This is a genomic window from Rhizobium sp. NPDC090275, from assembly GCF_044772225.1.
Lineage (GTDB): Bacteria > Pseudomonadota > Alphaproteobacteria > Rhizobiales > Rhizobiaceae > Rhizobium.
In genome coordinates, this window is the sequence record NZ_JBIVYL010000010.1 from 1 (window position 1) to 57,671 (window position 57,671).

A 57,671-nucleotide genomic window follows, 5' to 3' on the forward strand; every position below is an offset into this window, starting at 1 on the left:
GTCATCAGCGCACTCGCCAGACCAATGACGATAATCCGATGTCCCCACTGCAACGGGCTAATTCAAACCCCAGAATCTATTCTGCCAAAGTAGTGTTAGGTCCTCGGGACGAGCCCGAGGATGACGATGGAGAGAGTGAAGGTCGATCGTAACCTATTGAAACGAAGAGGCAAAATACATTCTCGACGTCATCCTCGGGCTTGTCCCGAGGATCTAACCACGCCTCCCGGACTTCAACGGCCATGGATGCGAAAAACACCCGGCATCACCCCAACGGCACGTCGAACACCTCGCCCGCCCTCAGCGGCCGGAACCGCTCCCTTGCCACCCCATGCTCCCGCAACGCGACCTCCAGCGCCTTCACCGGCGCGTCCATCGCCTCGTCGGTCAGCTGAAACGTCGCGAAGTGGTGGCCAGCCGTGTAGGCGGCGTTGGCGAGTTGCATGCCGCGGACGGCTTCGTCGGGGTTCTGGTGCTGGCCCTTCATGAACCAGCGCGGCTCGTAGGCGCCGAAGGGCAGGATGGCGAGGCGGAAGGGGCCGTGTTTCTCACCAGCCGCGCGATAGTTGATGCCGTCGTGAAAGCCGGTGTCGCCGACGTGGTAGATCTTTCCCGATGGCGTCGAGATGACGAAGGAGGCCCAGAGCGCCATGCTGCGGTCACCAGTGCCGCGTGCCGACCAGTGGCGCGCCGGCTCGGCGTCGATGGTGATGCCGTCTGAGACGGTGATCCGGTCGCCCCAGTCCATGACGGAGATTTTGGCATCGGGCGCGGCGCGGCGGATGATGGTGTCGTTGCCGAGCGGGGTAACGAAGTGGGGCCCGTGGGTGGCCTGCAGCCTCTTCAGCGTCGCGACGTCGAGATGGTCGTAGTGATTGTGCGAGACCAGCACGAGATCGATCTTGGGCAGATCCTCGAAGCGGATGCCGGGGGCCGTCACACGCTTCAGGCCGGCGAAACTGAAGGGGCTGACGCGGTCCGACCAGACTGGGTCGGTCAGGATGTTGAGGCCTGCCACCTGCACCAGCATCGAGGCATGGCCGACCATGGTGACCCTCAGGCCGTCACCTTCGACGCGGGCATCGGGTTTGGCCTGCGGGAAGGGGCTCGGCACCTGTTTCTGCCAGGTCTGTCGCTCGCCGTTAAACTGCCAGCGCAGCATGGCGCGGAAGCCGAGGGGCGCGATGCCGCCGGGGTTGAAGAAGCGGGTGCCGTCGAAATGATCGGTGACCGGGCCTTGGTAATACGGATTCTTGGGTTTGGCGTTTGCCATGCGGTGGGAGCCTTGTCGCCGTGATCTGCTGTTCGGGCTTCTGCATTTGGGTTGCCGTGCCGGCTTTTGAAAGGCCGAAAACCGCTTATTTGCCCTGATTGCCTTGACTCTCCGGCCGTTTTCCTGTTTACCGCCGCTCAATCTGCGACGAGCTTCAAGACTCGAGCCACCGACCGGGACCCGCAAAGGTATAAATCGATCCCGGAGGTCCACACCCGACAGCGCGATGCGCCCTCGGGTGCTTTTTGGCTATGCGTCTTGTTTTCGTCAAGGAAAAGCACAAGGTTTCCCTATCCGGAAATCACAAGGAAGAGCCGATGTTTGAGAACCTCCAGGACCGTCTTGGATCCATTCTGAATGGACTGACAGGCCGTGGCGCGCTTTCGGAAAGCGATGTTTCCGCAGCGCTGCGCGAGGTTCGCCGTGCGCTTCTGGAGGCCGACGTCGCGCTCGACGTGGTGCGCGCCTTTACCGACCGCGTCCGTGAAAAGGCCGTCGGCGCCGAGATCCTGAAGTCGATCAAGCCCGGCCAGATGGTCGTCAAGATCGTCCATGACGAGCTGATCGAGATGCTCGGCGGCGAAGGCGTGGGCGTTGACCTGCATGCCGCTGCCCCGGTCGTCATCATGATGGTCGGTCTGCAGGGCTCGGGTAAGACGACGACGTCTGCGAAGATCGCCAAGCGGCTCACCGACCGCGAGAAGAAGAAGGTCCTGATGGCGTCGCTCGATACGCGACGCCCGGCCGCCCAGGAGCAGCTGCGACAGCTCGGCGTGCAGACCAATGTCGACACGCTGCCTGTTATTGCCGGCCAGTCGCCGACCGATATCGCCGCGCGCGCCGTGCAGGCAGCCAGGCTCGGCGGCCATGACGTCGTCATCCTCGACACCGCCGGCCGCACGCATATCGACGAGCCCTTGATGGTCGAAATGGCCGACATCAAGAAGAAGTCGAACCCGCATGAAATCCTGCTGGTCGCCGACAGCTTGACCGGTCAGGACGCCGTGAACCTGGCGCGCAACTTCGACGAACGCGTCGGCATCACCGGCCTCGTGCTCACCCGCATGGACGGCGACGGCCGTGGCGGTGCAGCGCTTTCGATGCGTGCCGTCACCGGCAAGCCGATCAAGCTGATCGGTGTCGGCGAGCGCATGGGCGAACTCGAAGAGTTCCATCCCCGCCGTATCGCCGACCGCATTCTCGGCATGGGCGACATCGTTTCGCTGGTTGAGCGCGCCGCCGAAAACATCGACGCCGAAAAGGCGGCCGCCATGGCCGCCAAGATGGCCAAGGGCAAGTTCGATTTGAACGACCTCGCCGACCAGCTGCGCCAGATGCAGAAGATGGGCGGTATGGGCGGCATCATGAGCATGATGCCCGGCATGGCTGGCATGAAGGACAAGATGGCCTCTGCCGGCCTCAACGACAGCCTGTTCGGCCGCCAGCTGGCGATCATCAGTTCGATGACCAAGGCCGAGCGCGCCAACCCCGACATGCTCAAGCATTCGCGCAAGAAGCGCATCGCGGCCGGCTCCGGCACCGATGCCTCCGACATCAACAAGCTTCTGAAGATGCACCGCCAGATGGCGGACATGATGAAGATGATGGGCGGCAAGGGCAAAGGCGGCATGATGAAGCAGATGATGGGCGGCCTTGCCGGCAAGATGGGCCTCGGTGGCCTTGGCGGCGGCATGGGCGGCATGCCCGATCTCTCCAACATCGATCCGAAGCAGCTCGAAGCCTTGCAGAAGCAGGCGGAAGCCGCTGGCCTCGGCAAGCCGGGCGGCGGCATGCCGGGCCTCGGTGGCGGTGGTTTGCCAGGTCTCGGTGGCGCGAAGCTGCCCGGCCTCGGCGGTGGTTTCCCGGGCCTTCCCGGCCTGCCAAAGAAGAAGTGAAGGGGTCGCCCAGACTATGATTGATCCTGAAATCAAAGCCCAGCTTTTGAGCTATCGCCAGTCGATCGACAATATCGACGCGGCGCTGGTGCATATCCTGGCCGAACGGTTCCGCTGCACCAAAGAGGTCGGCGTGCTCAAGGCCAAGTACAAGTTGCCGCCGGCAGACCCGGCGCGCGAGGAATACCAGATCGCCCGTCTGAGGCAGCTTGCCGAAGACGCACATCTGGATCCGGATTTCGCCGAGAAGTTCCTGAACTTCGTCATCAAGGAAGTCATCCGGCATCATGAGCAGATCGCAGCGGATCACGCCGAAAACGGCGCTGCTGCAAAGTAACAAGGCCGCTTCAACAAAAAGCGGTTCAGACACATCCAAGGAGTAAAGAAAATGGCACTGAAAATTCGTCTCGCACGCGGTGGTTCCAAGAAGCGCCCGTACTACCACATCGTTCTCGCTGACGCCCGTTCGCCGCGCGACGGCCGCTTCCTCGAGAACCTCGGTTCCTGGAACCCGATGCTCGCCAAGGACAACGATGCCCGCGTCAAGCTCGACGCCGAGCGCATCAGCCACTGGATCGCACAGGGCGCGCAGCCGACCGACCGCGTTCTGCGCTTCCTGAACGAAGCCGGCATTGCAAAGCGCGAAGCCAAGAACAACCCGGAAAAGGCAAAGCCCGGCAAGCGCGCTCAGGAGCGTGCAGCTGAAAAGGCTCAGAAGATCGCCGACGCTGCAGAAGCTGCTGCTTCCGCGGAATAATTCCGGGCTTCGGCCTTGATCGAACGGGCGGCATGGCGACATGCCGCCCGTTTTCGTTTCCATTCCCGTTCACTTCGGCTATGACGAACCAAACCTCCGGCTTCGACATTAGGGACGCCATGACAAAGCTAGAAAATCCGGTGCTGATGGCAACGATCGGTGGCGCGCAGGGGCTGCGCGGCGAAGTGCGCGCCAAGTCCTACAGCGCCGATCCGACCGCGCTCGGCGATTACGGCCACCTGCACAGCATGGACGGCCGCACCTTCGAGGTGCTTGAAATCCGCGAGATGAAGAATGTCGTCGTCGTCCGTTTCCGGGGGATCAACGACCGCAATGCAGCCGAGGCGCTGAATGGTCTGGAGCTCTATATCGACCGCGACAACCTGCCCGACGACGAGCTCGAGGAAGACGAGTTCTTCTATGCCGATCTCGAGGGGCTCGAGGCCGTCGACGACCAGGGCGTCAGCTATGGCACCGTCACCGGCATCTTCGATTTCGGCGCCGGCGACCTGCTCGAGCTCAAGGGCCCCGGCAAGCGGCCGGTGTTGATTCCATTCTCCGAAGCCTCGGTCTTGGAGATCGACCTCGAAGCCGGCAAGATCACCATCGATCCGCTGGCCTCAGGTCTCGTCGACAGCGACGATGACGGTACGTCGTTTACGCCTGACAATTCCGGCGGCGACAAGCCGAAGAAAAAGAAGTGAGCGACAAGATGGCCTTCCGGGCGACGGTCCTGACACTCTACCCGGAGATGTTTCCCGGCCATCTCGGCTATTCCCTTGCCGGCAAGGCGATGGAGCGTGGCCAGTGGGCGCTTGAGCCCGTGCAGATCCGCGACTTCGCCACCGACAAGCACCGCACCGTCGACGACACGCCGGCCGGCGGCGGCGCCGGCATGGTGCTGAAACCCGACGTGCTCGCCCGCGCCATCGACACGGTCTCCGAAAACGACACCCGCCCGCGCCTCCTGATGAGCCCGCGCGGCAAGCCGCTGACGCAGAATCGCGTGCGCGAACTGGCAGCCGGCGACGGCGTCATCATCGTCTGCGGCCGCTTCGAGGGCGTGGACCAGCGGGTCATCGACGCGCGCCAGCTGGAAGAAGTGTCGATCGGCGACTACGTGCTCTCGGGCGGCGAGCCCGCGGCACTCACCGTCCTCGACGCCATCGTCCGCATCCTCCCCGGCGTCATGGGCAACGACCTCTCCGGTCTGCACGAAAGCTTCGAGGGCGGTATGCTCGAACACCCGCACTATACGCGTCCGCAGGAGTGGGAGGGCCGCGAGATCCCCGCGGTGCTGACATCGGGCAATCACGGCGCGATCGAGAAGTGGCGGCGCGAGCAGGCGGTGACGCTGACCCGCGCGCGACGGCCGGATTTGCTGGACGAATAGGCTTCCTGCCGCCGACGAAATAGTCGAGCAGCAGCGACAACCCAGTGAAACGAAAAGGCTCACACCCTTCGATCTGAGCACGCCTCCAGGACTGCAACGGTCATGGACGCGCAGACGACGTCATCAATCGCGGTAAGCGGCCGTCCCTGGGATGACCTCGTAAGGCACCTTGAACACCTTGTCGTCGAACTGCACGCCGGTCTTCACGTTGAACACCATGACGGAGGTGTCCTTGCCCTGGTTGTCGGTGATCGTCCATTGGCGCAGGTCATAGGTCTTCGGGTCGAACATCATGGTGATGGTCGAATTGCCGAACACCGTGTTGTTGCCGAGCGCGATGGTCGTCAGGTCGGACTCTTCCTTGACGCTCTTCACCGAGCCGGCCGACAGATCGATCTTCTGTGCGAGAAGCAGGCTGAGCGGTGTCTTCGACAGCGGGTATAGATCCCAGGTCTTCAGCTTCATGTTGCCGATCGCCACGTTCTTGCCATCGGCGATCACGCGGATCGGCGACGGATCGTCGTAGTTGAAGCGCAGCTTGCCGGGGCGCTGGATGAAGAACTTGCCGCCGGTCTGCTCACCCTTGGGGCCGAACTGCACGAACTCGCCCTGCATCGTGGCGACCGAGGAGAAATGGTCGGCGATCGCCTGCGCAGTGCCGCTTGTGGACGCAGCCGCGGCCGCCTGGGCGAAGACGTTGAGCGGCAGCGCGGTGGACGCAGCCGCGACAGCAAGCGCGCCCAGCATGTGGCGCCGTGTCAGCGTGAGGCGGTCCAGGAATGTGTCGGAGTGGTTCATGAAAGTCTCCTTTATGCAGTCTGCATGCTGCCGAAACGCGGCGTCTTCATGGCGTCCTGGCGCGACCGGCCAAAGGTAACGTTTTCGCGCCGATCAGGTTTCCGTGAAGGACCAGTACATGCGAGATAAATCGCGCTGAAAATGCCGGAATCAAGGGCGCGAGCGCCCTCACCGGTCGAGAATATCGCCTTCGGTGGGAACCAGGATCTCGCGCTTGCCGGCATGGTTGGCCGGGCCGATGATGCCCTCCTGCTCCATCCGCTCGATGAGCGACGCCGCGCGGTTGTAGCCGATGCCGAGGCGGCGCTGGACGTAAGAGGTCGAGGCCTTTCCGTCGCGCAGGACGATGGCGACGGCCTGGTCATAAGGATCGTCACTATCGGCGAGATTGCCGGTGCCGGAGGGCCCGCCGCCGTAATCGCCATCCTCATCGTCATCGGCGGTGATGGCATCGAGATATTGCGGCGCGCCCTGCGTCTTCAGATAGGCGACGATGTCTTCCACCTCGCCATCAGCCACGAACGGGCCGTGGACACGCTGGATGCGGCCGCCGCCGGCCATGTAGAGCATGTCGCCCATGCCGAGAAGCTGTTCGGCGCCCTGCTCGCCCAGAATGGTGCGGCTGTCGATCTTGGACGTTACCTGGAAGGAAATGCGGGTCGGGAAGTTGGCCTTGATCGTACCGGTGATGACGTCGACCGACGGGCGCTGCGTGGCCATGATGACATGGATGCCGGCGGCGCGCGCCATCTGCGCCAGACGCTGCACGGCGCCTTCGATGTCCTTGCCGGCGACCATCATCAGGTCGGCCATTTCGTCGATGATGACGACGATATAGGGCAGCGGCTTCAGGTCGAACTCTTCCGTCTCGTACATCGCCTCGCCGGTCTCCCGGTCGAAGCCCGTCTGAACAGTACGCGAGATCGCCTCGCCCTTGGCGAGCGCCTGCTCGACACGACTGTTGAAGCCGTCGATGTTGCGCACACCGATCTTCGACATCTTCTTGTAGCGCTCTTCCATCTCCCGCACCGTCCACTTCAGCGCGACGACGGCCTTCTTCGGATCGGTGACGACGGGCGAGAGCAGATGCGGGATGCCGTCATAGACGGAGAGTTCGAGCATCTTCGGGTCGATCATGATCAGGCGGCACTGCTCCGGCGTCATCCGGTAGAGTAGCGACAGGATCATGGTGTTGATGGCGACCGATTTACCCGAGCCGGTGGTGCCGGCGACGAGCAGATGCGGCATCTTGGCGAGGTCGGCGATGACGGCTTCGCCGCCGATCGTCTTGCCGAGCGCCATGGCGAGCTTGGCCTTGGAGGTCTCGAAATCCCTGGAGGCGATCATCTCGCGCAGATACACGGTCTCGCGGATATTGTTCGGCAGTTCGATACCGATGGCGTTGCGGCCGGGCACGACGGCAACGCGGGCGGCGATCGCACTCATCGAGCGGGCAATGTCGTCGGCAAGGCCGATGACGCGCGACGACTTGATGCCGGGGGCCGGCTCCAGTTCGTAAAGCGTGACGACGGGGCCGGGACGGACATGGATGATCTCGCCCTTGACGCCGAAATCCTCAAGCACGCCCTCAAGCATGCGGGCGTTCTGTTCGAGCGCATCGGCCGACAGCGTCGAATCGCGCACGACGGCCTTGGGCTCCGCGAGCAGGTGCATGGACGGCAGCTGGAAGCCTTCGGGGCGGATGAAGGAGCCCTGCTGCTCGCGCTCGATACGGGCGCCGAGCTTGGGACGGGCGGCAGCCTGCTGCACGCGCGGCTCGGCGCGGCCGCCGGGCTGTTTGGCAGGCGCACCCATCATCCAGCCATTGTCGTCCTCGTCATCGGGCAGGATATCGGCCGGGCGCGGCGGCATGTCGCCGTCATAGCCCATATCGTCGTCGTCATCGTCGTTGAGCGAGATCGACGGCGCCGAGACCACCCGGCGCGGCGAACCGGCCCGGGGAGCGATCGACGGATCCATCGAGGGGTCCATGCGCTCGCCGCGGGCGGGCGCCTTGGCGCGCACCGGCTCGTTGAGCTTGCCGAACTCGTCATCGTTGAAATCGTAGGGCGCATCGTAGTCATCAAGCTTGCGCTTGCGCGGGCCCATGCCGAGCATGCGGCGCATGCGGGCCTGGCTCATGTACCAGGCATGCGTCAGCGCGCCGAAGGCAAGCCAGCCGCCCTCGTCGTCTTCCTCGTCCTCATCGCCGACCGAGCGCAGCTTGGAACGGCTGGCGGCATAGTTTTCTTCTTCCTCTTCGGCCTCTTCCTCTTCGGTGCGGCCGACGATGCCGGCGGCAAAGAGCATCATCCAGACGCAGGGGACCGCGAAGATGCAGCCGACGGCGGTGGCAAACGTGCCGGTCGGATAGGCGCCGACGAACAGCGCCGGAAAGCGCAGGATCATGTCGCCGATGACGCCGCCGATGCCGTTGGGGATCGGCCAGGTGAGCGGCGGCGGAAAGCAGCCGAGAACGGCGCAGGAGAGAACGGAGCCGAGGCCCCAGGCGGCAGCGCGCGCCGGAATGCGGGTGAAGCGGCGGCCGGAGATCAGCGCCAGCGCCCAGGCGACGACCGGCAGCAGCGCAACCACGCTCGCAAGGCCGAAGAATTGCATCAGGATGTCGGCGAAGGCGGCACCGCTATAACCGAGCACATTGGTGGGCTCGTTGCCGGTGGCGTAGGAATAGCTCGGATCGGCGACGTTCCAGGTTGCCAATGCCGCGACGGCCAGTGCCAGCGCAATGAAGATTGCAAACCCAAAAAGGGTCTGCGCCTGCCGGAAAATGAACCCCGAAAGGGAGAAACGGTCCGGCCGGCCATCCATTGCTGGCGATGTGCTTCTTGCCATGTGTTGTACCCGTCCAATGCCTGATGCGTGCGAATCGCCAATGCGCTTCGCGCCCAATGCGTCCGCTCCACCTAACCAAAGGACGGTTAAAGGGATGTTAACCATGCGGGGTCTGGCTGGTGCCCCGGAAAATAAAAACGGAAAATAAAAAGGCCCGAACCTTCGAGAGGTCCGGGCCAAAAGCGGCTCAAGTGTTGATTGAGCCGCGACGGGCTATTCAGCGGCGCCTGTTTTCAGGCGCCGCAAGCCTTGATTAGGAGTGGTAAGCGGCTTCGCCGTGCGTTGCGAGGTCGAGGCCTTCGCGCTCGGCTTCGACAGGAACGCGCAGGCCGACGATGACGTCGACGACCTTGTAGAGAATCGCCGAGCCGACGCCGCACCATACGATGGTGGTAGCGATCGCGGTGATCTGCGTGACGACCTGGCTGCCCATGGTGACGCCTTCGGCATAGCCGACGCCGCCGAGCGATGCGCTGGCGAAGATGCCGGTTGCGATCGCGCCGAACATGCCGCCGATGCCGTGAACGCCGAAGACGTCAGCGGTATCGTCGTAGCCGAACTTGTTCTTCACCACGGAGACGAAGAAGTAGCACAGCGGCGAAACGATCAGACCCATGATGATCGCGCCCATCGGGCCGACGATGCCGGCAGCCGGCGTGATGGCGACCAGACCGGCAACCATACCGGAAGCGCCGCCGAGCATGGAGGCCTTGCCGCGGGTGAGCGTTTCAACGACAGCCCACGAAACGACGGCAGCAGCCGTGGCAACGAAGGTGTTGACGGTAGCGAGCATCGCGCCGCCCGAAGCTTCCAGGTTGGAGCCGGCGTTGAAGCCGAACCAGCCGAACCAGAGCATCGAGGCACCGACCATGGTCAGCGTCATCGAGTGCGGAGCCATCATGTCCTTGCCGAAGCCGGTACGCTTGCCGACCATGATCGCGCCGATCAGACCGGCAACGCCGGCGTTGATGTGAACGACGGTACCGCCGGCGAAGTCGAGCGCGCCCATCTTGAAGAGCATGCCGTTCGCGTCCCAGACCATGTGAGCGATCGGGAAGTAGACGAAGGTGGCCCACAGTGCGCAGAAGAGCACTACAGCCGAGAACTTGATGCGCTCGGCGAAGGCGCCGACGATGAGCGCAGGCGTGATCGCTGCGAAGGTCATCTGGAACATCGCGAAGATGAACTCAGGAATGACGACGCCCTGCGAGAAGGTCGCAGCGGTCGAATCCTTGGTGACGCCGGCGAGGAACATCTTCGCCGTGCCGCCCCAATAGGCGCTCTCGGAGCCGCCGAAGGCGAAGGAGTAACCGTAGATGACCCAGATGAGCATCATGACGGCGGCAACCATCGTGCACTGCATCAGCACCGACAGCATGTTCTTGGCGCGAACGAGACCACCATAGAACAGTGCCAGACCCGGCAGGATCATGAACAGCACGAGAAGCGTGGAGATGAACATGAAGGCGGTGTCGCCCTTGTCCGGAACCGGAGCGGCAGCAGCGGCCGGAGCGGCCGTCGTGGCGGCATCCTGCGCGAAGGCGACGACCGGCGCGAGAAGCGCCGCGGACGCAGTGGCAAGGCGCGCCAGAGTGGGAGAAAACTTCGAAATTGACATAGAGAAAAGCTCCTTGGCTCTACCGTTACTTACAGCGCTTCTGCGTCGGTTTCGCCGGTACGGATGCGCACGGCATGGTCGATCGAGTAAACGAAGATCTTGCCGTCACCGATCTGGCCGGTCTTGGCCGACGAGGCGATGGCTTCGACAGCCTTGTCGACGATCTCGCTTGCGACGGCGATCTCGATCTTGAGCTTCGGCAGGAAGCTGACCGCGTATTCGGTGCCGCGATAGATTTCGGTATGTCCCTTCTGGCGCCCGTAACCCTTCACTTCGGTCACGGTCAGGCCCTGAATGCCGATCGCGGTGAGGGCTTCACGCACCTCATCCAGCTTGAACGGCTTGATAATGGCCATCACAATTTTCATCTGGTTTCCCATCCTTCGTTACCCTCGGCACGGAGCCGACTCTCCTTGCCACTGCCGTTTGCGACCAGCGACCAGCCTTATACATTCAAGGGCCGTGCCAGATTCGAAACGATTTGTTAAGGTATTGAAAAATAAGGAGTATATTTACAAGCGCCAATAAACAGGCAAATGATTGCCTAATAATCGCTCAAAAAATACACAAACGAAGAAATTTGCATCCGAATTAGTCATTTGCCCTATTACGAATCAAGCCCTCCTGCGCCACCGACGCAATCAGGACACCATCTCGCGTATAGAGGCTACCGCGCGTCAAACCTCGCGCGCCGGATGCGGATGGGCTGTCCTGTGTATAAAGGAGCCAGTCGTCGAGCTTGACCGGGCGATGGAACCACATGGAGTGATCGAGACTGGCGACCTGAATCGTCTGGTCGAAGATCGAGGTGCCGTGCGGATAGAGCGACGTGTCGAGCAGCGTCATGTCGGAGATATAGGCCAGCAATGCCGCCTGGCAGTGCCAGTCGTCCGGAACGGCTCCGTTGGCGCGAACCCAGATATGCTGGAGCGGATCGAGTTTCTTGTCGGAGAAGTAGTGCGTGAGCGAGACGGGCCGGACCTCGATCGGCCGCTCGCGCCCCCAATATCTGCGGATCGCTTCGGGTGCGTGCGCAAGATAGCGCTTCGCCATCTCGTTCTCGTCGATCAGCGTCTCGGGCATCGGCACGTCGGGCATGGCGGCCTGATGCTCGAAGCCGGGCTCGACGATCTGGAATGACGCCGAGAGCGCGAAGATCGCCTTGCCATGCTGGATGGCGGTGGCGCGACGGGTGTTGAAGCTCGATCCGTCACGGATGCGCTCGACCTGGTAGATGATAGGAACGGCCGGGTCTCCGGGCCGCATGAAATAGGCATGCAGCGAATGCACCATCCTCTCGGCTTCGACGGTGCGCTGCACCGCCATCAGCGCCTGCGCGATCACCTGCCCGCCGAACACTCGCTGCCAGCCGACCTGCGGGCTGGTACCGCGAAAGATATCGACCTCGATCGGCTCGAGATCGAGCGTCGCAAGCAGAGTTTCCATCGCGGTCGGCTTTTCGGTGTGGCGCGTCATTTTGTATGGCTCCAGCAGGTAGGAAGTGCGGTGATGATGATCTATATAGATCAATAGGATATTCTAAAAGAACGGGACGGGCGTTATGCGTGACATGCTTGTGGTTGGCGGGGGTTATGTCGGGCTCTCCATGGCTGTCGCGGTCAAGCAGGCGGCACCGCATCTTGATGTCGCGGTGGTCGAGGCAGCCCCCGCAGACGTCTGGCGCAAGGACCCACGCGCGTCCGCCATCATCGCCGCCGCCACCAAGATGCTCGACGTTTTCGGCATCTGGAACGAGATCGAGCCGACGGCACAGCCGATCACCAAGATGATCGTCACCGATTCCAAGACCTCCGATCCGGTCCGTCCTGTTTTCCTCACCTTCGACGGCGAGGTCGAGGACGGCAAGCCCTTCGCCCACATGATCCCGAATGTCGCGATGGTCGGCGCTCTGCGCGGCGCCTGCGAACGCCTCGGCATCGAGATCACCCACGGCCTTGGCGCCACCGGCCTGAAGACGCTGGACACCCACGCCGAAATCACGCTGTCGGATGGCAGCACGATCGAGACCAAACTCGTGGTCGCCTGCGATGGTGTGCGCTCGCACCTGCGCGATCTCGCGGGCATCAAGACGGTTCATTGGGAATACGGCCAGTCCGGCATCGTAACCACGGTTGAGCACGAGCGTCCGCATAATGGCTGCGCCGAGGAGCACTTCCTGCCCTCAGGCCCATTCGCCATCCTGCCGCTGAAGGACAACCGCTCCTCGCTGGTCTGGACGGAAACCACGGCGGATGCCAACCGGCTGGTTCGCTCCGACGACCTGATTTTCGAGGAAGAACTGGAGCGCCGCTTCGGCCACAAGCTCGGCGCGCTGAAGGTGGTGGGCGACAAGCGCGCCTTCCCGCTTGGCCTGACGCTGGCGCGCGCCTTCGTCGCCCCGCGCCTGGCGCTCGCCGGTGACGCCGCCCACGGCATCCACCCGATCTCCGGCCAGGGCCTCAATCTCGGCTTCAAGGATGTGGCGGCGCTCGCCGAAACCATCGTCGAAGCCGATCGCCTCGGCCTCGACATCGGCTCGATCAATATTCTAGAGCGCTACCAGGCCTGGCGCCGTTTCGACACCTTCCGCATGGGCGTGACCACCGATGTGCTGAACCGCCTGTTTTCCAACGACCTAGCGCCGATCCGCATCGCCCGCGACTTCGGCCTCGGCCTCGTCGACCGCCTGCCGGGCCTGAAATCCTACTTCATCGGCCAGGCCGCCGGCACGACGGCAGCGGGCAACCCGCGCTTGCTTGCGGGCGAGGCGATTTAGGGGCTTGATCTATTCCTCGATCTCGCGCGCTTCCGACACCAGCATGATTGGAATGCCGTCGCGGATCGGGTAGGCGAGCTTTGCCTTTTCGGAGACGAGCTCGTTGTGCTCGCGATCATAGGTGAGCCGCCCCTTGGTCAGTGGGCAGACCATCAGTTCCAGAAGCTTGGGATCGACGCGGCTCAGTTTTTCGTCCATGCGACCGCTTCTACTGCAAAATCGTGTCCGAGTCACCGAAGACCCGGGCAAGGACGATTTCGGTGATGGCGATCAGCGTTTCCGCCCGCGTCTTCAGATCCGGCGCCTCGAGAAGCGCCTGCTTTTCCGCCGGGCCGAAGGGCGACATCATCGCCAGCGAATTGACCAGCGTCATGTTGCTGGCGCGCTCCACACTCTCCCAGTCCGCCTCCAGCTTGTTGGCCTCGAGATAGGCCTTGAAGGCGGCGAGAAGGGCCGCGCGGTCGACCGCATCCTCTTCGTTGCGTGCCGAGAGATCGGAAATGAACGGCGCGATGCGGAAGGTGCGGTAGGGCTGGTGCGTGTCCTTCTCATCAAGCAGACGGAAGCGGCAGACGCCGGTGAGCGAGACGATGTAGCGACCGTCGCCGGTCTCCGCGAACGAGGTGATGCGCCCGACGCAGCCGACGGCGCTGAGATTGCCTTCGCTATTCTTGTCGTCGCTTTCGCCAAGCGCCGGCTGCACCATGCCGATCAGCCGGTTTCCTGATATCGCCGCGTCGAACATGGCGAGATAGCGGGGTTCGAAAATGTTGAGAGGGAGCTGGCCGGTGGGAAGCAGCAGTGCACCGGTCAAGGGGAAGACGGCGATCGTGTCAGGCACATCGCCGCTCTTCAGATATCGTGCATTCCCCACTTGCATCGGCACTCGTCCCGCATAATCGGCGGACCTAAACCACACGTCCGCATCCAAAGGAATGTGGGGTACGCCATCGAAAACGCAAGGGTCGATGGCGGCAAACCGAATGGCGAAATGTCGCTGATGCTTAAGAGAACAGCATCGCCGAAAGCTTGCGCCGTCCCGAAACGCTGGCCGGATCCTTGAAGCCCCAGACCTCGAAGAACTGCAACAGCTGGCGGCGCGCGCCGTCGTCGTCGAAGGTCCGGTCCTTGCGCATGATGTAGAGGAGGTGATCGGCCGCTTCCTCGCGTGCGCCCTCGACATTGCGGATCTTGGCGAGCTTCATGCGCGCCTCGTGATCGTCGGGGTTGGCGGCAAGCGCCTGCTCCAGAGCCACGGGGTCGCCGAGCTTGCGGGCTTCCTCGATCTGCTCAAGCTTCTTCACCACCGCCTGGATCGCCGGATCGGCGGCCATCTCGTCGGGGAGTTCGTTCAACGCCTCGCGCGCCCGCTCATGCTGGTTGGCTGAAATCATGCACTGCGCCATGCCGGCGAGCGCCTTGGCATTATCGGGGTCGGCCTGCATGACGGCGCCGTAGAGCTGTGCGGCGCCATTGATGTCGCCGCTGGCAAGCAAACCATCGGCCTCGACAAGCACCGCCTCGATCTCGGCCGCCTGATCGGCACCCGCCGGACCGGCGACGCGATCGATAAACTCACGGATCTGGCTTTCGGGCACCGCACCCATGAAGCCATCGGCCGGACGGCCGCCGACGAAGGCGATGACGGCGGGGATCGACTGGATGCCGAGCTGGCCGGCGATCGACGGATGGTCGTCGATGTTCATCTTCACGAGCTTGACGCGGCCCTGCGCCTCGTTGACCACCTTTTCGATGACGGGTGTCAGCTGCTTGCACGGGCCGCACCAGGGCGCCCAGAAATCGACGAGAACAGGCTGGTTGCGCGACTCCTCGATGACGTCCTTGCTGAAGGTCGCCGTCGTCGTATCCTTGATATAGCCGCCGGCGGACGCCATTGGCGCTGGCGCCGCTGCCTGGGCCGGTGCTGCAGGCGCGCCGCCATAGCTCGCCGTTGCCGACATCTGGCCGAAGGAATTGCTGTAGGGATTGTCGTTGCCGCTCATGAGTATCTCCCGCCGCGCCGGTCAGCCGGCTTTTCTAGCGTTAAAATCGTATGTCAGGACGTCACTTTCAAGACAAGCGGCGTGTGACCGGTCGCTTCCATGAAGCGAACGAGGTCCGCACTTGCAATCGACGTGGTCGCGTCGTTGGACAGCGGATGGCAATTGATAATCTCGTCCTTCATGAGATCGGCATCAAGAACGAATGTGACCTTGTAATCCGAATCATTGATCGCGCCGAAGGCCGTGACCGAGCCCGGAATGACGCCCAGATACTCCATCAGCTTCTCCGGCTTGCCGAACGACACCTTGCTCGCGGCGCCAATCAGCGTGTGCACCGTCTTCAGGTCGACCGAGGCATTCTCCTCGACGGTAAGCAGGAAGAACTGGTCCTTCTTGTCCTTCACGAACAGGTTCTTGGTGTGACCGCCGGGAATCTCGTCGCGCAGCGCTACCGATTCGGCCACCGTGAACACCGGCGCATGCGTCTTGGTGCTGTGCTTGATGCCGAGCCCGTCGAGAAAGGCGTAGAGTTCGGTTGCGGTCTTCGGCGTCTTCTCGGTCATGGCTCGTTCCAGCACTCGCATTGGGATAAGGCGCCCCCTGATTACGTCTCCCTCCCCTTTTTTGCAACGTGCCTATTCGCCGCTTTTCCCTGCATTTGCGGCATTTTAGCTGGGGCCGGAAAAGCTTTTCAAATTTTTCTTCGCCTTTCCGTCATTTCCCTGTTGCATTTGAAAATCGTTTGGGCGATATAGCGCCCGTCGCCGCAAGGTGGCGCCCACGGTCCTCCAAACTACCACAGGCCGTCGGGATTATGAGCGGGTGTAGCTCAGTGGTAGAGCACAACCTTGCCAAGGTTGGGGTCGAGGGTTCGAACCCCTTCGCCCGCTCCAAATATTCCCAACCAGTTGATATATTGTAATTATACGATCGCCGATTGGCCGCATCGATCGGCGCGACCTTAGACTCGACGCACGAAGCCGCACGCGCGACCGTCATCCTCGGGCTCGTCCCGAGGATCTGAGCACGGTCCCTCTTGCTCAACTTGAATGGACACTTGGCGCCCTGCTTTCGACAGTTGGGTGACACTCGACGGCGAACACCGCCCCGTCGCGAATATCAGCACCGTTGAATTCGCGGAAACGTGCTTAGACCCTCGGCACAAGGCCGAGGGTGACGGTCGAGAGGGCAGACGCCTCCCGTCTCAAGACAGGAAACCAATCTCCTCTCCGTCCCGCGATGCGCCAAGGGTGCAACAACCCAACCCCACCCCTCAAAAAACATTGATTTGCGCATCACCCCTGCCCATGTTGAAGCAAGGGGCAGGATAACCGATTGGGCGGGAGAAGATGCTGCAACGGACCGAGGAAACAGATGCCGCGCTGGTCGACAGGCTGCAGCAGGCGGCGTTCAATTACTTCCTGAAACATTCCAACCCCGATAACGGGCTTGTCGCCGATACATCGGTCGCAAACGTGCCCTGCAGCATCGCGGCCGTCGGCTTCGCGCTGTCGTCCTACACCGTCGCCGTCGAGCGCGGCTGGATGACGCGAGCGGACGCGATAGCCCGCACCACGACGACGCTCTGCTTCTTCGCCAACGGCCACCAGGGCCGCGAGCGGCACGCGATCGGCTACAGGGGCTTCTTCTACCACTTTCTGCACATGGACACCGGCCACCGCGCCTGGAACAGCGAGCTCTCGACCATCGACACGACACTGCTCGTCGCCGGCGTGCTGACGGCAGCCGCCTATTTTGATGGCGAAGACGAAGCGGAGACCGAGATCCGCCGGCTCTCGACGCTGATCTACGAGCGCATCGACTGGCACTGGGCGCTGAACAAGGGCGAGACCATCTGCATGGGCTGGAAGCCCTCAAGCGGCTTCCTGCGCTGGCGCTGGCAGGGCTATGACGAGGCGGTGCTGCTCTACACGTTGGCGCTCGCCTCGCCCACGCACCCGATCCCGCAATCGAGCTACGACGCCTTCACCTCGAGCTACTCGTGGATGCTCTTCGGCGAAAAGTGCTATCTTTATGCCGGCCCCTTCTTCATCCACCTCTTCTCGCATGCCTGGATCGATTTTCGCGGCATCCGCGACAGACCGATGGCGGCGCGCGACAGCGATTATTTCCGCAACACCCAGATCTGCATCGAGGTGCAGCGCGATTACGCCGAGCGCAACCCCGGCCATTTCATCGGCTATTCCAGGGATGTCTGGGGCCTGTCGGCCTCCGACGGTCCACCACCATCGCGCAGCCGCCATGGCGACCGGCGCCCGAGCGTGCTGGGCTATGCCGCCCGTGGCGCGCCGCTCGGCCCCGATGATGGCACGCTTGCGCCATGGTGCGCGCTTGCCGCCCTGCCCTATGACCGCGAGGCAGCGATCTCAGGCACGCGGGCGCTGCTTCAGGCCTATCCCGACCTCTGCTACGAGGGCCGCTTCCCCGGCGGCTTCAACCCATCCGTCAAGACGGCGGGACCGGAGGGGTGGGTGGACGATCGCTGTGTCGGCATCGACCAGGGGCTGCTTGTCATGTCGATCGAAAACGATCGCTCCGATTTCATCTGGAGCCTGATGCGCAAGTCCGACGTCATCCGCACCGGCCTGGAACGCGCAGGCTTTACCGGCGGCTGGCTGGAAGATGAAGCGGAGGACGCCGAGCGCAAGATCGCCTGACAGCATTTAGCGGATGGGCAAGCGCGAGAGCCGCCGGCCAGTGCAGAGGTTACCCCTCAGCGCACGAAAACATGCGCCTTGCCGGCGATCTCCAGTCGCACCCGGTCGCCGCGCGAGGGCAGCGCCACGCTGGAGGTTTTGATCAGGATCGGCGGCAATGCCACGCCGTCGAGCGAGACGGCAACCGTACAGGTCGCGCCGCCGAAATCCACCTCGACCACGCGTCCGCCATAGGGCTGCTCGCTGCTGTCGGTGACGACGCGGATCTGTTCGGGCCGGAGCATGATCTCGACCTTGCCCTGATGCTGGCTGTCGACCGCCACATGACCGAGCGCGCAATCGGCATGTCCGTTGCGGATGATCGCCGGCAGCATCACCGCGTCGCCGAGAAAGAGCGCCGTCTCGCGGTCGCGCGGCGCAAGATAAAGCGATTGCGGCGATCCGGCCTGCACAAGCTTGCCGTCGCGCAGAACGGCCACCTGATCGGCGTAGGACAGCGCCTCGGCCTGGTCGTGGGTGACGAGAATGCTGGTGATGCCTGCAGCCTGCAGCACGCGGGCCACCGCCTTGCGCATGTTTTCGCGCAGGCCCGTGTCGAGCGCCGAGAAGGGCTCGTCGAGCAGCATCAGCCGCGGTTCGCGGCCGAGCGCGCGCGCCAGCGCCACGCGCTGCTGCTGGCCGCCGGAAAGCTGGTGCGGGCGGCGTGTAAGCATGCCGCGATCAAGCTCGACCATATCGAGCAGGTCGAGCACCCGCTTGTCGCGGTCGGTCGCGCCGCGGGCAATGCCGAAGCCGATATTACCGGCGACGTCGAGATGCGGAAACAGCGCGCCTTCCTGCGAGACGATACCGATGCCGCGCTTGTGCGCGGGCACCGCCGCCGGCCCATCGGCCAGCAATTCTCCATTGAGCGTGACACGGCCCTGATCGGGCTGCTCGAAGCCGGCGATGATGCGCAAGAGCGTCGTCTTGCCGGAGCCGGACGGGCCGACCACGGCGGTACGGCTGCCCGCCGTCACCTCCAGCGAGATGTTGTCGAGCGCCTGCACCTGACCATAACGCTTGCTGGCACCTTCGATCGTAAGCAGCGTCATTGTCCGGCAGTCCGTTTCGATTGAGCATGGAGAAGAAGGGTCAGCGGCAGCGACAGCACGACCATCATGAAGGCGTAGGGCGCAGCGGCGACATAATCGATCTCGCTGGTCAGCGACCAGAATTTCGTGGCCAGCGTCTCGACACCGTTGGGCGAGAGCATCAGCGTCGCCGTCAGCTCGTTGGTGATCCCGAGCGCCACCAGCGCGATGCTGGCCGCCGCACCAGGGGCTGCAAGCCGCATGGTGATCTGCCGCACCGCTTGCGCCGGCGTGCGCCCCAGCGCCATCGCGGCGCGCTCCAGTTCCACCGGCGCCTGCGCGATGCTGGCGCGAAGGCCGACCATGGCGCGCGGCAAAAAGAGCAGGATATAGGCGAGCAGCAGCGTCGCAAATGTCTGGTAGAGCGGCAGCACGAGGCGCACGGTGATCGTCACCAGCGCCAGCGCCACGACCACACCCGGCAGCGAGCCGACATAATAGTGGCAGGCTTCGAGCACGCGCTGCACGCGTCCCGGCGCGCGCACCGAGAGCCACGCCATGGGGGCGGCGGCGATCGTCGCGAGGATTCCGCCGGCAAACGCCAGCACGATCGACTGCACGAAGGCATTGCCGACCTCGACGCGCCAGATACCGGCGCCGCCGAGATAAAGCCAGCGCACCAGCGTGACGAAGGGAACGCCGAGCGTCAGCGCCGCGACGATGACGGGCAGGAGCACCGCCGGCACCGCGTACCAGCCGAGGCGGCGGCGGTCGGCCGGGCGCGCCGAGCCGGAGCCGACGCGGGCATAGCGCTCGTTGCCGCGCACCAGCACCTCGATCGCGAGCAGAAGCAGGCAGCAGGCGACCAGCACGCCACCGAGCATATTGGCGGCCGGGCTGTTGTAGGCCGACTGGAACTGGTCGACGATCGCGGTCGCAAACGTGTCGAAGCGGATCATCACGAAGAGCCCGTATTCCGACAGCAGATGCAGCGCGATCAAAAGCGAGCCGCCGCAGATGGCAAGCCGAAGCTGCGGCAGGATGGTGCGGAAGAACACCGCCCAGGGCCCAAGCCCGAGCGAGGCGGCCGCATCCTCGATCGCCGGATCGAGCCGGCGAAGGGCTGCAGCGACGGGCAGATAGAGGAACGGGTAATAGGCGAGCACCGAAACGAAGACGCCGCTCTGCAGCCCGCGCATGCCAGGCACCAGGCTGACCCAGGCGTAGGAGTGCACGAAGGCAGGTACGGCAAGCGGCGCCACGGCGAGCCACGCCCAGAGGCGTGCGAAGGGGACATCGGTGCGCTCGGTGATCCAGGCAAGCGTTACCGCCAGCACGATCGACAGCGGCACGGTGATGACTTCGAGAAATACGGTATTGACGAGCAGCTCGCCGACACGCGGTCGAAACACCAGCTGCTTCACCGTTTCCCAGCCGACATCGACAGTGATCCAGGCGATGAAACCGAGGGGAACGAGGCTGAAGAAGGCGACGATGGCGGCGAAGGCGACAACCGGCATATACGGCATGCGCCGACGCGGCGGCGCCAGCTCCAGTGCCGGCCGGGCTGCCGGCGCGTTCTGGCCGGAGTTGAGAAATCTGTTGTCCTGCAGCAAGACCGCCGCCTTTGACACGCTGAAAAAGGAAGGCAACCGCCGTTGGAAAGCGGTTGCCCTTTATCGTCCTGCCCTAAGGTTTTCTTGAGCCAAAAGCAATAGTTTTCGCCCGAAGCACCCGCGACCGATTGGCAGCCGCCTAGCTAGATCAGGCCAGCGGCAGTGATCATCTCGACCACCTTCTTGCTGTTGAGCTGCGAGGCATCGACAACGGGCGCCTGCAGGTCGGCCATCGGCACCAGCTTGTCGTTGGAGGCTGCACCCTTGCCGACGGCATATTCATAGGATGTGCCGGTCTTCAGGATCCCCTGGCCGGCCTTGCCGGTGATGAACTTCAGGAAGGCCTGCGCCTCTTTCTGGTGCTGGCTCGACTTCAGGATACCGCCGCCCGATAGGCTGACGAAGGCGCCCGGATCCTGGTTCTTGAAGTAGTGCAGCGCGACGTTGCTGCTGTTTTCGCCGGTCGCCGCCTGATCGCCGAACCAGTAGTAGTGATAGATCAACGCTCCCTCGACCTCGCCCGCGTTGACGGCCTTCATGGCAACCGTGTTGCTCTTGTAGGAGGTGGCGTTTTCCTTCAGGCCTTTCAGCCAGGCCGCCGTCGCCTCTTCGCCCTTCAGCTGCAAGAGCGCGCTGACGATCGCCTGGAAATCGGCGTTGACGGGGGATGCACCCCAACGGCCCTTCCAGGCCGGATCGGCGAGATCCATCATCGACTTCGGCAGCTTGTCCTCGGCGAGCTTGGTCTTGTCATAGGCAAACACGGTCGAGCGCGCGGCGATGCCGACCCACATGCCGTCCTTCGGGCGAAACTCTTCCGGCAGCTGGTCGAGCGTTGCCTTGTCGATCGGCGCAAACAGCCCGGCGGCATCGACCAAAGTCATCGCCGGTGAATTCTCGGTGAGGAATACGTCGGCGGGCGACGCCTCGTCTTCCTGGATGATCTGGTTGGCGAACTGCATGTCGCCACCCTGGCGCATCGTCACCTTGATGCCGGTTTCCTTGGTGAAGGCATCCACCCATTCCTGGCCGAGGCTCTGGTGCTGGGCGTTGTAGACGACGATCCCTTCGGACTCATCTTCCTGCGCCTTGGCGCCAGAAGCGAGCGATGTCGCGGCAAGAAGCATGGCGCCGAACGCGGCGGCCTGCGAGAGGCGATTAAGGGAGACGGTCATGATGCCCTCCATGGCATTTCATCTGCGATATCCATGATATTGCAGCGGTATATTTTCCTTGGCACTCGATTTCAAGTTTAGGCGACCTGAAGGCCATCACAAAGGCTTGAAATAATTGGTATATTTTAGAACGGTTCTAGAGCGACCGGATAAGCGCGATCAAATCGTCATCGACCTCGATACCGTTTTCGATCGCCGCGCGCCGGGCGTTCTGGCCGCGGCGGCCGGGTAGCCGGACATCGGGATCGGATGTGATCTCCTCGGCGAGCCGGCCCATGCGCGCGGCAGCAATCGCGCCGCCGGTGGCATCCGGATTGATGACGATGAGCATGTGGCCGAGCGCCGGCGCGTCGCCCTGATCGTCGAACAGCGATGAGGCCTCGAAGGAGAAGTTGGCGCCGGTGAGCGCGCCGGCCATGATCTCGACCATCATCGCCAGCGCCGCGCCCTTGGCCTCGCCCGATGGGATCATGGTGCCGGCCAAGGCCTCGACGGCGTCGGTGGTCGGCTGTCCATCGCGGTCGAAGGCCCAGTTGTCGGGGATCGGCACGCCCTTCTGCTTGGCCGCCATCACCTTGCCGCGCGCAACCCGCGACAGAGCCATATCGATGACAACGGGATCGGCATCCGGCACCGGTGCGGCAAAGGCGATCGGATTGGTGCCGAACACAGGCTTGCGGCCGCCCCAGGCCGCCATCGAGGCCGGCGCATTGGCGACCATCAGCGCCACCAGCCCCATCTCGGCAAAGCGCTCGACCGTCAGCGCCAGCACGCCGGCGTGATGCGAGCGGCGGAAGGCGACGGCAACGATGCCCTGCTCGCGCGCGATATCGGGAACGGCGGACAGCGCGAGATCGATAGCCGGATAAGCGTATCCGTGATTGGCGTCGATCTGCACGACGGCGGGAAGCGGACGTGCGAGGGATGGCGTCGCGAACCCATCGACCTTGCCGGCCTTCGCCTGCTTCGAATAGGCCTCGACGCGCCTCAGCCCATGGCCACCCTGCCCGGCGGCTTCCGCCGCCACGAGCGCGCGGGCGACAGAACGGGCATTCGCCTCGCTCACCCGGTTTCTGGTCAATGCCTCGAAAACCAGGATCTCGGCGGCGGCGAGTGTCAGATGCATGAAGGACCTGCGAAATGAAAAAAGGCGATAACGCGGTTACGTTATCGCCCTTCCTGCAATGCAGCAATTGATCGCGACGCTTATTCGACGTCGAACTTCACGCCCTGCGCCAGAGGCAGCGTCTTGCCGTAGTTGATCGTGTTGGTGGTGCGGCGCATGTAGGCGCGCCATGCGTCGGAGCCGGACTCGCGGCCGCCGCCGGTTTCCTTCTCGCCGCCGAACGCGCCGCCGATCTCCGCACCCGAGGGGCCGAGGTTGACGTTGGCGATGCCGCAATCCGACCCGCGCGCCGAGACGAAGGTTTCGGCTTCGCGCATGTCATTGGTGAAGATCGACGACGACAGGCCCTGCGGCACGGCATTGTGGTCTTCCAGAACCGCGTCGAAATCGCTGTACTTCATGACGTAGAGGATCGGCGCGAAGGTTTCGTTCTCGACCGGACCCGTCTGCGCCGGCATCTCGACCAGCGCCGGGCGCACGTAGAAGGCGTCGGAGGCACCGTTTTCGACACGCTCGCCACCGGTAACCTTGCCGCCCGCTGCCTTCGCCTGCTCCAGCGCCGACTGCATGTTGCTGTAGGCCTGTTTGTCGATCAGCGGACCGACGAGAGTGCCATTCTCCAGCGGATTGCCGATGCTGACAGAGCCATAGGCCTTCTGCAGGCGCGGAACCAGCGCGTCGTAGACGCTCTCATGCACGAACAGACGGCGCAGCGTGGTGCAGCGCTGGCCGGCGGTGCCCATGGCCGAGAAGGCGACGCCGCGCAGTGTCAGGTCGAGATCGGCCGTCGGGCAGATGATCGCGGCGTTGTTGCCGCCGAGCTCGAGGATGGCGCGGGCAAAGCGCTGCGACAGGCGCGGACCGACGGCGCGGCCCATGGCCGTGGAGCCGGTGGCCGAAACCAGCGGCACCTTCGGATGATCGACCAGCGCCTCGCCGACATCGCGGCCGCCGATCAGCAGCGTCGAGAGATTGGCCGGCGCGGTGCCGCCTTCGGCGACGAAGCGCTTCAGCGCCTTTTCGAACAGTGCCTGCGTGGCAAGTGCGGTCAGCGGCGTCTTTTCGGACGGCTTCCAGACGGTGGAATTACCGCAGACCAGCGCCAGCGCCGCATTCCACGACCAGACGGCGACGGGGAAGTTGAAGGCCGAGATGATGCCGACGACACCGAGGGGATGCCAGCTTTCCATCATCCGGTGTTCGGAACGTTCGGTGGCGATCGTCAGGCCGTAGAGCTGGCGCGACAGGCCGACGGCGAAATCGCAGATGTCGATCATTTCCTGTACTTCACCGAGGCCTTCCGACGTGATCTTGCCGACCTCGATCGACACCAGCCGGCCGAGCTCGGCCTTGGCCGCGCGCAGCTCCTCGCCGAGCAGCCGCACAAGCTCGCCGCGCTTAGGCGCCGGAACGGCGCGCCATTCGAGAAACGCCTTGTGGGCATTATCGATCGCGGTCTTGGCGTCGGCGACCGACACTTCCTTCAGCGCGCCGATTTCCTTGCCTGTCACAGGCGACGTCACCCGCAGCGTGCCGCCGGTGAAGCGGTCGGCGCTGACGCCGAGCTTGGCAAGCAGGGTCTTGGTTTCGGTGGCGAGATCGAGCGTTTCGATGGTCATTGTCGTGGTTCCAACCTTATTGTTCTTAGAAGCGGGCATCGGCGAAGTGGGCGACCTGGGCGCCGGCTTCGTACCATAATTCCTTGGCGGCGCGGAAGCGCGGCTCGGCGGCATCAGTCAGCGGCAGCGGCAACTCGGCCTCGCTCATCTCGCCCAGAATATGGCGGGCAAGCGTGCGGCCGAACACCGTTCCCGGCGCGATCCCCCGGCCATTATAGCCGGAAAAGCCGACGACATTGTCGGCGAACTTGTGAAAGCGCGGCAGCGCATTGTCGGTCATGCCGATCTTGCCGTACCACTCGCATTCGAACTCGACATCGCCAAGCTGCGGGAAGAGCTTCTTCAGCGCGCGCCGTGCCCAGCCCTTGTGGACGGAAAGCCCGGTATTGCGCAACGCGCCCACACTGCCGAACACCAGCCGGCCGGCCTGGTCCATGCGGTAGGAGGAGAGAATTTCCTTGGTATCCCAGACACCCTCGCGGCCAGCCAAGATCGACTTGCGCAGATTGTCTCCGAGCGGCCGGGTCGCCAAGTTGAAATAGGGCAGATGCACCTGCTCGTTGCGCACCTGCTCCCAGGGGCCGGTGCTGTAGGCGTCCGTTGCCACGATGATCCAGTCGGCGGTCACGGAGCCCTTCGCGGTTCTAACCGTCCAGCGCTTGCCGTTTTTCTCGGTGGCGATGACGGGGCTCGATGTATGCAGTGCAACGCCGGCCTTGACGGCGGCATGCGCGAGGCCGCGCGCATAGGCGAGCGGCTGCAGCGTGCCGGCGCGCATGTCGAGCAGTGATCCGGTATACGCGCTGCTGCCGACGCGGCGCGCCGTCTCGGCGGCGTCGAGCAATTTGACATCGGCGCCGCGCGCCGCCCACTGGCTGGCACGATCGGTGATTTCCTTGAGGCCATCGGCGCCGACGGCGACATGCAGCGTGCCGTTGCGTTCGAGCTCGCAGGCGATCTTGTGCTTGTCGATCAGCTCCATCACCAGCTTCGGCGCATTGCCGAGCAGGTCGAGCAGGCGCTCGCCGTAGACCGGGCCGAGCACACCAGGCAGATCGTCGGGCATCACCCACATGCCGGCATTGATCAGCCCGACATTGCGTCCCGCGCCGCCGAAGCCGACTTCGTTGGCCTCGAGCAGCACCACCGACTTGCCGGCTTCCGCCAGATGCAGGCTGGACGACAGCCCGGTATAGCCGCCGCCGACCACGACGATATCGGCCGTGACCGAGCCTGACAGCGGCATCGTTGCCGGCGGCTGCGGCGCGGTCTTTTCCCAGAGGCCGTGGGAGCGCGGATCATTCAGCATCGGAGAGCTCCGTTCCGAGGTCTATCAGGCTACGTTGCTCAGGCGCAGGCCGGAAAGCCCGAGCAGATCGATCGCCGCCTCCAGCGAGCGTGCCTGACGTTCCGCATAGAGGTCAAGCTCATCCGTGACGGTGGCGCCGAGCGCCTCTTCGAAGGCCGAACGATTGGAGCGGGTCGCGTAGTTCTGCTGCTGGTCCGTGCCGAGGTTCGACTGGAAGATCCCAGCCGCGCTGACGGGCAGGAAGTCCTCGTAGACGATGGGATCGAAGGTGAGATAACCCATCTCGATCAGCGCCTCGGCATCGTCAGGCAGCGCGCCGTCGACGGCGGCGGCAACGCCCTTGGGCGTCGCGGAATAGTGGAAGAAGGCCAGCTGCTCGGCCCTGAGCGCCGCCCAGCTGTCCGGCAGTTCGCGGAACCGCTCGGCAAGCTCGCTGTCGTAATCTCCGGCCTTGGCGCCACCGGCGCCGACTTGCACCTCGCCGCGAACCGAGGCCAGCAGCCGATCGTAAAGCGCCCGGCCCTTGGCCGTCAGCGCCACGCCGCGCTGCTCGATCTCGCCGAAGCGGGCCGTATGCGTGCCCTTGGCAGCGCCCGTCTCGCCGGCGAAGGCGATCGCCTCTTCCAGCGCCTTGAAGCTGGTCTGGCGCAGCAGGATATCGCAATCGCGGCGCGGCGGCCCTTCGATGACGGCCTTCGGCGTGATGCCGCGCTCCGGCATGCGGGCCTGCACGGCGTCGATATCGAGCGTGCGCGGGGTCAGGTGGTTGATATGCGGTCCCTTGAAGGAGACGACGTCGGCGATCAGCCGGTGCGCATCGTGCAGGCGCTTGTAGGTCTCGGCGGTGACGGTCGCCTCGCCATGCCAGCGGAAGGTCTCCAGCGTCTCGGCGACGAACTCCCGCGCTTCCGCTTCCGTCAACCCGCCCGCCTCTTCATGACGCTCGATCAGCTGGATGGCGCGCTCGGTATAGATGCGGCGCTTCGCGAGAATATCGGCGGCCTCGGCGCGCAAGGCTTCGTCCTCGATCAGTTCGAGCCTGAGCAGCGAGGTGAAGACGCGGAACGGATTGACGCTGAGCGCCGCCTGATCGACCGGGCGGAAGCAGGTGGAATGCACGGGCACGCCGGCCACCGATAGATCGTAATAGCCGACCGACTGCATGCCCATGACGGCGAAGAGGCGGCGGATGGTGAAGAGCTCTTCGGGAGTGCCGAGACGGATGGCGCCATGGCGCTCGACATCGATGCGCTCCAGCTCGCCGGCACGCGTCAGGCGCTCGCGCAGCGCATTGTCCCTGGCCAGCACCTCGGCATTGACGTCGGAAACCAGTTCCAGCAGCGTTCCGTATTGCGGCACCTCGGCGCGATACATCTGCGACATCGCTTCGGTAAACAGCGAACGGATGCGGTCTGTGGAAAAGAAGCCTGCCATGATAGAGATCCCCACGTTCATTCCGATTATGATTAGTGCAGCTATTTACAAGCGCCCGAAAGCCATAAATATCGACATTTCGGAAATAGCTCATTCTGAAATGGAATGACCAATGCTGACGTCAAGGCGTTTTCTACCCTCCACCGCGCTGCTCTCCGCCTTCGAGGCGGTATCGCGCACCGGCAGCGTCACGGCCGCCGCCAAGGAACTCGACCTGACGCAAAGCGCCGTCAGCCGCCAGATCAAGACGCTGGAGGAGCAGCTAGGCGTCGAGCTCTTCATCCGCGAACGCCAGACCGTGCGCCTGACGCTTGCCGGCGACGGCTACGCCCGCGAGATCCGCGAGGCGCTGCGGCGCATCTCCAGCGCCTCCTTGAACCTGCGCGCCAATCCGCATGGCGGCACGCTGAACCTCGCGATCTTGCCGACCTTCGGCACACGCTGGCTGGCGCCGCGCCTCGGCCGCTTCCTCGCCGCCAATCCCGGCGTCACCATCAACCTCGTCACCCGCCTATCCTCTTTTGACTTTCGCCTGGATTCGATAGACGCCGCCATCCATTTCGGCCATCCGCTCTGGCCGGGCGCCGAGCTGACCTTCCTGATGTCGGAAAAGACCGTGCCCGCCTGCAGCCCCGATTTCCGCGACCGCTACGGCATCAGCCAGCCGTCCGATCTCGTCGACGTGCCGCTGCTGCATCTGACCACCCGGCCGGATGCTTGGGAACAATGGTTCGCCGACAACGAGGTGCCGCCGCAGACCGTTCACGGCATGCTCTTCGACCAGTTCGCCACAACCGCACAGGCGGCCATCGCCGGCCTTGGCGTGGCATTGTTGCCGACCTTCCTCATCCAAGACGAGCTGAAGCGCGGCGATCTCGTGGCATCAGTCAATCGCGAGATGGAGAGCAAGGAGCGCTATTATCTGGCCTTTCCCGCCGAGCGCGCCGACTACGCCCCGCTCTCAGCCTTCCGCGACTGGATCGTCCGCGAAGCCGCCGGTTGACGGAACCGCTTGCGCCGCACCCGTCGTTTCGCGCATTATGCGGCGCAACAGAATTCGATGCAGGAAATTCCCATGAAGCCGATCTTCGTCCAGCTCCAATGCGCCCCCGGCAAGACCTACGAGGTCGCCGACGCCATCTACAAGACCGAACGCGTCTCGGAGCTCTATTCGACCAGCGGCGATTACGACCTGCTTCTCAAGGTCTATATCCAGGAAGGCGAGGACATCGGGAAATTCGTTAACGATCAGATCGCCAGCATTCCGGGCATTGTCCGCTCGCTGACCACGCTCACCTTCCGTGCATTTTAGGCCTGCAGTGACGGTCGGTTAACTCTTCCCAAAAGCAAATCCCCGAAGGGGCGGAAGTTTAACGCCGCCTTAACGCAGCCCGTTGCCATGTGGCATCGATGAAAGCCGTGATCCGTTCATCGCGGCCGAAGGAATGACATATGTCCGCCGCCGAACTCTATTCCCATGACGCCGAACCGGTCGCCGCCAGCGCGCCGCTGATCGTTCACGTCATCCGCCAATTCCTGCCCAATCGCGGCGGCCTTGAGGACGTGATCGCCAACCTCTCGCGCCAGACGCTAAAGCGCGGCTACCGCGTCCGCGTTGTCACGCTTGATTCTCTGTTTACGGCCCGCGACAAGAAGCTGCCTTCACGCGAGACCATCGACGGGATCGACATCGTCCGCATTCCCTGGTCAGGCAGCACGCGCTATCCGCTCGCGCCAGAGGTCTTCCGCCATCTCGGCGATGCAGACCTGATCCATGTGCACGCGATCGACTTCTTCTTCGATGCGCTCGCCTGGGGCCGCTTCCTGCATCGCAAGCCGATGGTGGTCACGACCCATGGCGGCTTTTTCCACACGACGAAATTCGCGGCGATCAAGAAGGTCTGGTTCCAGACCATCACCCGTGTCTCGGCCATGGCCTACAAGCGGGTCATCGGCTGCAGCATGTCGGATCTCGCGCAGTTCGAAAAGATCGCGCCGAGCCGCAGCATTCTCATCGAAAACGGCGCCGACATCGGCAAGTTCGCCGACCGCGCATCCCGCAGCCCTAAGCGCCGGATCGTCACGATCGGCCGTTTCTCGGTCAACAAGCGCCTCGACCGGCTGATCGACGCCCTTGCGGTGCTGAGAGTGTGCAATCCGGATTGGCATCTCGATATCGCCGGCGTCGAATCCGATCTGACCCGGCAGGACCTGATGGCTCAGATCGACCGACTGAAGCTCAACGACGCCGTCACCATCCATGTCGACGCCGACAACGGCGCGGTCGGGCGGATCATCGCCGACGCTTCGATCTTCGCCTCCGCCTCATCCTATGAAGGTTTTGGGCTTGTGGCGCTGGAAGCCATGAGCGCCGGCCTGCTGCCGGTGCTCAACACCAACGAGGCCTTTAGAACGCTCGGCGCGCGCCACAAGGACATTCTGCTCGCCGACTTCGCCGATACGGCCGCCGCAGCCCTCGCGCTGGAAACGGCCTACAAGCGCCTGGAAGCGCAAGGCCCGGCGGTGCGAGCCGCCCTTCTCTCCGATGCCTCGGCCTATTCCTGGGACGTCGTCGCGGAACGTTACATCGGCGTCTATAAAGAGCTCATCGCCGGCTAATAAAAACCGACGCAATCACCCTCGATAGTCCGAAAACTTGACCGACCCGAAACGGGCAGGCGCACGCCTGTGTCCGCTCAGGCCTTCGCCAGCCGCGCGATCTCGGCGAACACCGTCCGGCGCGATTCCGGTGGCGTCAGATTGTGATCGGCATCCGGCAGCATCACCAGCCGGACGTTCGGATGGCGCTCGAACTTGCGGCCGCCGGGGCCGAAGTGGAAATACATGTGCTCAAGCCCGACATCGCCTTCGCTGTAGATCAGCGTCAGCGGCACCTTGCGCTTGCCGACGGTGACGAAGGATTTCTTCACCTCGCTCGCCGTATGCCTGCGGCTCGGCAGATATTCGAGCAGCGGCGCGATGCGCACCGACATGCGGCGTGAGAAGGCGATGATGACATTGCGCGTCGCCGCCAGCACGTCGATATCGCCCTTCAGCAGACGCTTGACCGTGGCGAAGCTGGACAGCCGCTGACCGTAATCCTCGAAGCTGCGCGGCACCGATACGACATGCTTGCGCTCGACCGGCTGGTTCGGATCCCAGTAATAAACGAAGGGATTGATCGAAACAGCCGCCTTGACCCTGACATCGTCGACGGCGGAGCGGATGGCGACATAGCCGCCGCTGCAGCGACCTGCGACCATCAGCGGTCCGGGAACCACGCCCTCGAGCAGATCGAGTGCGGCCTGCGCATCGGCGTTCTGGGTGGCGGAATAGAGGATCTGATCCGGTGCATCCGGACGCGGCGGGCTGTCGCCGACATTGGCGGAATCGAAGCGGATCGAGGCGACACCCTCGCGGGCAAGCCCCCGGGCCATGTCGGTGATCGCGCGACCCCAGCCGGACTGGCGGTCGTACGCGGTCGACAGAAACACCACGCTGTTGCCGCGTGGCCGTCCGACCGGACGCGTGACGACGCCGACCAGATGATTGAACGCGCCGAAACGAACCGGCACTTCCTCGAAGTCGTCACCCGCGAGCGACTGGGTGTCGACCGAGGTGGCCGAAGGCGTAGCGGCCGGATCGACCGATGTATGCTCGTCTACCCATTGCGCCAGTGTCTCGACGACCTCCATCGGCGTGCGCGAGAAGACCGGGTCGGAAATTAGCCTGTCGTAACCCTTGAATGTCTGCTGCTCGACCGCCGCGCCGAGCGCGGTCAGATTGTCGGCGAGCGTCGTGTCGTCGGCACGCTCCGGACGCTCCAGAATGAGGTAACGCTGTGCCGCCAGCTTTTCCGGCGCGGCGATGCGGACCTTCGAAAGCTCCGCGGCGATCCCATCGGGCATCTGCAGCCCGGCGATCATGTGCTTGCCCTCGGGAATGGCATCCTCGCCCAATCCCAGGTGATGATTGATGAACGTCGCCCATGCGCGAAGCTCGCGCAGATAGGCGCGGCCGTTGACGACGGGACCAAGAATGGCGATGGCATCGACGCCTTCGATCGACGGCGCGGTCCTCTGTGCCAGTGCCGCGCCGAGCCCTTGCGCGACGATGATGATACGGCTGCAGCCGCTTAGTTGCTTCAACCGCTCGGCGGCGTCGCGGATCGCATCTTCCCAGATCTTGAGGCCGACAGTGTCGTCGACATCGAGCGCATCGCCGGCGCCGGGATAATCGAAGCGCAGACTGGGCACGCCGATTGCCGCGAAATGCTCCGCCGTGACACGGAAGAACCGCCGGCTGCACATTTCCTCAAGCCCCCAGGGATTGACGAAGAGCACCGCCGCGGAGCGCTTGGCAACGCCAGCGTTCTCCGGCTTGAACATGCCGATCGTGCCATCGAAAGCGAATGGCAACGCGGCCTCGTTGCCGGCGCCCTCGGCAAGACCGGTCTCGACGGTGATCTCGATCGCCTCTTCGGCTTCCGCCGTCTTGGCGTTTGCCGGCGCAATGAAGGCGACGGCCTTGCGGGCGGACTTTCCTACCGAGCCCGGCAATTTTTCGACAATAGACGACATAACATCGGCATCCTCTCGCGGAATTGCCTTTAAAAGCTTGAGCGCAACAATATAGCCAGCGCCCCCAAGAACGATTGCGAGAAGAAGTCCAATAGAACCATTGATATAATGTAAAATTCCAAGGGCTATAATTGCGCACAGGACCGATGCGGCAAGCGTCTTGAGCAGATTTACGTAAAGACCAGAGAGCTGAGAGCCGAAACCGGTCTGCCGCACCATGATAATACACATAATCGTGAACACGCCGATGCGCACCATCGCGGCTCCTTCGGCGGCGAAGAACGGAACGACCGCAAGGCAGCCGAGCGTCATCACGGCGGCGCCGACCAAGCTGACCTTCAACCGGTCGCGGGCGCGGTCCATCGAGAGCAGATAGAGGCTGAGCGTCTGCATGAAGGTGTAGGACGGGGCGGCAAGCGCCAAGAGCGCCACGACGGTTCCGCTGCGCGCGAATGCTTCGCCGAACACCGCGCGAACCAACTCGCTCGATATGGCGGCAAGCCCGAAGCTCATCGGCAGGATGATGTAGGCCATGCTGCGGGTAACGGCCGCGAACACCTCGACCGGCAGGGTGCGATCGTCGCTTGAGTGGCGCCGCTCCGAATAATAGGGGAGCAGGCTGCCGGTCATCTGGATCGGCAATTGCAGCGCGATGTTGGCGACGGACAGGCCGACGGCGTAGAAACCGACCATCTCGACCGACCAGAACTGCTGCAGGAACAGGAGCTCCAGCCTGTTGAGGAAGATGGAATCGATCAGGAACTGTGCCGAGAGCACGATGGAGGAAGCCGCCAGATATTTGAGCGGCACCCCGCAGCGATCGCGCGGCGTCATCAGGATCGGGATGGTGGCGATGAAGAACACCATCTGCCCAAGCAGATAGCCGACCAGCACGCCCTCGACCCCATAGAGCACGGCGCCGGCGCCGACACCGATCAGCTGCAGCAGGCACACACCCATGGCGAGCTTGAAGAAATCGGTCAGCCGCCGCTCACCGATGAGGTAGAATTTGACGAAGGAGCCGATCGCCTGCACGAAGAACAGCGCGCCCGTGACGTAGGCGACCGAGGGGGCGGTCTTTGCCCAATGCATCTGCTCAGACGTCAGGAAGAACAGAGCATAGAGGCCGAGCAGAAACAGCGTCGAGCACAGCATGACGGTGACGAGCAGCGAGGCGAAACCCAGCCGCCGGCGCGCGTCAAAACCTTCCGCCTGCAGCTGCGGCAGCGTCTTCGACATGGTGATGCTGGAGCCGAGCTCGGCGATCGACGCGCCGGTGACGACGAGCCAGAGCGAGAAGGCGACAATACCGTTCGCCTCCGGCCCGAGCAGCCGGGCGGTGATGATGGAAGACAGGAACCCCGTTACCAGAAGCAGCATTCCCGCCGCGCCGTTCATCACAGAATTCGCGATAATTCCCTTAGACATACCGTATCCGCGTTAGGCCGTTCGAAGGGCCTATTTTAGTAAGAAAGTCTTTCGAAATTGATTGCGCCTCATCTTTTGCGACGAGCGCCTCTAGAACGAAAAAGCGCGCGCGCCGCCCGGTGTCAGCACCTCGCCGGTCGGGCGATCATCGCCCCCTCGCCCCGAAAGCGGACGCAGGAGAACGCGCTTGGCGGCGCCAGGCGCCAGATGGAACCAGTCGTCGTCAGGCCGGAAACCATCGACGCTTATATGCACCGACTGCGCCAGCCTGTCGGTCGCCAAATCCGCGAACCACGCGCCACCGTCTTCGACCAGCGACACCTGGATCTCGGCATCGTGCACGGCCTTCGAGCGCCCCTGCGGGAAATGGAAGGCATCGGCCACTACCGCGCCACCCTCGGGAAGCCTGAGCCGCGCCACCGTGACGTCATGCGCCGGCGGCCCGAAACGAAAAGAATAGGTCGTGTCGAAGAAGGCACCGAAGAGATCGGTCGCGGCAAACGTCTCCGTGCTGCGCGGCGCAAGCGTCAGGATGCGTCCGCCGCTCGCCACATTCTGCCGGCCATTTCTGAAGCAGATGACCTCGAGATCGAGTTGCAGGCTGTGTTCGGTTTCGTTGATCACATGCACGTCGAGGCCATTGGTCCCCTCGTCGGTCATCAAGACCTGCACCGGCCGGAAGGCGCGGCGCAGCGCGTACCAGATCGGCTTCGGCGTGCCGGTTGAATCGATCACGCCCCAGCCGGCGCCGGGCAACAAGTCCTGCAGCGTCCAGACCAGCGCGCCATTGCAGCTCGATCCCTTGCGCCGCCATTCCGCGAACGTCTCCTCCGCCACCTCGCCGGTGACGGCGCGCGACAGGTCGAGATAGAGATCGCGGTTTTCGCGGCGCAGGCGCGCCGGATCGATGTCGTAGAGATGGCCAAGATAGAAATCGCGCACATCCTCGAAATCCCAGGAAGCGCCGCGATCCCGCGGTACCCGCGATTTCCATAGCGGGCTGTGCACCGGCGGCACATCGAGATGCCGCTGCAGCGTCTTCTGCTGCGGCACGTTGGCGAAGGCGAGGCTCTCGGCCGCGAAGCGCACATTGGCGCGACGGGCATCCTCGAGCGGCCGCATATAGGCGCCGACGCCGTAATAATGCGTCACGCCTGAATTCGGCGAAAACGGCATGGCGCCGCCGGAGGGCGAATTGGGAACGTAAGGGATTTCGGGGCAGAGCCGCGCCGCGATCGCCGGAATGATCTCGTCGGTGATCGGTCCCGACCAGAATTCCGGCGGCAGGCCGAGCATCGCCGCCTGCTGATAGATTTCGCTGCCGCCGCAGAGCACCGTAAGCGACGGCGAACCCTGCACGCCGTGCAGAAACTCCTCGACCTCGGCGTGGACATGCGCGGTAAAGGCCTTGTCGTTCTTCGGATAGTCGAAATTGGCGAACATGAAGTCCTGCCAAACCATCAGCCCAAGCTCGTCGCAAAGCCGGAAGAATTCGGGCGTCTCATAAGCCATGGTGCCGCCGATGCGGATCATGTTCATGCCGGCCTCGGCCGCCAGCCGCAGGAACGGCTCATAATCCGCCCGCACGCCCGGTAGCTTCACGATATCGGCCGTGGTCCACACCGCCCCGCGGCAAAACACCCGCTCGCCGTTGATAAGAAGCGCGAAGTCGCTGCCGTCAGTGCCACGATCGGCCACGACGCTCCTGAAGCCGGTCTTGCCGAGCGGATGCTCGACACCATCGATGACGACGGCGTAGTCGTAGAGACGCGGCGTTCCGTGCGTGTGAGGCCACCAGGGCTCCACGTCCTTCAGCCTGAGAATGGCCGAGTAATGCCGCTCGCCGACCTTTTCGAACGCCTGCTCGATGCCGCCGCAGCGCAGCGACAATTCGGGCGCTTCGGCATCAGTGCGCAGGGACACGCTGAGCTTGCCCGAACCATCCGGCTCCATCACCGCCCGCACGCTGACATCATCCAGCGAGACGACATCGCGGCGCACCAAAGTGACCGGCCGCCACGGGCCGGCGGCGTGGATCTCAGGGCACCAGCCGGGCATGCGGCCGAGCAGCGTGGTGCGGACGTTCTTCAGGCCCTGCGGCGTGATCATCTGCGGCCGCCAGCGGGCGCGCGGGCCGCTTTCGGCAATCCTGGGCGCAAGCGCGCGGAAACAAAGCGCCAGTTCGTCGCCGCCTGACAGCGTCACCGGCACCTCGTGCATGGTGAACATGCTTTCGGACGAGAGTATCTCCTGGCCGTTCAGGAACACATGGCAAAGCGTCGCCAGCCCCTCGAAGCGCAGGATGGCGTCACCCGGCGCGGCGTCGAACAGGCGGCAGACATACCAGGCATCCCTGGTGTCGAGCGGCACGGGATTTTCGCGGTCGAACAAGCCCCCTCGCTCCAGCGCGGCAGCGGCCGTGCCCGGCACCTCGGCGGGGATGAACTGGGCGGAAAGCGGCAGGTCGTGCGGATTGGCGCAGGCGCCGGGTTCCGTCAGAACCAGGTTCCACCCCTCGCTAAGCGCGATCTCCTCCGCGGCGATGCTCGCCAATCTCCCACGCATGATCAGGCCTCCGGCTTCAAAGACGTTTCGTGAGCGAAGCCATCATCGAATCCCACGCATCGGCCGCCGGATCAAGCGCGGTCGCTAGCGGCTCGAACTTCTTGCGCGTGACGGCGCGCGCCAGCTGAAACTGCACGGATTTCGCGGCCTCCGACAGCTTGCGCGCATGCTCGGCCGCCTCGCCGAATTCGGCCTCGGAATGCCAGACCAGATGGTCGGCCATGAGCTCGAAATTGGCGCCGAACTGGCGCAGCGTGTTGAAGGCGTATTTGTGGAAGAAGCCGAAGGGTCGCTCGGCCACCGCCTCGACCTGCTCCGGAAAGACCGATGCAAAGGCGCGGATCGGATTTTCGCGCGGGCGGCGGGCGAAATGCGCGGACAGCAGCTGCCGGGAGACGCCGCGCGTTGCCTGCGGATCAACGGGCATGTCGGGGAACTTGGCGAACTCCGTATAGGGCAGGAACTGCGGATCCTCGTCGCGAAGATCGAGCTGGAACAGCCCGTCGAAATCCTCGCCCTCGAGCGAGAAGAAGCCACCATTATGGAAATAGTCGATACGCTTGTTCGCGACATCCAGCCGGTTGATCGCAACCGTCGTCTTGCCGTGCTCCTGCCGGTAGGCGGTGCCCTGCGTGTCGGGCATGTAGAAGCTGTCCATCTCGATCAGGCAGAGACGTCCGCGCGCAATCTGCGTCGCGACGTGCCGCTCGACCTTGTCGAAGATCGCAAGCTCGGTGACCCTGATACCGTAAAGCGCCTCCAGATCCTCGAGTGGCACCTTGAAGAAGGTGAACTGGTCACCCTCGAAATCCTGGCCGAGCGTGAAGCCCAGCATCGCCTCGGGCGCGAGCCCAAGCGTGCTGAGCACTTCGATCCAGAGGTCGATATAGCAATTGGTCTCCGGCCACATGCGCTCCATGGAATGCAGCGCATGCGGGCAATAGCTGTCCGGGCTGATCCCCGGGAAGACGGATGCCATCGTTCCCCTTAGCCCCAGAGCGCCTGGCGCACCGAGGCCGGCCACAGCTTCACATCGAGGCCATGGTGATGGAACAGCGCCAGCGCAATGCGCTCCAGCCCGAAGCCGACGCAGGCCGTGAAGGCAACGCTGCCATCCTCGAGGTTCAGGCCCCACTTCTGGCCGAAGGAATCCTGGTGGAAGTTGAAGCTCATGCAGGCCGTCGGATTGGCCGTCGAGGTGATTGGGATCAGAAGCTCGAACTTCAGGTTCTGGTCGCGCTGGTTGTTGACCATCATCTTGCCGGCGCGGCCGAAGAACGGATCGTTGGCGACGTCGATGGTGACGTCGAGACCGACGAGCTTCATCATCTCAAGGCCGCGATCCATCCACTTCTGGCGGAAATCGGTGACGTGCAGCTCGGTGCCCATGCAGACATATTCGCGCATGCGGAACAGCTGCTGGCGGGCCGGATCGCGCGATGGCTCGTGGCGGAAGCAATAGGACTGCAGGTCGAACAGCGCACCGTCCTTCGGCAGGTTGCCGCGGCGGGCAACCGTCGGATAGAGCGGGTAGCAGGCGGCCGGCGTCAGCACGATTTCGGTGGCTTCCTGGCCCTTGGTCCAGTCGTCGCCCACTTCCATGCACTGCAACAGGTTCATGTGATCGAGCTCGTTGCCGCAGAAGCTGTGGACCGTGCCGGCCAGTTGCGGGAAGCTCTTCATGTAACCGCTCTTTTCGAAGATCTCGCGGTTCATGCCCGGCGGAAAGCGCATCGCTTCCGCGCCGTCCTCGCCGCCGAAGCGATCGATCAGGCGCTCGAAGGCGGCGATCACGTCCTCGAACTGGCCGCTGCGGCCATAGAGGCCATCGACGCCCATATCGATCAGAAGGCCGGATTCAAAGAGCCGGTCCAGAAAGGAGGTCTGCATATCCATGTGAGTTACCCCAGTAGGCTAGTGTCCTGCTTGTGGACAAGGAGCATGCTCGACGTGTTGCCAAGAATGCGGTCGTTGGAAATCATCAATTGAGCGGAATGCGCATCGCGAAGATGGCGGCCGAGGCTGAACGGCGTACCGTTCTTGTAGCCCATGATGCCGCAGATCAGCATGGCGTGGTTGACGATCTCGAGGATCGTCTCGGACGATGCAATCTTGACGTTGTTCATCGCCACGGCAAACGCCATGGACGACAGCTTGTCGGGATCGGCCTTGGCATCCTCATAGGCCTTTAGGCCTGCGACGACGTTGGACTTCACCATCTGCAACAGGTTCGACACTTCAGCGAGACGCAGCGCGCCCGGAGGCGGCGCGCCCGGCGACTTGCGGGCGGCGGCGCGCACGAAGGCCTGCGCGCGGGAGAATGCATCGATGGCGATGCCATACCACACACCGCTCCAAAGCAGGTGCGAGGACGCCAGCATCGACTGCGCGGCGATCTCGGCGAAAGGCTTCGGCAGGATCTGGCTCGCCGGTGCTTCACCCTTGAACAGGAAGCCGTCGGAGCAGGTGCCGCGCATGCCGAGCGTGTTCCAGGCATGCGTCTTTTCGAGCGTGTACTGATCTTTCAGGAATGCTGTCAGAACCTGGTCCGATGGAGCGGCATCCGCATGAGCGCGCGAGGTAATCAGGATCGCATCGGCGTGGGCGCCGTAAGAAATGACCGTCGCATCCTTTTCGAGACGGCAAACACCGCCCTCGACATGAATGGCGCAAATGCTGTTGCGCAGATTGCCGCCAATGCCGCCTTCGGTCGTCGCCGATCCGATCAACAGCTGCTCCGCCGCGATCCGGCGCATGAAGTCGGCGTGCCACGCGCTATCCGCCCCATGCTCGACGAGGCTGGAAAGCTTGATGTGGTGCATGGCGAAAACCATGGCGCTGGCGGCGCAGGCCTGGCCGAGCATCGAGCAGAGCTCGGCGATCTCGGTCGTGGTCGCGCTTTCGCCACCGAGGCTACGCGGGATCTGGATGCTGAGCAGGCGCTCCGCCTTCATCGCATCCACGGCCTCCTGAGGAAACCGGCCTTCAAAATCGACGGCGTCCGCGAATTTCGCCGCAATGGCGGCAACGCGGGCAGCCCTTGCTGCAAAACTGTCTTCCGTGATTTTGACCGGGAAGTTCATCAGGCGACCTTCCGGCTATCCTTGATCAGATCAACGGTCCGGGCGATGGCCGAGATGCTGGCGAAGGACTTGCGATTGAGGAGATTGTCCGGGAATTCGATATCGAAGGCGTCCTCGATGCCGAGCATGAGCTGAACCGATGCGAAGGAGGTGAGCCCCGCCGCGTACAGATCGGCATCGTCAGCCACGGTGTCGATAGCCACAGGCAGCTTGCCGAATTTCGCAAGCAGTTCGCGGATCGTCGTATTCATCCTCACATCTCCAAGCTGTCATAACCAGAGCGGGCGCTCATCGCCCTGTCATGGAGGTGCTTTTAAGGAGGAAAAACCAATATTCCGCTAAGGCATGTGGTTAAATCTGGCCACGATGAAAAGCTAAGAATTTAGCATCTTCGGCTGATCAGTAGAGATAAAGCAAATCGGATCATTGCTTTGCAGGAAAAGCTTAAACGACGCTTGGCCCGAGTATGAATGAACCCGAGTGCTGAAATGAAACGAAGAACGGAACAGTTAACTCCCGCGCGGCGGGTAGATATGCTCTTGTCCGTTGTAGTCGGAAACCGAATAGCAACCCTCCGCGTTTCTGCGGATCGCGTTTTGGCCGATATCGGCTTTGCCGTATCCACCGGGGATATCCAGAATATAGGTCGGCTGACACAATCCAGAGATGCGGCCACGCAATGAAGCGACGATCGCCTGCCCCTCTTCCACCGAGAGCCGGAAATGGCTGGTGCCGGGCGCCAGATCGGGATGATGCAGATAATAGGGCTTCACCCGCGTCTCGACGAAGGCCTTCATCAGCTCCGCCAGAACATCGGGATCGTCATTGACGCCCTTAAGCAGCACCGACTGGCTGACCATGACGATGCCGGCATCGATAAGCCGGGCGCAGGCGGCGCGCGCCTCGGTCGTCAGCTCACGCGGATGGTTGGCATGCAGCGCGACATAGGTGGTCTTGCCGCTCGCCTTCAACGCCTCGATCAACGCCGCGTCAATCCTCTCCGGATCCACAACAGGCACGCGGCTATGAAAGCGGACGATCTTGACGTGATCGATATCCTTGAGCTGTTCGAGAATATCCCGCAGCCGGCGCGGCGACAGCACCAGCGGATCGCCGCCGGTGAGGATGACTTCCCAGATCGCGTCATGGTTCCGGATATAGTCGAAAGCGGCCGTCATCGCGGCCGGATCGAGCGTCCCCAACCCCTGCGGACCCACCATCTCGCGGCGGAAACAGAAGCGGCAGTAGACGGGACAGACATGCACCGCCTTCAAAAGCACGCGATCGGGATAGCGATGAATGATGCCCTCGACGGGACTGTGCGCGTGATCGCCGATCGGATCGGCCCGCTCCTCCGGCGTCATCACCAATTCGGCGGCATCGGGCACGAACTGGCGCGCGATCGGATCCTCGGGATCGTCATGGTCGATCAGCCGTGCCATCGCGGGCGTCACCGCGATCGCATAGCGAGCCGCGACCTCGTCCAGCGCCTCGCGGTCGCGATCGGCGATCAGCCCGGCATTGGCGAGCTCGTCCACCGTCTTGATCGGCCGGGTGATCGTCACTGCCCATACTCCGCCACCGGCGCCCACAGCACCTGATCGATCCGCCGCGCGCCTGTCGCCAGCATCACCAGCCGGTCGAAGCCGAGCGCGATGCCGCTGGCGTCGGGCATGATCGCCAACGCGTCGAGCAGGTCGTCGTCAATCGGATAGGTCTCGCCATAGATCCGCTTTTTCTCCGCCATCTCGATCTCGAAGCGACGGCGTTGCTCGACGGGATCGGTCAGCTCGCCGAAACCGTTCGCCAGCTCGACACCGCAGGCATAGACCTCGAAACGCTCGGCTACGCGGGGATCGGCAGCCGACGGCCGCGCGAGGGCTGCTTCGCAGACCGGATACTCATCGAGGATCGTCACGCGCCCCATGCCAAGATGCGGTTCGACCTTCTCGACCAAAACCCGACTGAAGAGATCGGCCCACTGGTCGTCTTCGGCGACGCGCATGCCGTTGCGCCGCATCTCGGCCGCCAGATGCTCGCGGTCGGTCGAGCCATCGGCGCTGACCGAGGCCAGAAGATCGATATCGGCATGACGACGGAACGCTTCGGCGACGCTCAGGCGCTCCGGACCGGCGAAGGGATCGCAGTTAGTCTCACGGTAGCTCAGCATCGTCGTCTGCATCGTCTCGGCCGCAAGTGCGATGATGCGCACGCAGTCCATCATCAGGCTCTCATAGCTTTCGCCGGTGCGATACCATTCAAGCATTGTGAACTCGGGATGATGCAGCGGTCCGCGTTCGCGGTTTCGATAGACATGCGCGAAGCAGGCAATGCGCTCCTCGCCGGCCGCAAGCAGCTTCTTGCAGGCGAATTCGGGCGAGGTGTGCAGATAAAATGATGCAGCCTGCCCATCCGTGGTCAGCGCCTCGGTGGCAAACGCATGCAGGTGCGCCTCGTTTCCAGGCGACACCTGCAGTGTCGCCGTATCGACCTCGATGAAGTCCTCGCGAGCGAAGTAGCCACGCAGAGCCGCCTGAATCCGGTTGCGTCCGATCAGGAACGGCCGGCGGTCGGCATGCACACTGGGCGTCCACCAGGGCGACGCTTTGGCGATCGAGGGTTTCATCGAATGCTGTCCTGACCGGATCAGCCAACGCAAGGGCTGGCTATTTGCCGGATTTTAGGTTAGTTGCGCCCCCAAAGAACACCTGATTGCGTCTCCGGGGCCATTTCGACAGTCCTCTACGACGCCAAAAGCCGAGTTACAAGGAACTCTTATGGTCAAGGTCATCGCCTCTTCCGTCCGCAAGGGCAACGTCCTCGATGTGGACGGCAAGCTCTACGTCGTTCTGACGGCCAACAACTTCCACCCGGGCAAGGGCACGCCGGTCACCCAGGTCGACATGCGCCGCATCGTCGACGGCGTGAAGGTCTCCGAGCGCTGGCGCACAACCGAGCAGGTCGAGCGCGCCTTCGTGGAAGACGTCAACCACCAGTTCCTCTACGAGGACGGCGAAGGCTTCCACTTCATGAACCCGGAATCCTATGACCAGGTTGTCGTCGACAATGAGACCATGGGCGACCAGAAGGCCTACCTGCAGGAAGGCATGGTCTGCATCCTGTCGATGCACGAAGGTGTAGCGCTTGCCCTGCAGCTGCCGCGCCACGTGACGCTCGAGATCACCGAGACCGAGCCGGTCGTCAAGGGCCAGACGGCATCGTCCTCCTACAAGCCGGCTATGCTCTCCAACGGCGTCCGCACCTCGGTTCCCCCGCACATTGACGCCGGCACCCGCGTCGTCATCGCGACCGAAGACAACTCCTACGTCGAGCGCGCCAAGAACTAATCCGGCGCCGGACCTCAGATCAAAGGCCGTATCGCTCCCGCGATGCGGCCTTTTTCTTTGGCGTGCGATACAGATTGTGATCTGTTGAGCTATCGACAGAGTTCCCAATTTGGAAACATTCTCCTTGTTTCCAAATTGGGAACGAGCTATATAGGAGGGAAAGTGAACGTCATCGCTAAGTCCGCCTTGGTCAATTTCTGGAATAGCCTGCCGAAAGGCGCGCCGAGACAAACCGCCGAAGCTGCGATGACCGAGTGGTACACGGCAGCGTCCAAGGCAAATTGGAGCAACTTCGGCGAACTGAAGAAGACGTTCAATTCCGCCGATATTGTTGCCGGCAACAAGGTCATTTTCGACGTCGGCGGCAACAAGTACCGAATAGTGGGCCTCGTCGCGTTTCGATCAAAGCGTGTTTTCGTACTGTTTGTCGGAACTCACGCCCAGTATGACGCGATCGACGTGCATAAACTCTGACGTCAATGGAGATCGACATGCTCGACTTGAAGGCCTTTCGAACGCTTCAGACTGAGGACGAATACAACGCCGCCTTGCAGGAAGTCAGGCCATATTTCGAAAACGAACCCGACGAAGGGTCCGATGCGGCCGCTCATTTCGATGCGCTCGTCTTGCTGATCGAGCAATATGAAGCCAAGCATTACCCGATACCGGTGGCGAGCCCAGTCGAGGTGATTAAATCGGTGATGGCGGCCAACAATTACAGCCGTGCCGATCTGGTGGCCGTGATTGGCTCCAAGGCGAGAGCGGCCGATCTTCTGAATGGCAAGCGGGAAATCAACCTGGATCAGATCAGGAAGCTGAGCAGGGAATGGAATATTCCCGCAGGCGCGCTTATCGGCGAAATCGCCGCTTGAGCGATCAGACGCTAATATCGCCACACTAGGTCAAAACAAAAAGGCGCCGGAAAGCCGACGCCTTTTCTTATCCGTAGACCCGATCGCTCAGGCCAAAATCATCAGCGCGGGCAACGTGCTTCGTAGCGGCGGCCGTAGCGGTCGCGGTAGACGCAGTAGCCGCGGCGTTCGACCGACTGGCCGATGAGCGCGCCGGCGAGACCACCGGCAACGGCGCCAACGGCGGCGCCACCCCAGCTGTGGCTGACCGCGCCGCCGATGACAGCGCCGGTGCCGGCGCCGATCGCGGTGCCTTGTTCCGTGGCCGTGCAGGATGCGAGCGCGCCGACCAGAGCGCCGATGAGTACAATCTTCTTCATCATAACTATGTCTCCCAGGGTTTTTGGCGCGCTTTAGATGCGGCCCATGAGTACGAGAATGATAATAATCACAAGAACTAAGCCCAAACCGCCAGAAGGTCCATAGCCCCAGCTGCGACTATAACCCCAATTCGGTAGGGCTCCGAGCAAAAGCAGAATAAGGATAATGAGTAGTATCGTTCCAAGCATATCCCGTGACCTCAGCGCATTTCGAGTTTGAATGAGCCAGAAACACGTAAGCCGGCTTTTGGTTCCGTCTATTTTTTCCAAGAGGACAATATTTTTCAGCAGGTAAGCCGACGTCACCTGGCATTCTCACGCTCACGCATAGATGACGCGGCGCCAAAAGCGCATTTGCGCCTATGGTTAAAATTTCTATAAAATACAATAGGTTGTCGTGAACAAATCGGGAAATCGGCAAAGTCGCTGATTCGTCTTCTCTTTGTTCCGGATTTGATCGAGCCTGCTTCGAAACGGATTTTTTACATTTCCGGCGGCCCCGAAGTCACCGCTACACGCCCCTTCCTTATCCGCCGAACAAAAACCTCGACACACGCCAAACGAGAATCTTCCGATTCAGCATCTGGTGGGAAAAAGTGATTCAAAATCAATACTTAGCAGTGAACAAACCCTGAATCATCGGGAGTCAGCGATTCGTCTCCGATTCGTTCTACTGCTGTTCCGAATCGCTATGCGAGCATTCCACAAGCTATTCGCGAGAGCTAAAATCCGCCGGTGAAATTGAAATCAGCCCTTGCGTTTGCGCCAGCGGCTGTCCATTTGTTTGTCTGCTTCGGATCAGGAGCTTGGTTTTACCCCCGGGGCACCCCCGCCCCGTCTGCAGGACAAAGACACTGACATCGCAGCCGATGATACTGAGTGGGCGCGGCGTGACCGCGGTGCTCGGTCCAACCAATACAGGCAAGACCCATTATGCCATCGAGCGGATGGTTGCCCACAGCACCGGCATCATCGGCCTGCCGCTGCGCCTGCTCGCGCGCGAGGTCTACACGCGTGTCTGCGAAAAGGTCGGTGTTCACAACGTAGCCCTGGTGACCGGCGAGGAAAAGATCTCGCCGCCGAACGCGCGTTACTCGGTCTGCACCGTCGAGGCCATGCCGCGCGAGACCAAGGCCGCCTTCGTTGCCATCGACGAAGTGCAGCTATCGGGCGATCTCGAACGCGGCCACATCTTCACCGACCGTATCCTGCATCTGCGCGGCCGCGACGAGACGCTGTTGCTCGGCGCCGGCACCATGCGGCCGATCCTCCAGCATCTGCTTCCCGGCATCACCGTCGTCGAGCGTCCGCGCCTGTCGCACCTGCTCTACGCCGGCCAGAAGAAGATCACCCGCCTGCCGCAGCGCTCGGCCATCGTCGCCTTTTCGGCCGACGAGGTCTATGCGATCGCCGAGCTCATCCGCCGCCAGCGCGGCGGCGCAGCCGTCGTTCTCGGCGCGTTGAGCCCGCGCACCCGCAACGCCCAGGTGGCGCTGTATCAAGCAGGCGACGTCGAATATCTGGTGGCGACGGACGCGATCGGCATGGGGCTCAACCTCGATGTCGACCATGTCGCATTCGCACAGGACCGCAAGTTCGACGGCTATCAGTTCCGCAACCTCAATCCCGCCGAGCTCGCCCAGATCGCCGGCCGCGCCGGACGCCATCTGCGCGACGGCACCTTTGGCGTGACGGGCCATGTCGATCCGTTCGACGAGGAGCTGGTCGGCCGCATCGAGGGCCACCACTTCGACAACGTCAAGGTGCTGCAGTGGCGCACCACGGACCTCGACTTCAAGTCGATACAGACGCTGCGCGCCAGCCTTGAAACCGGACCGCGCGTGCCCGGCCTGACGCGCGCGCTGCCGGCTGTCGACCAGCAGGCGCTCGAACAGCTGTCGCGCTATCCCGAGATCCGCGATCTGGCAGACACGCCGGCGAGGGTCGAAAAGCTGTGGGAGGCCTGCGCGCTGCCGGATTATCGGCGCATTACGCCGGCCCAGCACGCCGATCTGATCGCGACCCTCTTTTCCGATCTCGTGCGCTATGGCACGGTAAATGAGAATTTCCTTGCCGAACAAGTGCACCGCGCAGATCGAACTGACGGTGAAATTGACACGCTTTCGGCGCGAATCGCGCAGATAAGGACGTGGACCTATGTATCGAATCGGCCCAGCTGGCTTGCCGATCCGACACACTGGCAGGAAAAGACGCGGGAAATCGAAGATCGATTGTCCGATGCGTTACATGAAAGGTTGACGAAACGCTTTGTTGATCGCAGGACATCTGTGCTCATGAAGCGCCTGAGAGAGAATGCGATGCTGGAAGCTGAAATCAGTGTAAATGGCGATGTCTTCGTAGAAGGACATCATGTAGGGCAGTTGTCGGGTTTCCGGTTCACGCCTGTATCGGGAGCGGATGGTCCGGACGCGAAGGCTGTCCAGGCTGCTTCGCAAAAGGCGCTTGCTTTGGAATTCGAAGCCCGCGCAGCGCGTATTCACGCGTCCGGCAACGGCGATCTGGCGATCGGCTCCGACGGCTCGATCCGTTGGCTCGGCGATCCCGTGGCACGTCTGGCGGGCACCGAGCACATCATGCGTCCGCGCCTGATCCTGCTTGCCGACGAACAGCTGACCGGCAACGCGCGCGACCACGTCGCCGCCCGCCTGGAACGCTTCGTCAATCACCACATCTCGACCGTGCTGAAGCCGCTCGACGATCTGTCGCGCGCTGAAGACCTGCAGGGCCTCGCCAAGGGTCTCGCGTTCCAGCTGGTGGAAAATCTCGGCGTGCTCTTCCGTCGTGACGTGACCGAAGAGGTTAAGTCGCTCGATCAGGACGCGCGCGCCTCGATGCGCCGTTACGGAGTTCGCTTCGGCGCCTACCACATCTTCGTTCCAGCGCTCCTGAAGCCGGCTCCGGCCGAGCTCATCACGCTGCTCTGGGCACTGAAGAACGACGGTCTCGACAAGCCGGGCTACGGCGACCTCATTCCGGTTCTGGCCGCCGGCCGTACCTCTGTCGTCACCGATCCGAGCTATGAGCGCAATTTCTACAAGCTGGCGGGCTTCCGCTTCCTTGGAAAGCGCGCCGTTCGCGTTGATATCCTCGAGCGCCTGGCCGACATCATCCGTCCGCTGCTGCAGTGGAAGCCGGGTCAGCCGAACCGCCCAGAGGGTGCCTATGACGGCCGCCGCTTCACCACGACCACGGCGATGCTCTCCATTCTCGGCGCTACGCTCGAGGACATGGAAGAGATCCTGAAGGGTCTCGGCTACCGCGCCGACGCTGTGAAGGCGGAAGAAGCAGCCACCTATCTGGCAGCACAGGACGCCGCCGCGACGCCGGCCGCAGCAGCTACGACGGAAGCAACCGCTGACGCCGCCGCTGAAGCGGCCGAGCACGACGATGCCGACAGCGCCTCTGCTGACGAGACGACTGCGGAAGCACCGGCTGCCGAAGCCCCTGCTGCCGAAGCGCCGGCTGCTGAAGCACCAGTCGCCGAAGCAACCGCGACGGAAGCCTCTGCCGAAGCTGCGCCCGCAGCGGAAGCACCGGCTGCCGAAACCGAAGAGCCGAAGCCGGTTCTGCTCTGGCGCCTTGGCGGCCGCACCGACGGCAACCAGCGTCAGGCACGCGGCCATGGCGAACGCCGTGGCGGCGAACGCCAGGGTGAGCGTCAGGAGCGTGGCGAACGCCAGGGTGAACGCCAGGATCGTGGCCACGGCCATCGTCGCCAGGGCGGCGAAGGCGAGAACCGCGACGGCAACCGCCAGAACCGCGGCAAGGACGGCGGCAAGCCGCACCAGGGCCGCAACGACCAGCGCGGCGACCGTCAGGACCGTGGTGGCAAGGGTCGCGACGACCGCAACAACAACCGTGGCGGCTCCCAGCCGCTGCGCTTCGAGGCAAAGCCCCCGCGCAAGGAAAAGCCGGTCGATCCGGATTCGCCCTTCGCAAAGCTCGCTGCCTTGAAGGAGCAGATGAAGAAGTAATCGATGAGCGAGAAGACACAGCCATCAAGCGGTTCGCGCCAGCGCATCGACAAGTGGCTGTTCTTCACGCGCATGATCAAATCGCGCTCGCTGGCGCAGGCCCATGTCCAATCCGGGCATGTGCGCATCAACGGCGAGCGCGTCAATCTTCCCAGCCATCAGATCAAGACCGGCGACAGGATCGAGCTCTCGCTCGACCGCCGCGAGTTCGTTCTGATCGTCAAATCCGGCGGCGCTCGGCGCGGCCCTTTCGAGGAGGCTCGCCTCCTCTACGACGACATCTCACCCTCCGCGCAAGACCGCAAACAGCTGACGCCCTACGAGCAGGCGACCCGCGATACGGGCGCTGGACGCCCGACCAAGAAAGAGCGCCGCGCAATCGACCGCCTGATGTCCGACGACGATTAGAAAATCCGTCTCCAAACTCGCCGCTTTCGCGCTTTCTTTATCCTTGAAATCCGGCACTAAAGCCGATACTTCACAAGCAACTTGCCGGATGGCGTGGCAGTTCCCAAGACTGGTCATGTCCGTCTCCGGCCAGGGGAAAGGCGCGACGTTCCAGGTTGCCCGGCCCCGTCTGCGTGAAAATCCTGGAGTTCTTCATGACCTATGTCGTGACCGACAACTGCATTCGCTGCAAATATACCGATTGCGTTGAAGTCTGCCCCGTTGATTGCTTCTATGAAGGCGAGAATTTCCTCGCGATCAATCCTGACGAATGCATCGACTGCGGCGTCTGCGAGCCGGAATGTCCCGCCGAGGCGATCAAGCCGGACACCGAACCGGGCCTCGACAAGTGGCTGAAGATCAATGCCGAGTTCGCCAGCATCTGGCCCAACATCACCGTCAAGAAGGACGCGATGGATGGCGCCAAGGACGTGGATGGCGAGACCGGAAAGTTCGAGAAATACTTCTCGGAAAAGCCCGGCGCCGGCGATTGATCGCCCATTGATACTATAGTCTGAGACAGGGCCGGAATATGCCCAATCTCACGGCGGATATGCATGACTTATGGGGGCGACATGTGTTGCCCGCATGACTCATACGCAGTAAATTATTGATTTCCTCATATTTTTGTGGTAACTTTCACACACTGTTCCTTTTGCGGCATCAAGGATGCCCCAAACCACCACGAAAGCAAACAAATCCAAGCGCGATTTCCGTGACATATCATGATCTTGAGCTGTCACGCCCCAAGATTGCGTGTCTGAATATGCTTGCTTCTTCCCGGTGGGACCAGAAGTAAAGTCACCCGACGGATCCGACCGTCTCATCCGGGCCTGACTGACCCGGCTCCGGCCTTGGCCGGAAGCGTAACAGGGAGTTTTTGACAAGAATGACGATCCAGCAGAAAAAGCCTTCAGCAGCCCGCCATGGTTTCAAGACCGGTGAATCGATCGTGTACCCCGCTCATGGAGTCGGTACCATCACCGCTATCGAAGAGCAAGAAGTTGCCGGGATGAAGCTCGAACTTTTCGTTATCGATTTCGAGAAGGACAAGATGCGCCTGAAAGTGCCGGTCGCAAAGGCCATGAGCATTGGCATGCGCAAGCTTTCCGAGACGGATTTCGTCGAGCGTGCTTTGAAGGTCGTGCAGGGCAAGGCGCGCGTCAAGCGCACCATGTGGTCCCGTCGCGCGCAGGAATACGATGCCAAGATCAACTCCGGCGACCTGATCTCGATCGCTGAAGTCGTTCGCGACCTTTATCGTGCCGAAAACCAGCCGGAACAGTCCTATTCCGAACGCCAGCTTTACGAAGCAGCGCTTGACCGCATGGCGCGCGAAATCGCCGCCGTCAACAAGCTCTCGGAAACCGAAGCCGTCCGCCTCGTCGAAACGAACCTGAACAAGGGTCCGAAGCGCGGCAAGGCTGTGGAAGAAGACGAAGCAGAAGAGGAAGAAGCAGCCTGATCTCAGGCTTTCTTCTTACCAAAAAACCCGGCCATCGTGCCGGGTTTTTTTATTGGAACCTTTTCCACAGTCGCGCGTTTACACACTGTCACCACGGACTTCCGGGAGAAAGCAATTTCGCTGGAGGTCCGGTTTTCATGTCAGGATGCGACGAGGAGCGGATCATGCCTTCCACAAATTGCCGGTTTGGCAACGTGAAGAAAACGGTCTGGGCTCGCGGCATAACCAGCACATAGCAGTAACTAGGGCCTCTCTCTGAGACGTCCAGAGTTAGGCCTTCATATCTTCCAGCCATGAATTTGATCCGGTCCGCAACGTCCGGAAGCAAGCCTTGTTTGCCCTTTTTTAGGGCTAAAAGTCTGAACTCAGGAGACCGATATGAAGAACATGTCTGCAGACCGGCGCATGATCAAGATCGCCATGGCGGCTCCCTATCTTGCCCGCGAGGAAGAACACGACCTCGCTGTCCGTTGGAAGCACAACGACGACCGTGGGGCACGCAACCAGATCGCAATGGCGCATATGCGCCTCGTCATCTCGATGGCTGCGAAATTCCGCAACTTCGGACTTCCCATGAGCGACCTCGTCCAGGAAGGCTATGTCGGCCTTCTGGAAGCCGCCGCCCGCTTCGAGCCGGAGCGTGATGTCCGTTTCTCCACCTATGCAAGCTGGTGGATCCGCGCCTCGATCCAGGATTATATCCTGCGCAACTGGTCGATCGTGCGCGGCGGCACCAGCTCGGCCCAGAAGGCGCTGTTCTTCAATCTGCGCCGCCTGCGCGCCAAGCTCGCCAAGGGTGATACGCAGCTGACGCTGCAATCGATCCACCAGGAGATCGCCGCGGCACTCGGCGTCAGCCTCTCCGACGTCCAGACCATGGATGCACGCCTCTCCGGCAACGACGCCTCGCTGCAGGCACCATCGGTGTCTGGCGATGCCGACAGCGCCGAGAAGATGGACTTCCTCGTCAGCAACGAGCCGCTGCCCGATGAACAGGTCACCAACATGATCGACGGCGAACGCCGCCGGGTCTGGCTTGCGTCCGCGCTCACGCATCTCAACGAACGCGAGATGAAGATCATCAGCGCCCGCCGCCTTGCCGAAGACGGAGCGACGCTGGAAGAGCTTGGCGCCGACCTCGGCATCTCCAAGGAGCGCGTCCGCCAGATCGAAAGCCGCGCGATGGAAAAGCTCCGGACAGCGCTCGTCAGCGCCGATCCGTATATGGCAGCGCACTGACCCCGATTACTCCGAGATTACTCCCCAGTGATGCAACTGGCCCGGCGCAAGCCGGGCCTCTTTTTATTCCGAGATGATTTTGACGCGGTCGCCGGGCGCAACGGAGGCACCGGTCGGCAGGGCGTTGATCAGCTTGAACAGATCGAGCTTGCGATCCGTCCCCATCATCCGCGCCGCGAGCGTGGTGATGTTATCTCCAGGCTGCACCGTCAGCACGCGAACCCGAAGCGGCTTCAGAGATGCCGCTTCTGCCGGCGTCATGCGCCGGAAGCTGGAGCGCAGCACGTCGGCCGTCGATTGCAGCGCGGTGCTTCCCTTCGGCACGGCCGTGAGGAAGCGGAAGATCTGCGAATTGTTTCGCACGACAGTCACGTCGAAATCCCAGCGATCGGCACTGGCGCGCGCGGTGGCGGCTTCCATGCCGTTGACGGTGATCTGCTGGATGGTCGACGGATCGAGCCCGGTGACCCAGCCGCTGGAGATATAGTTGGTCAGCGACTGGTTCTGGTTGTCGGCCACGCCGTCGAAGCGGATAGCGATGTCGCCGGGGCCGGTCGCCATGACCGCCTCGACCTTGTTGTCGATCTTGAAGTCCGGCGGCACATCGAAGCGGATGCCGAGACCACCATGCAGGAAGGTCTGGCCGCGAACATAGCCCTCTTCCGGGCTGTCGCCGTAGAGCAGGCCATCGATGCCGTCGAGATAATATCCGCGCCCGGTATCGCCGACCTTGCCCTCCTGGCCGAAGGCGCGGGCATGATCACGCGCAAGCTCGATGCGCTGCGCCGAATTCGGGTGGCTCGACAGGAAGTCCAGGCTCTGGTCGGCATCGGGATCGACCGACATGAAGCGGCTGTAGCCGGCCATGGAATCCAGGAAACGGCTGGCCGCATAGGGATCGTAGCCGGCTTCGCCGAGCATGCGCACGCCGATGACGTCTGCCTGCAATTCCTGCTGGCGCGAGAAGGCGGCAAGGCGCAGCTTGCCGCGCGCCAGCGCCTGCTTGCCGGCGATATCGCTGGACAGCACCTCGGCGACGACGCGGCTGGCGATCACTTCCGCCTCTTCGCGCTTCTGCCGCTCGATGCCGTGGTTGGCGGTGACGTGGCCCATTTCGTGCGACAGCACGGCCGCCACTTCCGACGCATCATTGGCAAGCGCCAGAAGGCCGCGCGTGACGTAGAGATAACCGCCGGGCAGCGCGAATGCGTTGATCGCGGGCGAATTCAGAATGGTGATGCGGTAGGACTGGCTCGGATTTTCCGACACCGCCGTCAGCGCGCCGGCAATGCGCGCCACCAGCCGCTCGGTCTTGGCGTCCTTGTATTCGCCACCATAGCTCGCGACGATGCGCGGATGCTCGCGCGCGCCCATGGCCGCACGCGGATCGTTCTTCTGCACTTCGTCGACGATCTGCGGATTGGACGAGGGCCCGACACTGGGCTGATAGGATTGCTCAAGCGCCGACTGACAGCCGTAAAGCGCCACGGTGGAGGCGGACAGGATCGACGCCCGTCGTGCCCAGCGGCACGCTGCGAAGAACACATCACTGGAAGGCGCGGGCAGTTTCCACGTCGTCATGCGGTCCAGTCTGGCTCTCCGAGTCATCGCGCTTCTCGGCCGGCTCGCCGTCATGGCGCCCCGGTCGTCTTCATCAAGGTTCAACAGGCGTACGCCCCCGTTTCCGCAGTGCACAATCGAGGGCCCAAGTCTTTGCTTTAGCTGATTTCCGCATCGGTTGCATAGCGAGACTCTGCCTAAATATGGCGGCTTTATACTTTAGCAAGCCTAACGTGGTTAAGGAGTTCTCTGGGTCGCCGCAAATTATGGCGAAAGTGCCGTTGTCTTGTTAAGATTCGTCGATCCGCAGAAATTGCCCCAGCGCGGAATTGTTTTCGCCGGTCGAAAACCGCGCGATCGGCGCCGCCACCGCGACCCTGCCCTGGTCGATGAAAATCGCATAGTCGGCAATCCGCCTGATCTCGTCGGCGTCGTGCGAGACAATCACGACAGTGTTGCCGCTGTCGCGATGCATCGCCAGAAGCAACCCCGCCATGTCGCGGCGCAGGCTCGGATCGAGCGCGGCGAAGGGTTCGTCGAGCAGCAGGATGGGGCGCTGACGCACCAGCGCCCGGGCAAACGCCACCCGCTGCCGCTCGCCACCCGAAAGCGTCGCCGGCATCCGCTTTTCGAAGCCTGACAGCCCGACCTTCTCAAGCGCCGACGTGATCGCGCGCCGATCGGCATCGCCAAGTTTCAGCGCCGGATGAATGCCGAGTCCGATATTGGTGAAGACATCGAGATGCGCAAAGAGGTTGTTGTCCTGAAACACCAGCGACACGGGCCGCTCGGCCGGATGTTGATGGCCGATATCCTTCCCGTCAAACAGGATCTGCCCCGCATCCGCCGTGTCGAAACCGACCAGCAGATTGAGGAAGGTCGACTTGCCCGCGCCCGATGCGCCTGTGACACCGATGACGGCGCTCTCGGGCAGCGCGCAATCGAACACGAATGAGTTCTGGCCCAGCCGCAGCGTCACGCCGCGCATCTCGATGGCATCACTCATGCGACAGCGCCTCCCGCTTCGGCTCATCCGCCACCCCCGAGCCCATCGTGCCCGAAATCGTCAACAGCAGGCAGATCACGCCGAGGATCAGCGCCAGCCCATCCGCATCATTGGTGCGATAGCTGCCGAGGCTGGAATAGACCAGCCACGGCAGCGTCACGAAGCTATCCGAACCAAACAAGGCCACGGCGCCGAGATCGCCCAGCGACAGGGCCATGGCAAAGGACAACGCCGTCAGCACCGGCTTTCGCAGATCCGGCCACGAAATCAGCCGCAGCTTGGCGAGGCCGGAGATGCCGAGGCTGGCGCTCAGCCGCTGTGTGCGGCGCTGGTGGATTGCGTAGGCCGGCTCCAGCACCCTGACGACGAAAGGCATCGCCATCAGCGCATTGATGGCGACCACAAGCACCGGCGCCACGACATTGACGTCGCCGACATCACGCGCCGCCAGGAACCAACCCGTGGCGAGAACGATGGGCGGGAAGAGAAGCACGAGCGACGAGGCGGCACCCATTGCGCCAAAGAAGGACCGCGCGCCGTGCCGCGCTTTGCGCTCAAGCGAGAGCGTATGGCGGGCGCGCACGAGCGGCATCGACAGGGCGAACGACAGCAAGGCCGACGAAAGCGCCATCGCGCCGCTGGTGGCAAAGGCCCGCCAGAAGATCGCTTCGCCGACCAGCTTCACCAGATCGGCGCGCAGACCGGCAATCACGATGAAGAGCAGCGGCAGGCCGAGAAACAGTACCGCCAGCGTGAGAAGCGCGCGATCGGCGATCCACGCACCGAACAGCGTGCCATCGGGCCGTCGGATCGTGCGACCCGACGTAAGCCCCGCATCGCCTGACGTCGGCAGCAGCGAGAGAATACCGAGAACCACGGCCGTCAACGCGATCTGCAGCAGGGACAAGCCCACCGCGCGGCCGGGATCGAAATCGAAGCGCAGCGACTGGTAGATCGCCACCTCGATCGTGGTCGCCGCCGGTCCGCCGCCGAGCATCAGCACCAGCGTGAAGCTGGTGGCGCAGAGCATGAAGATCAGCCCCGCCACACCTGGTATGACCGAACGCAGCACCGGCCACTCGATGAAGCGGAAGACGGACACCGGCCGCATGCCGAGACCGCTCGCCACCAGCCAGTATTCGCCCGGCACTCGCTCCAACGCCGCCAGCATAAGCCGGCAGGCAAGCGGCAGATTGAAGAACACATGCGCGAGCAGAATGCCCGACAGCCCATAAATGCTGACGGGCTGGTCGATCCTCGCCCATGACAGCATCGTGTTGACGACACCCTGCCGGCCCCAGATGCCGATCAGACCGAGCGCACCGATCAGCACCGGCAGCCCCATCGGCACCGCCATGAGCCGGATGATCCAGATGCGGCCGATAAATCGTGGCTGCCGCGCCAGCGCCCGTGCGACCGGAATGGCCAGCACGACCGACAGCAACGTAGAAAGCGCCGCCTGCAGAAGCGTGAAGCGCAGAACGCGCAGGATGTATGGATCGGAAACGATCGATCCGACAGGCATGCCGTCGGTGGAGATCAGCAGGGATAGCGTCGCGACCGTCACGAAGACGATGATGGCGGCGAGGCTGAGCGCCCCGCCGGCCAGCGCATATCGTCTTTCGGACGGCGCAAGAAGCATCAGTTCATGCTCATCAATTCATGCTCATCAATTCATGCTCATGGCGGCCAGCCACTCGTCGATCCAGGCCTTGCGGTTCTTGGCGACCTCATCCGAGCTCATCAGGAAGGTCTTCGACGGGTTGACGAGCTTGCCGAAAGCATCCGGCAGCGGCTCCGAGGTCTTGGACACCGGCATCATCCAGTTGTTGGTCGGGATCGCGTCCTGGAAGCCAGGGGTGACCATGAACTTCAGGAAGTCCTGCGCCAGCGCCTTGTCCGGCGCGTTCTTCAACAGGCCGGCAACCTCGATCTGGATGTAGTGCCCCTCGGAGAATGCCGCCGCCTGGTAGCGATCCGTGTTTTCCGAAACCATGTGATAGGCGGGCGACGTCGTATAGGAGAGCACCATCGGCGCCTCGCCCTTGGTAAACAGGCCGTAAGCCTCCGACCAGCCGGGCGTCACCGTCAGCACGCGCTTCTTGAGCTTGGCCCAGGCTTCCGGCGCCTTGTCGCCATAGACCGACTTCACCCACAAGAGCAGGCCGAGGCCCGGCGTCGAGGTGCGGGGATCCTCGATGACGATCTTCTGCGCGGGATCGCCATCGACCAGCTCCTTCAGGCTCGCCGGCGGCGTCTTGATCGTCTGCGTGTCGTAGATCACGGCGAAATGGCCGTAGTCATAAGGCACGAAGACATCATCCTTGAAGCCGCCGGGGACCTGCAGCGCGCCGGTGTCGATGCCGCTGGCATCGAATAGGCCAGTGGCCTTGGCTTCGGTGATCAGGCTTGTGTCGAGGCCGAGGACGACATCGGCCTTGGTGCCGGCACCTTCGAGCTTCAGACGCGACAGCAGCGCCACGCCATCGGCGACGCTGACGAAATTGACCGTGCAGCCGCATGTCTTCTCGAACGCCGCTTTCACCTTCGGGCCGGGACCCCATTCGGAGGTGAAGCTCTCATAGGTATAGATGGTGAGCGCCTTGTCGGCCGCGAGCGTAGCCGTTGCCGAAAAGCTCGCCAACAGCATGGCAGCGCCGAGCGCATAGGTCTTGAAATGGGTCATGACACCTCTCCTCTAGGTTCATTGAAGGGGAAAAGGGCGGTGCCTGGTGTCACGCGTCTAATCCCTCCGCCGGTGTTAGCCGGATCAGGTTCCGCGGGTTGGCTTTTGCAAGCCTCTCAGCCAAGTATCTGGGAAGATACAAGGCACCCCGTTAGAGCGTCGCAAGGTGTATATCCGTAGCCGGCGTCTGGCAAGAGCGGACGTCGGCCAGGGTTCGTCAGCCGGGTTCGTGGGCTATTCGGCGGCCTCGGCGGCGGCTTTCGCGGGCGTCCCACCTGTGCGCGGCAATTGCACCGGCTTCAGCATCAGCGCCGCCACAAGCCCGATGAAGGCAATGAGGCACGAGGTCATGAACAGGGGCACGAAGGCGCTGGCATAGGCATCCGCCACCGCCTGGCGCGCCGCCTCCGGCAATGCCGCCATCATCTTAGGCGTCAGCTGCTCGATATTCTCGACGCCGGGGATCGATAGACCCGTGCGGCCGAGCTGCGAGCCGATGATGGCGCCGTAGATGGAGATCGCGATCGAGGCGCCGCCCATGCGCGACAGCGTTACCGATCCGGTCGCCGCCCCGACATCGCGGGCGGGCGCCGCATTCTGCACGCCGATGATCGGCACCTGTTGCGCAAGACCGATACCGATGCCGTGCATCGCCATGATCGCGCCGATGATCAGCACCGGCGTTCCGGCATGCACCTGCGACAGCAGGACGAAGGCGACGGCGCTGACGGAGAGGCTGGCGATCGCAAACGGCTTGTAGCGCCCTGTCGCCGAGATCATCCGCCCGGCCGATAGCGAGCCGCATACGATGCCGCCGGTGAGCAGAATGAAGAGCGCGCCGGCCGCCGATGGCGAAAGACCCGTCGTCGTCTGCAGGAACAGCGCGAAGTAGTTGACCATGCCGATACCGATCGCACCGCTCATCACCGACATGACCAGCAGCAGGCCGAATGTCGGGTTGCGGAACAGCGACAGCGGAACGATCGGCTCGGCGGCGCGCCGCTCCACCAGCACCCAGGCGATGGCGCAGACGATGCCGAGCGCGATGATGCCAAGATTGCCCGGCGCCACCAGCGAGCCGAAGAGCTGGCTGCCATCGGCGGCGAGCACGATGCAGCTGGTGGTCATCGCCAGCAGCAACGCGCCGGCGTAATCGATCTTCGGGCGGCGGTTCGGCTTGCGGTAGGGCAGCATGAAGGCCAGCCCGGCAATCACGATCGCGCCGATCGGCACGTTGACGAGGAAGATCGAGCGCCAGCCGAACATATCGCTCATCGCGCCACCGAGGACAGGGCCGATTGCCCCCGAAGCCATGAGGACGAGGCTGGAATAGCTCTGGTATTTCGCTCGCTCGCGCGGCTCGAACAGGTCCGCATTGACGGCGAAGATCGACACCATGATGCCGCCGCCGCCGAGGCCCTGCAGCACGCGCGCCGCGATCAGCGTATCCATCGACACGGCCAGACCGCACAGCGTCGAGCCCACGGTGAAGATGATGATTGCCGCCATCATCACGTACTTGCGCCCGAAGAGGTCGCCGAGCTTGCCGTAGAGCGGCATGACGGCGCTGACGGCCAGCAGATAGGCCGAGCCGATCCAGCCGAACCGCTCGATCTGCCCGAATTCACCGACGATGGTGGGCA

At 62.9% G+C, this 57,671-nt stretch carries 50 protein-coding genes, 1 tRNA gene and 1 riboswitch (1 of these 52 running past the window's edge); of the genes, 19 read left to right on the forward strand and 32 right to left on the reverse strand.

Going from position 1 to position 57,671, the window contains the following annotated elements; all coding sequences use genetic code 11:
* Positions 1-265: 265 nt before the first annotated feature.
* Positions 266-1,273, reverse strand: coding sequence for an MBL fold metallo-hydrolase (locus tag ACIQUB_RS23120; protein WP_113238130.1), 1,008 nt, complete (start codon positions 1,271-1,273; stop codon positions 266-268).
* 317 nt (positions 1,274-1,590) lie between these two features.
* Here ACIQUB_RS23120 and ffh point away from each other — a divergent pair, with 317 nt between their 5' ends.
* The 5 genes from ffh to trmD all read left to right on the forward strand — a co-directional run bounded on the left by ffh (position 1,591) and on the right by trmD (position 5,318).
* Entirely contained in the window at positions 1,591-3,168 is a 1,578-nt protein-coding gene (gene ffh, locus ACIQUB_RS23125) for a signal recognition particle protein (RefSeq protein WP_026283622.1), read from the forward strand.
* A gap of 16 nt (positions 3,169-3,184) precedes the next feature.
* Positions 3,185-3,505 carry a chorismate mutase gene (locus ACIQUB_RS23130; RefSeq protein ID WP_113238131.1) on the forward strand — a complete coding sequence of 107 codons (321 nt, stop codon included), beginning with the start codon at positions 3,185-3,187 and terminating at the stop codon, positions 3,503-3,505.
* 51 nt (positions 3,506-3,556) lie between these two features.
* Positions 3,557-3,925, forward strand: coding sequence for a 30S ribosomal protein S16 (gene rpsP / locus ACIQUB_RS23135; protein WP_113238132.1), 369 nt, complete (start codon positions 3,557-3,559; stop codon positions 3,923-3,925).
* Between the two features lie 119 nt (positions 3,926-4,044).
* Positions 4,045-4,629, forward strand: coding sequence for a ribosome maturation factor RimM (rimM, locus tag ACIQUB_RS23140; protein WP_113238265.1), 585 nt, complete (start codon positions 4,045-4,047; stop codon positions 4,627-4,629).
* An 8-nt stretch (positions 4,630-4,637) separates the two neighbouring features.
* Complete coding sequence (gene trmD, locus ACIQUB_RS23145) at positions 4,638-5,318, forward strand: tRNA (guanosine(37)-N1)-methyltransferase TrmD (protein WP_113238266.1); 681 nt, start codon at positions 4,638-4,640, stop codon at positions 5,316-5,318.
* A gap of 123 nt (positions 5,319-5,441) precedes the next feature.
* Here the strand turns inward: trmD and ACIQUB_RS23150 are convergent, their stop codons facing one another.
* The 5 genes from ACIQUB_RS23150 to tesB form a co-directional block, all read right to left on the reverse strand.
* Positions 5,442-6,116, reverse strand: a complete 675-nt coding sequence (locus ACIQUB_RS23150) for an outer membrane lipoprotein carrier protein LolA (protein ID WP_113197595.1) — start codon at positions 6,114-6,116, stop codon at positions 5,442-5,444.
* A gap of 168 nt (positions 6,117-6,284) precedes the next feature.
* On the reverse strand, positions 6,285-8,969 hold the full coding sequence (locus ACIQUB_RS23155) for a DNA translocase FtsK 4TM domain-containing protein (protein ID WP_402932718.1): 2,685 nt from the start codon (positions 8,967-8,969) through the stop codon (positions 6,285-6,287).
* 253 nt (positions 8,970-9,222) lie between these two features.
* Positions 9,223-10,587, reverse strand: a complete 1,365-nt coding sequence (locus ACIQUB_RS23160) for an ammonium transporter (protein WP_113238134.1) — start codon at positions 10,585-10,587, stop codon at positions 9,223-9,225.
* A 29-nt stretch (positions 10,588-10,616) separates the two neighbouring features.
* Positions 10,617-10,967, reverse strand: coding sequence for a P-II family nitrogen regulator (locus ACIQUB_RS23165; RefSeq protein ID WP_047508892.1), 351 nt, complete (start codon positions 10,965-10,967; stop codon positions 10,617-10,619).
* Between the two features lie 211 nt (positions 10,968-11,178).
* Positions 11,179-12,063: an acyl-CoA thioesterase II gene (tesB, locus tag ACIQUB_RS23170; protein WP_209191936.1), complete on the reverse strand. Its 885-nt coding sequence runs from the start codon at positions 12,061-12,063 to the stop codon at positions 11,179-11,181.
* 85 nt (positions 12,064-12,148) lie between these two features.
* Between tesB and ACIQUB_RS23175 the strand changes: the two genes are divergently transcribed.
* Positions 12,149-13,363 carry a ubiquinone biosynthesis hydroxylase gene (locus ACIQUB_RS23175; protein ID WP_112982808.1) on the forward strand — a complete coding sequence of 405 codons (1,215 nt, stop codon included), beginning with the start codon at positions 12,149-12,151 and terminating at the stop codon, positions 13,361-13,363.
* 9 nt (positions 13,364-13,372) lie between these two features.
* Here ACIQUB_RS23175 and ACIQUB_RS23180 read toward each other — a convergent pair whose 3' ends face one another.
* From ACIQUB_RS23180 to ACIQUB_RS23195, 4 genes are all read right to left on the reverse strand, one after another.
* On the reverse strand, positions 13,373-13,561 hold the full coding sequence (locus ACIQUB_RS23180) for a Trm112 family protein (RefSeq protein WP_018901898.1): 189 nt from the start codon (positions 13,559-13,561) through the stop codon (positions 13,373-13,375).
* 10 nt (positions 13,562-13,571) lie between these two features.
* Positions 13,572-14,243 (reverse strand): LON peptidase substrate-binding domain-containing protein, encoded by a 672-nt coding sequence (locus ACIQUB_RS23185; protein WP_018901897.1) that lies wholly within the window; start codon positions 14,241-14,243, stop codon positions 13,572-13,574.
* Positions 14,244-14,367: 124 nt separating this feature from the next.
* Positions 14,368-15,366: a thioredoxin gene (gene trxA / locus ACIQUB_RS23190; RefSeq protein ID WP_113238137.1), complete on the reverse strand. Its 999-nt coding sequence runs from the start codon at positions 15,364-15,366 to the stop codon at positions 14,368-14,370.
* Between the two features lie 53 nt (positions 15,367-15,419).
* Entirely contained in the window at positions 15,420-15,929 is a 510-nt protein-coding gene (locus tag ACIQUB_RS23195; protein ID WP_113238138.1) for a prolyl-tRNA synthetase associated domain-containing protein, read from the reverse strand.
* 255 nt (positions 15,930-16,184) lie between these two features.
* On the opposite strand from ACIQUB_RS23195, the gene ACIQUB_RS23200 reads away from it, so the two are divergent.
* Positions 16,185-16,259, forward strand: a tRNA-Gly gene (locus ACIQUB_RS23200).
* A 456-nt stretch (positions 16,260-16,715) separates the two neighbouring features.
* The gene (locus ACIQUB_RS23205) at positions 16,716-18,044 is read left to right on the forward strand and encodes a glucoamylase family protein (protein WP_113238139.1); all 1,329 of its coding nucleotides are present in this window, start codon (positions 16,716-16,718) and stop codon (positions 18,042-18,044) included.
* A gap of 56 nt (positions 18,045-18,100) precedes the next feature.
* Here ACIQUB_RS23205 and ACIQUB_RS23210 read toward each other — a convergent pair whose 3' ends face one another.
* From ACIQUB_RS23210 to ACIQUB_RS23240, 7 genes are all read right to left on the reverse strand, one after another.
* On the reverse strand, positions 18,101-19,138 hold the full coding sequence (locus tag ACIQUB_RS23210; protein WP_113238140.1) for an ABC transporter ATP-binding protein: 1,038 nt from the start codon (positions 19,136-19,138) through the stop codon (positions 18,101-18,103).
* Positions 19,135-20,646, reverse strand: coding sequence for an ABC transporter permease (locus tag ACIQUB_RS23215; RefSeq protein ID WP_402932907.1), 1,512 nt, complete (start codon positions 20,644-20,646; stop codon positions 19,135-19,137). The genes ACIQUB_RS23210 and ACIQUB_RS23215 overlap by 4 nt, the downstream gene beginning before the upstream one ends.
* Before the next feature lie 230 nt (positions 20,647-20,876).
* Positions 20,877-21,908, reverse strand: coding sequence for an iron ABC transporter substrate-binding protein (locus ACIQUB_RS23220; protein WP_113238267.1), 1,032 nt, complete (start codon positions 21,906-21,908; stop codon positions 20,877-20,879).
* Between the two features lie 136 nt (positions 21,909-22,044).
* Positions 22,045-23,034 (reverse strand): Ldh family oxidoreductase, encoded by a 990-nt coding sequence (locus ACIQUB_RS23225; RefSeq protein ID WP_113238142.1) that lies wholly within the window; start codon positions 23,032-23,034, stop codon positions 22,045-22,047.
* Between the two features lie 80 nt (positions 23,035-23,114).
* Positions 23,115-24,653 carry an aldehyde dehydrogenase family protein gene (locus ACIQUB_RS23230; RefSeq protein WP_113238143.1) on the reverse strand — a complete coding sequence of 513 codons (1,539 nt, stop codon included), beginning with the start codon at positions 24,651-24,653 and terminating at the stop codon, positions 23,115-23,117.
* Positions 24,654-24,678: 25 nt separating this feature from the next.
* On the reverse strand, positions 24,679-25,962 hold the full coding sequence (locus ACIQUB_RS23235; protein WP_113238144.1) for an FAD-binding oxidoreductase: 1,284 nt from the start codon (positions 25,960-25,962) through the stop codon (positions 24,679-24,681).
* Positions 25,963-25,986: 24 nt separating this feature from the next.
* Entirely contained in the window at positions 25,987-27,396 is a 1,410-nt protein-coding gene (locus ACIQUB_RS23240; protein ID WP_402932731.1) for a VOC family protein, read from the reverse strand.
* Positions 27,397-27,508: 112 nt separating this feature from the next.
* Between ACIQUB_RS23240 and ACIQUB_RS23245 the strand changes: the two genes are divergently transcribed.
* The 3 genes from ACIQUB_RS23245 to ACIQUB_RS23255 all read left to right on the forward strand — a co-directional run bounded on the left by ACIQUB_RS23245 (position 27,509) and on the right by ACIQUB_RS23255 (position 30,015).
* Positions 27,509-28,399, forward strand: a complete 891-nt coding sequence (locus ACIQUB_RS23245; protein WP_113238146.1) for a LysR family transcriptional regulator — start codon at positions 27,509-27,511, stop codon at positions 28,397-28,399.
* 72 nt (positions 28,400-28,471) lie between these two features.
* Positions 28,472-28,708, forward strand: a complete 237-nt coding sequence (locus ACIQUB_RS23250; protein WP_112425684.1) for an Lrp/AsnC ligand binding domain-containing protein — start codon at positions 28,472-28,474, stop codon at positions 28,706-28,708.
* Between the two features lie 140 nt (positions 28,709-28,848).
* Positions 28,849-30,015 carry a glycosyltransferase family 4 protein gene (locus tag ACIQUB_RS23255; RefSeq protein WP_113238147.1) on the forward strand — a complete coding sequence of 389 codons (1,167 nt, stop codon included), beginning with the start codon at positions 28,849-28,851 and terminating at the stop codon, positions 30,013-30,015.
* A 77-nt stretch (positions 30,016-30,092) separates the two neighbouring features.
* On the opposite strand, the gene ACIQUB_RS23260 is transcribed toward ACIQUB_RS23255, so the two are convergent.
* The 8 genes from ACIQUB_RS23260 to epmA form a co-directional block, all read right to left on the reverse strand.
* The gene (locus ACIQUB_RS23260) at positions 30,093-33,404 is read right to left on the reverse strand and encodes an alpha/beta fold hydrolase (RefSeq protein WP_113238148.1); all 3,312 of its coding nucleotides are present in this window, start codon (positions 33,402-33,404) and stop codon (positions 30,093-30,095) included.
* A gap of 90 nt (positions 33,405-33,494) precedes the next feature.
* Entirely contained in the window at positions 33,495-35,969 is a 2,475-nt protein-coding gene (locus tag ACIQUB_RS23265; protein WP_113238149.1) for a glycoside hydrolase family 2 protein, read from the reverse strand.
* Between the two features lie 16 nt (positions 35,970-35,985).
* Entirely contained in the window at positions 35,986-36,948 is a 963-nt protein-coding gene (locus ACIQUB_RS23270) for a DUF1839 family protein (protein ID WP_113238150.1), read from the reverse strand.
* An 8-nt stretch (positions 36,949-36,956) separates the two neighbouring features.
* A complete protein-coding gene (locus ACIQUB_RS23275) occupies positions 36,957-37,865 on the reverse strand; it encodes an amino acid--[acyl-carrier-protein] ligase (protein ID WP_018901877.1) in 909 nt (302 codons plus the stop codon).
* Between the two features lie 5 nt (positions 37,866-37,870).
* Entirely contained in the window at positions 37,871-39,052 is a 1,182-nt protein-coding gene (locus tag ACIQUB_RS23280; RefSeq protein WP_112982821.1) for an acyl-CoA dehydrogenase family protein, read from the reverse strand.
* Positions 39,052-39,303, reverse strand: coding sequence for an acyl carrier protein (locus ACIQUB_RS23285; protein ID WP_018901875.1), 252 nt, complete (start codon positions 39,301-39,303; stop codon positions 39,052-39,054). Before ACIQUB_RS23285 ends, ACIQUB_RS23280 begins: the two co-directional genes overlap by 1 nt.
* A gap of 258 nt (positions 39,304-39,561) precedes the next feature.
* A complete protein-coding gene (locus ACIQUB_RS23290) occupies positions 39,562-40,617 on the reverse strand; it encodes a lysine-2,3-aminomutase-like protein (RefSeq protein WP_113238151.1) in 1,056 nt (351 codons plus the stop codon).
* A complete protein-coding gene (epmA, locus tag ACIQUB_RS23295) occupies positions 40,614-41,678 on the reverse strand; it encodes an EF-P lysine aminoacylase EpmA (RefSeq protein ID WP_113238152.1) in 1,065 nt (354 codons plus the stop codon). Before epmA ends, ACIQUB_RS23290 begins: the two co-directional genes overlap by 4 nt.
* Positions 41,679-41,829: 151 nt before the next feature.
* On the opposite strand from epmA, the gene efp reads away from it, so the two are divergent.
* The 3 genes from efp to ACIQUB_RS23310 all read left to right on the forward strand — a co-directional run bounded on the left by efp (position 41,830) and on the right by ACIQUB_RS23310 (position 43,271).
* Positions 41,830-42,399: an elongation factor P gene (efp, locus tag ACIQUB_RS23300; protein ID WP_112982824.1), complete on the forward strand. Its 570-nt coding sequence runs from the start codon at positions 41,830-41,832 to the stop codon at positions 42,397-42,399.
* Between the two features lie 162 nt (positions 42,400-42,561).
* Positions 42,562-42,873 (forward strand): type II toxin-antitoxin system HigB family toxin, encoded by a 312-nt coding sequence (locus tag ACIQUB_RS23305; protein WP_113238153.1) that lies wholly within the window; start codon positions 42,562-42,564, stop codon positions 42,871-42,873.
* A gap of 17 nt (positions 42,874-42,890) precedes the next feature.
* Positions 42,891-43,271, forward strand: coding sequence for a transcriptional regulator (locus ACIQUB_RS23310; protein WP_113238154.1), 381 nt, complete (start codon positions 42,891-42,893; stop codon positions 43,269-43,271).
* Between the two features lie 101 nt (positions 43,272-43,372).
* Here ACIQUB_RS23310 and ACIQUB_RS23315 read toward each other — a convergent pair whose 3' ends face one another.
* Complete coding sequence (locus ACIQUB_RS23315; protein WP_018901871.1) at positions 43,373-43,633, reverse strand: YMGG-like glycine zipper-containing protein; 261 nt, start codon at positions 43,631-43,633, stop codon at positions 43,373-43,375.
* Between the two features lie 30 nt (positions 43,634-43,663).
* Positions 43,664-43,819, reverse strand: coding sequence for a DUF3309 family protein (locus ACIQUB_RS23320; RefSeq protein WP_081619995.1), 156 nt, complete (start codon positions 43,817-43,819; stop codon positions 43,664-43,666).
* A gap of 680 nt (positions 43,820-44,499) precedes the next feature.
* Between ACIQUB_RS23320 and ACIQUB_RS23325 the strand changes: the two genes are divergently transcribed.
* The 5 genes from ACIQUB_RS23325 (at position 44,500) to ACIQUB_RS23345 (ending at position 50,776) form a co-directional block, all read left to right on the forward strand.
* A complete protein-coding gene (locus ACIQUB_RS23325; protein ID WP_113238155.1) occupies positions 44,500-47,625 on the forward strand; it encodes a helicase-related protein in 3,126 nt (1,041 codons plus the stop codon).
* 3 nt (positions 47,626-47,628) lie between these two features.
* Complete coding sequence (locus ACIQUB_RS23330) at positions 47,629-48,033, forward strand: RNA-binding S4 domain-containing protein (protein WP_113238156.1); 405 nt, start codon at positions 47,629-47,631, stop codon at positions 48,031-48,033.
* Between the two features lie 194 nt (positions 48,034-48,227).
* Positions 48,228-48,566 (forward strand): ferredoxin FdxA, encoded by a 339-nt coding sequence (fdxA, locus tag ACIQUB_RS23335; protein ID WP_026283614.1) that lies wholly within the window; start codon positions 48,228-48,230, stop codon positions 48,564-48,566.
* 395 nt (positions 48,567-48,961) lie between these two features.
* Positions 48,962-49,537 (forward strand): CarD family transcriptional regulator, encoded by a 576-nt coding sequence (locus ACIQUB_RS23340; protein WP_112425590.1) that lies wholly within the window; start codon positions 48,962-48,964, stop codon positions 49,535-49,537.
* Positions 49,538-49,915: 378 nt separating this feature from the next.
* On the forward strand, positions 49,916-50,776 hold the full coding sequence (locus ACIQUB_RS23345) for an RNA polymerase factor sigma-32 (RefSeq protein ID WP_018901866.1): 861 nt from the start codon (positions 49,916-49,918) through the stop codon (positions 50,774-50,776).
* A 63-nt stretch (positions 50,777-50,839) separates the two neighbouring features.
* On the opposite strand, the gene ACIQUB_RS23350 is transcribed toward ACIQUB_RS23345, so the two are convergent.
* The 5 genes from ACIQUB_RS23350 to ACIQUB_RS23370 all read right to left on the reverse strand — a co-directional run.
* Positions 50,840-52,384 (reverse strand): M48 family metalloprotease, encoded by a 1,545-nt coding sequence (locus tag ACIQUB_RS23350; protein WP_026283613.1) that lies wholly within the window; start codon positions 52,382-52,384, stop codon positions 50,840-50,842.
* 241 nt (positions 52,385-52,625) lie between these two features.
* A complete protein-coding gene (locus tag ACIQUB_RS23355; RefSeq protein ID WP_113238157.1) occupies positions 52,626-53,342 on the reverse strand; it encodes an ATP-binding cassette domain-containing protein in 717 nt (238 codons plus the stop codon).
* Entirely contained in the window at positions 53,335-54,984 is a 1,650-nt protein-coding gene (gene thiP / locus ACIQUB_RS23360; protein WP_113238158.1) for a thiamine/thiamine pyrophosphate ABC transporter permease ThiP, read from the reverse strand. Before thiP ends, ACIQUB_RS23355 begins: the two co-directional genes overlap by 8 nt.
* Before the next feature lie 27 nt (positions 54,985-55,011).
* Positions 55,012-55,992 (reverse strand): thiamine ABC transporter substrate binding subunit, encoded by a 981-nt coding sequence (gene thiB, locus ACIQUB_RS23365; RefSeq protein ID WP_402932911.1) that lies wholly within the window; start codon positions 55,990-55,992, stop codon positions 55,012-55,014.
* A gap of 80 nt (positions 55,993-56,072) precedes the next feature.
* Positions 56,073-56,189, reverse strand: a riboswitch (TPP riboswitch).
* A 73-nt stretch (positions 56,190-56,262) separates the two neighbouring features.
* Positions 56,263-57,671, reverse strand: partial view of an MDR family MFS transporter gene (locus tag ACIQUB_RS23370; protein WP_402932750.1) — the 3' portion only. 124 nt of this gene lie beyond the right edge of the window; only the last 1,409 of its 1,533 coding nucleotides appear in the window; its start codon lies off the right edge, out of view; the stop codon is at positions 56,263-56,265.

Bases quoted from the DNA above. Each gene is read 5' to 3' on its own strand.
- rimM (WP_113238265.1), top strand. From the start codon at position 4,045: ATGACAAAGCTAGAAAATCCGGTGCTGATGGCAACGATCGGTGGCGCG.
- thiP (WP_113238158.1), bottom strand. From the start codon at position 54,984: ATGCTTCTTGCGCCGTCCGAAAGACGATATGCGCTGGCCGGCGGGGCG.
- ACIQUB_RS23270 (WP_113238150.1), bottom strand. From the start codon at position 36,948: ATGGCATCCGTCTTCCCGGGGATCAGCCCGGACAGCTATTGCCCGCAT.
- ACIQUB_RS23345 (WP_018901866.1), top strand. From the start codon at position 49,916: ATGAAGAACATGTCTGCAGACCGGCGCATGATCAAGATCGCCATGGCG.
- ACIQUB_RS23240 (WP_402932731.1), bottom strand. From the start codon at position 27,396: ATGGCAGGCTTCTTTTCCACAGACCGCATCCGTTCGCTGTTTACCGAA.
- ACIQUB_RS23355 (WP_113238157.1), bottom strand. From the start codon at position 53,342: ATGAGTGATGCCATCGAGATGCGCGGCGTGACGCTGCGGCTGGGCCAG.
- ACIQUB_RS23265 (WP_113238149.1), bottom strand. From the start codon at position 35,969: ATGCGTGGGAGATTGGCGAGCATCGCCGCGGAGGAGATCGCGCTTAGC.
- ACIQUB_RS23205 (WP_113238139.1), top strand. From the start codon at position 16,716: ATGCTGCAACGGACCGAGGAAACAGATGCCGCGCTGGTCGACAGGCTG.
- ACIQUB_RS23175 (WP_112982808.1), top strand. From the start codon at position 12,149: ATGCGTGACATGCTTGTGGTTGGCGGGGGTTATGTCGGGCTCTCCATG.
- ACIQUB_RS23250 (WP_112425684.1), top strand. From the start codon at position 28,472: ATGAAGCCGATCTTCGTCCAGCTCCAATGCGCCCCCGGCAAGACCTAC.
- trmD (WP_113238266.1), top strand. From the start codon at position 4,638: ATGGCCTTCCGGGCGACGGTCCTGACACTCTACCCGGAGATGTTTCCC.
- ACIQUB_RS23260 (WP_113238148.1), bottom strand. From the start codon at position 33,404: ATGTCTAAGGGAATTATCGCGAATTCTGTGATGAACGGCGCGGCGGGA.
- ACIQUB_RS23215 (WP_402932907.1), bottom strand. From the start codon at position 20,646: ATGCCGTATATGCCGGTTGTCGCCTTCGCCGCCATCGTCGCCTTCTTC.
- efp (WP_112982824.1), top strand. From the start codon at position 41,830: ATGGTCAAGGTCATCGCCTCTTCCGTCCGCAAGGGCAACGTCCTCGAT.
- ACIQUB_RS23195 (WP_113238138.1), bottom strand. From the start codon at position 15,929: ATGACCGAGAAGACGCCGAAGACCGCAACCGAACTCTACGCCTTTCTC.
- ACIQUB_RS23320 (WP_081619995.1), bottom strand. From the start codon at position 43,819: ATGCTTGGAACGATACTACTCATTATCCTTATTCTGCTTTTGCTCGGA.
- ACIQUB_RS23185 (WP_018901897.1), bottom strand. From the start codon at position 14,243: ATGCAAGTGGGGAATGCACGATATCTGAAGAGCGGCGATGTGCCTGAC.
- tesB (WP_209191936.1), bottom strand. From the start codon at position 12,063: ATGACGCGCCACACCGAAAAGCCGACCGCGATGGAAACTCTGCTTGCG.
- epmA (WP_113238152.1), bottom strand. From the start codon at position 41,678: ATGAAACCCTCGATCGCCAAAGCGTCGCCCTGGTGGACGCCCAGTGTG.
- ACIQUB_RS23230 (WP_113238143.1), bottom strand. From the start codon at position 24,653: ATGACCATCGAAACGCTCGATCTCGCCACCGAAACCAAGACCCTGCTT.
- ACIQUB_RS23350 (WP_026283613.1), bottom strand. From the start codon at position 52,384: ATGACTCGGAGAGCCAGACTGGACCGCATGACGACGTGGAAACTGCCC.
- thiB (WP_402932911.1), bottom strand. From the start codon at position 55,992: ATGCTGTTGGCGAGCTTTTCGGCAACGGCTACGCTCGCGGCCGACAAG.
- ACIQUB_RS23120 (WP_113238130.1), bottom strand. From the start codon at position 1,273: ATGGCAAACGCCAAACCCAAGAATCCGTATTACCAAGGCCCGGTCACC.
- ACIQUB_RS23165 (WP_047508892.1), bottom strand. From the start codon at position 10,967: ATGGGAAACCAGATGAAAATTGTGATGGCCATTATCAAGCCGTTCAAG.
- ACIQUB_RS23330 (WP_113238156.1), top strand. From the start codon at position 47,629: ATGAGCGAGAAGACACAGCCATCAAGCGGTTCGCGCCAGCGCATCGAC.
- ACIQUB_RS23130 (WP_113238131.1), top strand. From the start codon at position 3,185: ATGATTGATCCTGAAATCAAAGCCCAGCTTTTGAGCTATCGCCAGTCG.
- ACIQUB_RS23210 (WP_113238140.1), bottom strand. From the start codon at position 19,138: ATGACGCTGCTTACGATCGAAGGTGCCAGCAAGCGTTATGGTCAGGTG.
- ACIQUB_RS23325 (WP_113238155.1), top strand. From the start codon at position 44,500: ATGATACTGAGTGGGCGCGGCGTGACCGCGGTGCTCGGTCCAACCAAT.
- fdxA (WP_026283614.1), top strand. From the start codon at position 48,228: ATGACCTATGTCGTGACCGACAACTGCATTCGCTGCAAATATACCGAT.
- ACIQUB_RS23275 (WP_018901877.1), bottom strand. From the start codon at position 37,865: ATGGATATGCAGACCTCCTTTCTGGACCGGCTCTTTGAATCCGGCCTT.
- ACIQUB_RS23340 (WP_112425590.1), top strand. From the start codon at position 48,962: ATGACGATCCAGCAGAAAAAGCCTTCAGCAGCCCGCCATGGTTTCAAG.
- ACIQUB_RS23155 (WP_402932718.1), bottom strand. From the start codon at position 8,969: ATGGCAAGAAGCACATCGCCAGCAATGGATGGCCGGCCGGACCGTTTC.
- ACIQUB_RS23180 (WP_018901898.1), bottom strand. From the start codon at position 13,561: ATGGACGAAAAACTGAGCCGCGTCGATCCCAAGCTTCTGGAACTGATG.
- rpsP (WP_113238132.1), top strand. From the start codon at position 3,557: ATGGCACTGAAAATTCGTCTCGCACGCGGTGGTTCCAAGAAGCGCCCG.
- ACIQUB_RS23245 (WP_113238146.1), top strand. From the start codon at position 27,509: ATGCTGACGTCAAGGCGTTTTCTACCCTCCACCGCGCTGCTCTCCGCC.
- ACIQUB_RS23220 (WP_113238267.1), bottom strand. From the start codon at position 21,908: ATGACCGTCTCCCTTAATCGCCTCTCGCAGGCCGCCGCGTTCGGCGCC.
- trxA (WP_113238137.1), bottom strand. From the start codon at position 15,366: ATGAGCGGCAACGACAATCCCTACAGCAATTCCTTCGGCCAGATGTCG.
- ACIQUB_RS23235 (WP_113238144.1), bottom strand. From the start codon at position 25,962: ATGCTGAATGATCCGCGCTCCCACGGCCTCTGGGAAAAGACCGCGCCG.
- ACIQUB_RS23315 (WP_018901871.1), bottom strand. From the start codon at position 43,633: ATGATGAAGAAGATTGTACTCATCGGCGCTCTGGTCGGCGCGCTCGCA.
- ACIQUB_RS23310 (WP_113238154.1), top strand. From the start codon at position 42,891: ATGCTCGACTTGAAGGCCTTTCGAACGCTTCAGACTGAGGACGAATAC.
- ACIQUB_RS23285 (WP_018901875.1), bottom strand. From the start codon at position 39,303: ATGAATACGACGATCCGCGAACTGCTTGCGAAATTCGGCAAGCTGCCT.
- ffh (WP_026283622.1), top strand. From the start codon at position 1,591: ATGTTTGAGAACCTCCAGGACCGTCTTGGATCCATTCTGAATGGACTG.
- ACIQUB_RS23255 (WP_113238147.1), top strand. From the start codon at position 28,849: ATGTCCGCCGCCGAACTCTATTCCCATGACGCCGAACCGGTCGCCGCC.
- ACIQUB_RS23160 (WP_113238134.1), bottom strand. From the start codon at position 10,587: ATGTCAATTTCGAAGTTTTCTCCCACTCTGGCGCGCCTTGCCACTGCG.
- ACIQUB_RS23225 (WP_113238142.1), bottom strand. From the start codon at position 23,034: ATGCATCTGACACTCGCCGCCGCCGAGATCCTGGTTTTCGAGGCATTG.
- ACIQUB_RS23150 (WP_113197595.1), bottom strand. From the start codon at position 6,116: ATGAACCACTCCGACACATTCCTGGACCGCCTCACGCTGACACGGCGC.
- ACIQUB_RS23280 (WP_112982821.1), bottom strand. From the start codon at position 39,052: ATGAACTTCCCGGTCAAAATCACGGAAGACAGTTTTGCAGCAAGGGCT.